The organism is Pseudomonas sp. BF-R-30 (assembly GCF_019956175.1).
GTDB classification, from domain to species: domain Bacteria; phylum Pseudomonadota; class Gammaproteobacteria; order Pseudomonadales; family Pseudomonadaceae; genus Aquipseudomonas; species Aquipseudomonas jessenii.
On the sequence record NZ_JAHBDE010000027.1, the window covers coordinates 1 to 55,236 of the forward strand.

The following is a 55,236-nucleotide window of genomic DNA, read 5'->3' on the forward strand; positions in this document are numbered from 1 at the left end:
CGAAGGCGGTGTGTCAGCCAATATCCAGGTTGCTGACACACCGCCTTCGCGAGCAAGCCCGCTCCCACAGGGTTCAGTGTTAGCCAGTGCTTAGCGACGCCCCAGCAACAACCCCACCACTAGGCCAAACCCGGCGGAAATCGCCACGGTTTGCCATGGATGCCCGCCGATATAGGTTTCAGTGGCCTCGACCGCGGGCAGGGTGCGGTCGCGTACGCTGCTCACCGAATCCCCTGCCTGTCGGAGTTTCAGGGCGATTTGTCCACGAAGGGTCTCTGCTTCTTCCCCGACCAGCGAGGCGCTGCTTTTCAGCAGCTTTTCCGATTCTTCGATCAGCGTTTGAAGTTCGCTGAAGGCTTGATCCTTGATTTGATCTTCGGCGGCTTGCGCGGCGGTTTTGCGGGCCATTGAAGTACTCCTTGCAGGTAAGTGGACAGTGAACAATGGAGTCTGCCGTCGTCGGAAAAGTTGCAGCTATTTTGCCCGGGGAGGCCATCTTGCTGAAAAACCGGCGCAGGACCTTTCGTCCTACAGTGTAAGATGTCGCCTATTTTACGCAGCAGGAAATTCCCATGAGCTTCAATCTGGCCGACAAACCCCTCGCCGAGCGCGCAGCGCTTGAAGACGAGAAATCCCGTCTGTTCGAACTCTGGCAAAACAACCTGGGCAAGGCCAAGGGTGAGGCTGCGCGGTTGTTTGGCGAACGGGCCAAGCGCAAAGGCAAATGGGCCGAATGGGTGCGCGCCGAACTGGACGGCATGTCGCCGCCGGAATACGCCAACATGGTGCGCAGTGAAGTCAATCGCCTGATGGCGGCCAACAAGTAACAACGGCTGTCAGGCGAAACTCGCGACGATTGCCTCGCGCACTTTCAAGAGCACCGGGTCGAGCTGGGTGCTGGTCCGCCAGCCCAGTTCGATCGGGTAGCGCGGCAACGCCAGGGGGCAGGGCAGCAGCGCCAGCCCGCTGAGCGTTGCGATGCTTTGGGCGGCATGAGCCGGAATGGTCGCCACCGCCCGACTGCCTTTTAGCAAGTGCGGCAACGCGGCAAAATGCGTGGTCGAGGCGCACACCCTCCGGCTCAGCCCCAGCGCCGCCAATCCCTCATCGGTAATCCCGATAAAACCGCCGGACGACACCAGAATGTGTTCGCGGGCCACAAACTCCTCGAGACCGATGCTCTGCTGGCCCTCGACCAGGCTCGACGGGTCCACCAGGCACAGATAGCCACCTTCCCCCAGCACCTGACGGCTGAGCAGCCGCTCGGCAAACCCGCCCGCGGCAATCGCCAGGTCGATACTGCGCTCCATCAACGCCTGGGCGACGATCTGGCTGTGGGTCTGGCGGAAAATCAGCCGCAGTTTCGGCGCGCAACGGGCGATCTCTTCGATCAGCCGCCGGCCGTAGGCAATCTCGAAATCATCCGACATGCCGACCGTGACCGAGCGACCTTCGTACTGTTGCGCAGCCGGATCGACCATCGCCAGGCTCTGCCGGCATTTGTTCAGGGCATCGCTGACCACCGGTTTGAGCTGATTGGCCTTGAGCGAGGGGGCCAGGCCGCGTCCGGTGCGCACGAACAGCTGATCGCCATACAGCTCGCGCAAGCGACGCAAGGCCGCGCTGACGGCCGATTGCGTCACACCCAGGCGCAGCGCGGCACGGCTGGCGCTGGACTCTTCGTGCAGTGCTTCGAAGACTTTGAGCAGGTTGAGGTCGACGTCGGTGATATTCATTTGGTTCATATCATTCAGCAGTGAATCGGTCTTTATTGATGATTGCCTGACACCGGAGAATGAGCAACACCTGATGCGAATGGAGTTTCCAAGATGCCCAAATCAATTGTCGCGGCCCTGCAGATCGGCGCCTTGCCCGGCGGCAAGGCTGAAACCCTGGAACAGATCCTGTCCTATGAAAACGCAATCATCGAATCCGGCGCCGGGTTGGTGGTGATGCCGGAAGCGCTGCTGGGCGGTTATCCCAAAGGCGAAGGCTTTGGTACGCAATTGGGCTATCGCCTGCCGCAAGGGCGCGAAGCCTTTGCCCGCTATTTTGCCAATGCCATCGACGTACCCGGCGCGGAAACCGAGGCGCTGGCGGCACTCTGCGCTCGCACCGCAGCCAATCTGGTGATCGGCGTGATCGAGCGCGCCGGCAGCACCTTGTACTGCACCGCGCTGTACTTCGATCCGCAGGCCGGGCTGGTGGCCAAACATCGCAAACTGATGCCCACCGGCACCGAGCGGCTGATCTGGGGCAAGGGCGATGGCTCGACCTTGCCGGTGATCGACAGCCAGGTCGGGCGTGTCGGTGCGCTGGTGTGCTGGGAAAACATGATGCCCCTGCTGCGCACGGCGATGTACGCCAAAGGCGTGGAGGTATGGTGCGCGCCGACCGTGGACGAACGGGAGATGTGGCAAGTCAGCATGCGCCACATTGCCCATGAGGGGCGCTGTTTCGTGGTCAGCGCCTGCCAGGTCCAGGCATCGCCCCAGGCCCTGGGCCTGGACATCGCCAACTGGCCGGCGGATCGACCGTTGATTGCCGGTGGCAGTGTGATCGTAGGTCCCATGGGCGACATCCTCGCCGGACCGTTGCGCGACAGTGCCGGGCTGCTCACTGCGCAAATCGACACCGACGACCTGGTGCGCGCCCGCTACGACTATGACGTGGTCGGCCACTACGCGCGGCCGGATGTGTTCGAACTGACCGTGGACGAACGCGCCAGGCCCGGGGTGCGCTTCACCTCCTGATGCCCAGCGGGCTTTGGCCAAAGCAGTCAGACAACTTGATAGCTTTGACCATTGCCCGGTAACCCGCGCAGAGCGAGTATTTCCCTGTTGATTACGGTTCCCCCCAACCTAATAAAAAACACAGTGGGATTCTGGCAATGCGCGATTACTTGTCTGCTACTTCTCAGTTCAATTATCAGCACACCGTCGATGCCGCGCTCGCGGGCGACTTGACGGCCCTCAACGCCTGTGTCGAATGCTGTGACCGGCATGCCTTGCCGGGTCGCATCGCGCTGTTCTGGGAAGGACGCGATGGCACTGGTGCTTCGTACACCTTCACCGACCTGCAGGACAAGGCCGCGCGTTTCGCCAACTACCTGCTGGCCCAGGGCGTGAAGAAAGGCGACAAGGTCGCCGGCCTGTTGCCCCGCAATATCGAACTGTTGATCACCGTGTTCGCCACCTGGCGCATCGGCGCGGTGTATCAACCGCTGTTTACCGCATTCGGCCCCAAGGCCATCGAGCACCGCCTGGGCTGCTCTGGCGCCAAAGTGGTGGTGACCGATGCAGTGAACCGGCCGAAACTCGCCGAAGTCGCCGATTGCCCGGCCATCGTGACTGTCACCGGTGCCAAAGGGCAGGGCCTGGTGCATGGCGATTTCAGTTTCTGGGCCGAACTGGCCAACTATTCCGCCGCCTGTGAACCGGTGCTGCTGACCGGCGAAGATCCGTTCCTGCTGATGTTCACCTCGGGCACCACCGGCCCGTCGAAAGCGCTGTCGGTGCCACTCAAGGCCATCGTAGCGTTCCAGAGCTACACCCGCGATGCGGTGGATCTGCGCCCGGAAGACGCCTTCTGGAACGTCGCCGACCCGGGCTGGGCCTACGGCATTTATTTCGGTGTCACGGGGCCAATGTCCATGGGCCATCCGATCACCTTTTACGATGGCCCGTTCACCCTCGAAAGCACCTGCCGGGTAATCAACAAGTACGGGATCACCAACCTCACCGGTTCGCCCACGGCCTACCGCTTGCTGATTGCCGGCGGCGATGAATTCGCCAAGTCGATCAAGGGCAAGCTGCGTATCGTCAGCAGCGCCGGTGAGCCACTGAACCCGGAAGTGATCCGCTGGTTCGCCGATAACCTCGACGTGGTCATCCACGACCACTACGGCCAGACCGAACTGGGCATGGTGCTGTGCAACCACCACGGCCTGGAGCACCCGATTCACATGGGCGCCGCCGGTTTTGCCTCGCCGGGCCACCGTATTGTGGTACTGGACGACGACTACAAGGAACTCGGCGTTGGGCAGCCGGGCATCCTGGCTATCGACCGCAGCCAGTCGCCGATGTGCTGGTTCGCCGGCTACGAAGGCGGGCCGACCAAGGCCTTTGTCGGCAACTATTACCTGAGTGGCGACACCGTGGAGTGGAACCCGGACGGCAGCATCAGCTTCGTCGGTCGCAGTGATGACGTGATCACCACCTCCGGCTACCGGGTAGGTCCCTTCGACGTGGAAAGTGCGCTGATCGAACACCCGGCCGTGGTCGAGGCCGCTGTGGTCGGCAAGCCCGATCCGGAGCGCACCGAACTGGTCAAGGCGTTCGTCGTGCTCAGCCCGCAATACCGCGCCGCCTCCGAGTTGGCCGAAGAGCTGCGCCAGCACGTGCGCAAGCGTCTGGCGGCGCACTCGTATCCCCGTGAAATCGAATTTGTCAGCGAATTGCCGAAAACCCCCAGCGGCAAATTGCAGCGCTTTATCTTGCGCAACCAGGAAATCGCCAAGGCTCAAGAGGCCGCGGCGAAGAACCTTCCAGCTTGAATCCAGGGAATTAATGATGCAGATCCAGAACAAGATTTTTATCGTCACCGGTGGCGCTTCCGGCCTCGGTGCCGCCACCGCCGAGGTGCTGGTCGCCGCCGGCGCCAAAGTGATGCTGGTGGACATGAACGCCGAAGCCGTTGCAGCCCAGGCCCAGCGCCTTGGTGCACAAAGCGTGGTGGCGGACATCAGCAACGAAGCAGCGGCCGAAGCTGCCGTGCAGGCGACGGTCAAGGCCTTTGGTGGCCTCAATGGCCTGGTCAATTGCGCCGGCATCGTGCGTGGCGAGAAGATTCTCGGCAAGACAGGTCCGCATGCACTGGCCAGTTTCAGCCAGGTGATCAACGTCAACCTGATCGGCAGCTTCAACATGCTGCGTCTTGCGGCCGCGGCGATTGCCGAGACCGAAGCGGATGCCGATGGCGAGCGCGGCGTGATCATCAACACCGCGTCTGCCGCGGCTTACGACGGCCAGATCGGTCAGGCGGCTTACTCGGCGTCCAAGGGCGCGATTGTCAGCCTGACCTTGCCGGCGGCCCGTGAGCTGGCGCGCTTCGGCATCCGTGTCATGACGATCGCCCCCGGCATCTTCGAGACGCCGATGATGGCCGGCATGACCCAGGAAGTCCGCGATTCCCTGGCCGCTGGCGTGCCATTCCCGCCGCGTTTGGGCAAACCGGGCGAGTATGCCGGGCTGGTCAAGCATATTATTGAAAACAGCATGCTCAATGGCGAGGTGATCCGTCTCGACGGTGCCTTGCGTATGGCCGCCAAGTAAGGAGGATTTGTCATGACAATGTCCAACGATCCAATTGTTATCGTCAGCGCCGTCCGCACCCCGATGGGCGGTTTCCAGGGCGAACTGAAAAGCCTGACCGCACCGCAACTCGGTGCGGCCGCCATCAAGGCCGCCGTCGAACGTGCCGGTGTTGCCAGTGATAGCGTCGACGAAGTGCTGTTCGGCTGCGTGCTGCCGGCAGGCCTTGGCCAGGCCCCTGCGCGTCAGGCGGCGCTGGGCGCGGGGCTGGATAAATCGACCCGCTGCACCACCCTGAACAAGATGTGTGGCTCCGGCATGGAAGCGGCGATTCTGGCCCATGACATGCTGGTGGCGGGCAGTGCCGACGTGGTGGTTGCCGGTGGCATGGAAAGCATGTCCAACGCGCCTTACCTGCTGGATCGCGCCCGTGCCGGATACCGCATGGGCCATGGTCGGGTGCAGGACTCGATGTTCCTGGACGGCCTCGAAGATGCCTACGACAAGGGCCGCCTGATGGGCACCTTCGCCGAAGAGTGCGCCGAAACCAACGGCTTCAACCGTGAAGCCCAGGACGCGTTTGCCATTGCCTCGACCACTCGCGCGCAACAGGCGATCAAGGACGGCAGCTTCAAGGCCGAAATCGTGCCGCTGACCGTGACGGTCGGTAAAGAGCAGGTGGTGATCAGCAACGACGAGCAACCGCCAAAGGCCAGGCTGGACAAGATTGCTTCGCTGAAGCCGGCATTCCGCGAAGGCGGTACGGTGACGGCGGCCAACTCCAGTTCGATCTCCGACGGTGCCGCCGCGCTGGTGCTGATGCGCCAGTCCCAGGCACAGAAACAAGGCCTGAAACCCTTGGCGGTGATTCATGGCCACGCTGCGTTCGCCGACACCCCGGGCCTGTTCCCGGTGGCACCGATTGGTGCAATCAAGAAGTTGATGAAGAAAACCGGCTGGTCGCTCAATGATGTGGATCTGGTGGAAGTCAACGAAGCCTTCGCCGTGGTCGGCATGGCCGCGATGACTCATCTGGAAATCCCTCACGAGAAACTCAACGTGCACGGCGGCGCGTGCGCCCTCGGGCACCCGATCGGTGCGTCCGGCGCGCGGATTCTGGTGACCCTGCTTTCGGCCCTGCGCCAGAAAGGCTTGAAGCGTGGTGTCGCGGCGATTTGTATCGGCGGTGGTGAAGCGACGGCGATGGCCGTGGAATGCCTCTACTGAAACTGACGCTATCCCATGTGGGAGCGGGCTTGCTCGCGAAAGCGGTGTGTCATCCGACGATGATGTCGACTGACACGGCCACTTCGCGAGCAAGCCCGCTCCCACAGGGTTCTGCGTCGTAACCAGATTTAAGGATTCACCATGATCCCCAATGACGACCAACAACAAATCCGCGACATGGCCCGGGACTTTGCTCAGGAACGGCTGAAGCCCTTCGCTGCCGAGTGGGACCGCGAGCACCGTTTTCCCAAGGAAGCCATCGGCGAAATGGCCGGGCTGGGCTTCTTCGGCATGCTGGTGCCGGAGCAGTGGGGCGGATGCGACACCGGTTACCTGGCCTATGCCATGGCGCTGGAAGAAATCGCCGCCGGCGATGGCGCCTGCTCGACCATCATGAGCGTGCACAACTCCGTGGGTTGCGTACCGATCCTCAACTACGGCACCGATGAGCAGAAAGAGCGCTTCCTCAAACCATTGGCCAGCGGTGCGATGCTCGGTGCCTTTGCGCTGACCGAGCCCCAGGCCGGTTCCGACGCCAGCGGCCTGAAAACCCGTGCACGCCTGGAAGGCGATCATTATGTGCTCAACGGCTGCAAGCAGTTCATCACCTCCGGGCAGAATGCCGGGGTGGTGATCGTGTTTGCGGTGACCGATCCGAGTGCCGGCAAACGTGGCATCAGCGCCTTTATAGTGCCGACCGATTCGCCGGGCTACAAAGTCGCGCGGGTCGAAGACAAGCTCGGCCAGCATGCGTCCGACACCTGCCAGATCCTCTTCGAAGACGTGAAGGTGCCGCTGGCCAATCGTTTGGGCGAGGAGGGCGAAGGCTACAGGATTGCCCTGGCCAACCTTGAAGGCGGCCGCGTCGGCATCGCTTCGCAATCGGTGGGCATGGCCCGTGCCGCGTTCGAAGCGGCGCGCGATTACGCCCGTGAGCGCGAGAGCTTCGGCAAGCCGATCATCGAGCACCAGGCCGTGGCCTTCCGCCTGGCGGACATGGCGACCCAGATCGCCGTGGCGCGGCAAATGGTGCACTACGCCGCCGCTCTGCGTGACAGTGGCAAACCGGCCCTGGTCGAAGCGTCGATGGCCAAGTTGTTCGCCTCGGAAATGGCCGAGAAGGTATGCTCCTCGGCGCTGCAAACCCTGGGCGGTTACGGTTACCTCAACGATTTCCCGCTGGAGCGGATCTACCGCGACGTGCGGGTCTGCCAGATCTACGAAGGCACCAGCGATATTCAGCGCATGGTCATTTCGCGCAACTTATAAGAAGGAGTCCCCTGTGAACTACGAAACGATTTTGCTGGAAACCCACGGCCGCGTTGGCCTGATCACCCTCAACCGTCCACAAGCGCTGAATGCGTTGAATGCGCAGATCGTCAGCGAACTGAACCAGGCCCTCGATGGCTTCGAAGCCGACTCGAACATCGGCTGCATCGTCCTGACCGGTTCGAAAAAAGCCTTTGCCGCCGGTGCCGACATCAAGGAAATGGCGGAGCTGACCTACCCGCAGATCTACATCGACGACCTGTTCAGCGACAGCGATCGTGTGGCCAACCGCCGCAAGCCGATCATCGCGGCGGTCAACGGTTTCGCCCTGGGCGGCGGCTGTGAGCTGGCGTTGATGTGCGATTTCATTCTGGCCGGTGACAACGCCAGATTCGGCCAGCCGGAAATCAACCTCGGCGTGTTGCCGGGCATGGGTGGCACCCAGCGCCTGACCCGCGCCGTGGGTAAGGCCAAGGCCATGGAAATGTGCCTGAGCGGTCGCTTGATCGATGCCGTGGAAGCGGAACGTTGCGGCATCGTGGCGCGTATCGTGCCGAGCGATGAGCTGTTGGATGAAGCGCTGAAAGTCGCCGCGTTGATCGCTAAAAAGTCGTTGCCGATTGCGATGATGGTCAAGGAAAGCGTCAACCGTGCTTTCGAAGTGAGCCTGGCCGAAGGCGTGCGCTTTGAGCGTCGGGTGTTCCATGCGGCGTTTGCGACGCAGGATCAGAAGGAAGGGATGGCGGCGTTCATTGCCAAGCGTGAGGCTGAGTTCCAAGGCAAGTGATGTAGTCACCTTTCGGACGTTTTCGCGAGCAAGCCCGCTCCCACATTGGATCTCAGCGTTTATGAGATCCCCTTGTAGGAGCGAGCCTGCTCGCGAAAAACCTGAGGGCACCGGGTTGATTCAGGTACCCCGCGTTATCGTTGGCCACCATCGCTAGCGAGCTCGCTCCTACAGGTACAGGGCATCAAATCAGGTAGTTCTTCAGCTCGCGGGCAATCACCATCCGCTGAATTTCGCTCGACCCTTCGTAGATCTGCGTGATCCGCGCATCCCGGTAGTACTTCTCCACCGGATAGTCTTCCAGATACCCGTATCCGCCATGAATCTGAATCGCGGAGGAGCAGACCTTTTCCGCCATTTCTGACGCAAACAGCTTGGCTTGTGACGCCTCCGACAGACAGGGTTTGCCGGCCGTGCGCAGGCGTGCGGCATGCAGGATCATCAATCGCGCGGCGTTCAACTGCATGTGCATGTCGGCCAGCAGGTTGGCGATGCTCTGGTGTTCATTGATCGTTTTGCCAAACTGCACACGATCACGGGAATAAGCCAGTGCTGCCTCAAACGCTGCGCGGGCGATGCCCAGTGCCTGGGCGGCGATGCCGATGCGGCCGCCCTCGAGATTGGACAAGGCGATGGCCAGGCCTTTGCCGCGTTCGCCCAGCAAATTGGCTTCGGGGATGGTGCAGTTGTTCAGGGTCACCGCGCAGGTGTCGGAAGCACGGATGCCCATCTTGTGTTCGGTGCGGTCGACGATAAAACCGGCGGTGTCGGTCGGTATCAGGAACGCCGAGATGCCACGTTTGCCCAGGTCCGGATCGGTCACGGCAAACACAATCGCCAGTTTGGCGCGCTTGCCGTTGCTGACGAATTGTTTGGCGCCATTGATCACCCACTGGCCGTCGCGCAGTTCGGCGCGGGTGCGCAGGTTGTGCGCCTCGGAACCGGCCTGGGGTTCGGTTAGGCAGAAACAGCCGATGACCTGGCCGCTGGCAAGGTCCGCCAGCCAGGTCTGCTTCTGTTCTTCGCTGCCGTAGTTGAGCACCGGCCCGCAGCCCACGGAGTTGTGGATGCTCATGAAAGCGCCGGTAGCACCGTCGCCGGCGGAAATTTCTTCTACCGCCAGTGCATAGGCCACATAGTCGACATAGGTGCCGCCCCATTCCTCGGGGACCACCATGCCCAGCAAGCCCAGTTCGCCCATTTTCGCCACCAGACCGTCATCGATCCAGCCGGCCTTTTCCCAGGCCTGGGCATGGGGCGCGATTTCGCCGCGGGCAAAATCCCGGGCCATGTCGCGGATCATGACTTGCTCTTCACTCAATTCGATATCGTGCATGGCTCAGCTCTCGCTCCGGTCAAACTCGCTGAAGAAGCTCGCCACGTGTTCGGCGTCCAGTGCCTGGAGGGTGGGCGGGTTCCAGCGCGGTGTCTTGTCTTTGTCGATCAGCAAGGCGCGCACGCCTTCGATCAGGTCGCCGCGCTCGAACCACTGACGGTCCAGGTGCAGCTCAAGGGCGAAACATTGTTCAAGGGGCAGCTCGCGTCCGCGACGGAGCATTTCCAGGGTCACGGCCATGGCCAGCGGCGAGCGGGTTTCCAGCAGGTCGGCGGTGGTGACGGCCCACTCATGGCTGTCGGCGACCGTTACCTGGCGTAGTTGCTCCACAATACTCGGCACATCGGGCTGGGCGAAGAAGTGGTCGATGGCCGGGCGCAAAGTCGCCAGTGGCGCATCGGGCAGTTGCTGCACGGCCAATTTCGCCAGCAGGCCTTGCAGGTCCTTGAGCGGCGTGTCGTGCCATTCGAGCTGGTCGAGTTTTTCGTCCAGGACGCCAAGCTTGTCGCTTTCCAGGTACCAGTCGGCCAGGCCGCAATACAGCGCATCGGCGGCGCGAATCTGCACGCCGCTGACGCCGAGGTAAATCCCCAGTTCACCGGGGATGCGCGGCAGGAAGTAACTGCCGCCGACGTCCGGGAAATAGCCGATGCCGACTTCCGGCATCGCCAGGCGGCTTTTCTCTGTGACCACGCGCAGGTCTGCGCCTTGCACCAGGCCCATGCCGCCGCCGAGGACAAAACCGTCCATCAGGGCCAGCACCGGTTTGCGGTAGTGGTGGATCGCGAGGTCGAGGGCGTATTCCTCGACAAAGAAATCTTCGTGCAGGGTGTCGCCGCTTTTGAAACTGTCATGCAGCGAGCGAATGTCGCCGCCGGCGCAGAAGGCTTTTTCCCCGGCACCGCGCAAGACCACGGCATGGACTTGCGAATCCTGGGCCCAGGCGTCGAGCTGGCGGTGCAGGTTGCGCACCATGTCCAGGGTGAGGGCATTGAGGCCGGCGGGGCGGTTGAGGGTCAGGTGACCAATGTGGTTGCGAACCTCGGCCAGCACTTCGTTTTGCATGGCATCCATGGACTGAGTCCCGGGAGAAAAAACCTGAGCAGTCATCACTAACTCCCTGCTTTTATTGTTCTTTATCAAGATGCTCGCGCGCGAGCGATGGCGGATCGTATCAGTGCAAATTTGCCTTGTACAACCCGGATAAGTGCAGGTTATCTGTGCATTTTTGCATGACAGTGTCCGGCATTGTTACAGCGTAGACCACGACGTAGTCAGGCAAACGCCGCGAGCAGATCCTCTTCGAATGCCTTTTGTGCATCGCCGGCCACTTGCGCCCGGTGCCGGGCCAGATGAAACGCGACATCGAAACTCATGTCGCCTCGACGCACGGCCCTGAGCAAACCCTTGTTTTCCCAGGCATGGGCGAAGTGGCTGGGCAAATAACCGACATGTTTGCCGGAAAGGATAAAGGCGAGGGTGCCTTCGACTTGTTCCGAGCGCGCCGAACACAGCTTGCCCTGGAAGGGTTCGTCACTGCGCAGGAAACGGTAGGGGTGATCGACCCGGTCGCTGGCCTGCAGATCCTGATCGCAGGGGGCCGGGTTGGTGAACAGCGGATGGCCGGGGGCGCAATACAGATGCTGGGTTTCAATGAACAATTGGCGGTAGTCAAACGCGCTTTGCACTTGCGAGAAATAGCCGATGGCCAGGTCCAGCCGCTGTTGCAGTAGCAAGCGCTCCATTTCGCCGGGCATGGCGCTGATCAGTTCGATGCGCACGGACTCGTCCCGCTCACGGAAGCGCCGGATCGCCTCGGCCACCCGTTGCAGCACCGATTGATCCAGGGCTTCGGACAGCCCCAGGCGCACTTCACCGATCAAGCGCCCGGCCACGCCGTTGGATTGATGACGGAAGGCTTCGATGGATTCGAACAGGGTGCGTGTGGCGCTGAGGAGTTGTTCGCCCTTGGCGGTGACCTTGAATCCGCCCTTGCCGCGGCTGCACAGGCGATAGCCAAGGCGGGTTTCCAGCTTGGCCATTTGCTGGCTGATGCTCGACTGGCTCAAGCCCAACTCACCCTGGGCGGCACTGAAACCGCCGCACTCCACCACGCTGACAAACAGACGCAACAATTGCAGGTCCAGATCATGGAGTTGGCCGAGCATCAAACATTACTCCGTCATAAAGTCAGGTTAATTAACTTGATATTTCACCAATGTATCCGACGACGCATCCTGCAACCAATTCCTCTGGTCAGGTGTTCGTCATGGCTCCCATGTTCAAGCTGTGTTTACCCGCGCTATTGCTCGCCGTGGCTGTTTCGGCCCAGGCCGAAGACAAGGTGGTCAATCTGTACAGTTGGGCCGATTACGTGGCCCCCGAAACCCTGCAGCGGTTCGAGCAGGAAACCGGCATCCATGTGCGCTACGACACCTTCGATTCTTCGGAAGTACTGGAGACCAAGCTGCTCACCGGCGGCAGCGGTTATGACGTGGTGGTACCGTCCTCCAGTGTGCTGGCCCGGGGGCTTGCAGCCGGGGCGTTGAAACCGATTCCCCACGAAGGACTCAAGGGTTACGCCAACCTAGATCCGGACTTGCTGGAAAAACTCGCCGCTGTCGATCCCGGCAACCGCTATGGCGTGCCTTATACCTGGGGCACGCTGGGATTGGGCATGAACGTCGAGGCGATCAAGCAGCGCTTGCCGGACGTGCCGCTCAATAGCCTGGACCTGCTGTTCAAACCCGAGTACGCAAGCAAGTTGAAAGACTGCGGCATCGCCATTCTCGACTCGCCCCAGGAGGTGATCGGACTGGCGCTGCATTACCTGGGTAAAGATCCCTACAGCACGGACAAGAGTGATCTGTCAGCCGCCGAGGCGTTGCTGCATCAGCTACAGCCGAACGTGCTGTACGTCGCCACCGGGCGGCAGATCAGCGACCTGGCCAATGGCAGCGTGTGCCTGGCGTTGACCTACAACGGTGACGCCAGCATGGCCGCCGACCAGGCACGCAAGGCCAACAAACCCTATGAAATTGCCTACCGGATTCCCAGGGAAGGCACCCTCGTGTGGCAGGACAACCTGGCGATTCCCAAGGACGCGCCGCACCCAGAAGCCGCCCGCGCCTTTATCGAATTCATGTTGCGCCCCGAGTCCGTTGCGGCACTGACCAACACCTTGTTCTTCGCCACGGCGAACCAGGCCGCCACGCCGCTGGTGGATGAAGCGGTGCGCACCGATCCGGACATCTACCCGCTGGCCGACGTGCGCGAACGGCTGTACGCCGACCGCAGCATGAACCTCAAGGACATGCGCCAGCGCACGCGCTTGTGGACCACTTTCCGTAGCCGCCAATAACTATAAAAGAAGGAGCCTTCAATGGACGTCCCGATGCAGAACGATCAAGCCCTTACCCGTGACAGCCTATACGGCACGGCCGCCGAAAGTACCTACGCCGGTATCACCAGTTTCATGCGCCGCCGTTACAGTCGTGACCTGCGCGGCGTTGATGTGGCCGTCAGTGGCGTGCCGTTCGACACGGCCACCAGCAACCGCCCCGGCGCACGCTTCGGGCCACGGGGCATTCGCGCCGCCTCGGCCGGGATCGCCTGGGAACGGCATTGGCCGTGGACGTTTGATCCGTTCGATCACCTGGCGGTCATCGACTACGGCGATTGCGATTTCGACTACGGTTCGCCGCAGTCGACGCCCGAAATGATTGAGGCCCACGCCGAGCACATCCTCAATGCTGGCACGGCAATGCTGACTTTTGGCGGCGATCACTTCATTACTTACCCGCTGCTCAAGGCCCATGCCCGCAAGCACGGGGCATTGTCGCTGATCCACTTCGACGCCCACAGCGATACCTGGCCGGACGAAGAGGGCAAGCGCATCGACCATGGCACCATGTTCTGGCACGCGGCCAGGGAAGGGCTGGTGGACCCGTCGCGCTCGGTACAAATCGGCTTGCGCACCACCAACGATGATCATCAGGGCTTTCAGGTGCTCGACGCACGGCAGGTGCACCGCCGTGGCTGCGAGGCGATCGTCGAGGCGATTCGCGCGCGGGTCGGCGACAACCCTGTGTACCTGACCTTCGACATCGACTGCCTCGATCCGGCGTTTGCGCCTGGCACCGGAACACCGGTGTGCGGCGGCCTGAGCACTGTGCAGTCGCTCGAGATCCTCGGTGGGCTGCGCGGGATCAACCTGGTGGGCATGGACGTGGTGGAAGTGGCACCGGCCTATGACAGCGCGGAGATCACCTCACTGGCGGCGGCGACGCTGGCGATGGAGATGCTGTGCCTGTATGCGGCCAGGCATAAGGTCGATAAGTAATACAAAACCCAATGTGAGCTCAGTGTGGGCGAAGCTACAATTTGACGACATTTAGACTTCCCCATCACCAAGCACAAGTGCCTTAACGAAATAGGTTGCGTCCTCGTCAGCGCTCAGGGAGGAGAGGTCGATACCCTGGATAAAGTGGGGTGTTAATCCGCTTTCACGTCCAGGACGCATTCCATGGCACCGCTCTGCAGCGTACGCTGTTTTCTTGAAACGACTTCAAGCGCGCGGTCAACGGGCAGTACGGGAACGCCGGAGCCCAGAAAGATCGGAATGGTGGTGATGAACAGCTGCTGCAATTCCCCGGCGTCGGCAAAACAGGCTGCCGTTTTGCCGCCACCGACCAGCCAGACATTCTTGCCCTTGGCCGCTTGCTTGGCCGCGGCCGCGATGGCCCCGGCATCACCGCGTACGAAGGTGATATCCAGATTGGCGGGGGCTGACCGATTCCGGTTGCTCATGACAAAGGCGGGTACATCCTGGTAGGGCCACTCATCGGGAGCGTTCGACATGATCCAGTCATAGGTCTGCGACCCCATGACCACCGCTCCGACCGTCTGATAAAAATCATCATAGGCCGTTGCGTCATCCCCCAGCGCAAAGTTCTCCAGCCAATCGAGTTTGTGTTGTTGAGTGGCAATATAACCATCCAGGGTGGCAGCTACGTAATAGACCAGCGTCGACATGTGTTTTCCTTGTAATCATGCAGTTGGGAAATGACCCGTAAATAGAGAGCCCCTCTGGAAAGTGGCGAGAGGCGATGGTGATCATTTATTTCGGGTAGGCGAAGGTAATGCCGTTCCCACGCTGTTTTCAATGAGGGTTCTGAATTCAACCTCGTTGCGCTCCTTGCCACCGGCGATACCGAACAAGGACAGCATGTAAAGATCCATCATTGTGCCCGTGGGATTGGGCTGGGCACTTTCACCCTGGTCAATCACCAGGTCCACTACAACCAGCAGCGCACTGTCCGGCATGCTCTTGAAGAATTCCCCGACGACGATTTCGACGCAGCCAGCTTTTCCAATCTTGTGCATTTGTTCCTGCGCGATTTTTGCCGCGCCGGGTAAATCGAAGAGTATGCCTTAGCTTTCTGGCCACTTGTCCAGCATGTGCAACAGCAAATGCCCTGAACCACCCCCTACATCGACAATGATCTCACTGTCCTGCAGGTTGATGTTCTCCAGTATTTCCGGGATCTCCAGGTCCAGCCCCACCAGGGCAAATGAACTCGTAATGGCAAAAGGATTCAGCGTTGTGATATTCGCCCCGGGTACCGGAACACTGGTGCGGCGGCCTGAACACTGTGCAGTCGCTCGAGATTCTCGGCGGACTGCGCGGGATCAACCTGGTGGGCATGGACGTGGTGGAAGTGGCACCGGCCTATGACAGCGCGGAGATCACCTCACTGGCGGCGGCGACGCTGGCGATGGAGATGTTGTGCCTGTATGCGGCAAAACATAAGGTCGATAAGTAAAACGCAATCCCTCTGTGGGAGCGGGCTTGCTCGCGAAAGCGGTGTGTCATTCAATACCAATGTCGACTGACACGACGCCTTCGCGAGCAAGCCCGCTCCCACAGTTTTGATTTGTGTCAGGCCACTGGAACGATTGGCAGGTCGAGGATCTGACCACCGCTGAACCGCGCGAACGAACCGGAAATGGATTCGTGCGGCACGCCTTTGTCCACGTCACTGACGCCGTCCAGTCGTGCCAGTTGTTCGCTGCTCAACTGCACATTCAGCGCGCCCAACGTGGTATCCAGCTGCTCACGGGTCCGGGAGCCGAGGATCGGAATCAGCGCCGTGGTCGAGCGTCTGGCTTTTTCCCGTAGCCAGGCGATGGCCACGTGGGTCGGGCTGACGTCCAGTTCTGCGGCGACATCGATCAAGGTGTCGAGCAGGGCGGTTTCGCGGGCGCTTTTTTCGGCGTGGATCAGCACGCCGAGTTTGTTCGCGCGATTGTCGCCCTCACTGTTGCGATATTTGCCAGTCAGGAAGCCGCCACCCAGCGGCGACCACAAGGTCGCGGCCAGGCCCAGGGCTTCGGCCATCGGCAATTGTTCACGCTCGGCGGTGCGTTCGGCGAGGCTGTACTCGACCTGGATCGCGGCAATCGGGGCAAAACCGCGTACCTCGGCCAGCAGGTCCGCGCGGGCGATGCGCCAGGCGGGGAAGTTCGACAGACCGGCGTAATGAATCTTGCCGGCACTGACCAGATCGTCGAAGCCGCGCAGGATCTCTTCCATGGGCGTGACGCCGTCGCTCATGTGCGCCCAGAACAGGTCGATATGCTCGGTCTTCAGCCGTTTCAGGCTTTCTTCGACGGCGCGCACCATGTTCTTGCGGCTGTTGCCAGTGTGGGAAATGCCGGCTGCCGGTGTAGTCCCGAGGGTGTATTTGGTGGCGATGACCAGGCGATCCCGTTCTGCGGCGATGAATTCGCTGAGCATGGCCTCGGACTGCCCGCCCTGATAGCCATTGGCGGTATCGATGAAATTGCCACCGGCTTCCAGATAACCATCAAAAATCCGTCTGGCTTCGTCACGCTCGGCGCCATGGCCCCAACCGGTACCGAAATTACCCGCGCCCAGCGCCAGTTCGGAAACACGCAAGCCGGTTTTACGACCGAAAACTTTGTAATGCATGGGATGACTCCAGAGGGATGGCGACAAGGTTTAATAGATTATCTAAAGCATCTATTTAATATGATGCTGGTAATTTAAAGCGTCAAGGTGCTTTTCCTGTCTGCACAAAACTGCCGATCACCGGTCGCGTTATCCATGGGCAATGGCATACTGCCGCCCATGACTATCGATTCCCCCTTAAGCGCCTGGCAGCATGCCATCGAACAAAAGGGCTTCGTCCAGGACGAGGCCCAGGAACATGCGGTGTGGGCGCTGCAAAAATGCCACGAAGCGTTGCACGCAGACCGCGCGCCCATTTCCGGTGTGTACCTGTGGGGGCCGGTGGGGCGGGGCAAGACCTGGTTGATGGACCAGTTCTACCAAAGCCTGCGAGTACCGGCGCGGCGCCAGCACTTTCACCACTTCATGGGCTGGGTGCACCAACGCTCGTTTCAACTGACCGGCACTGCCGATCCGCTCAAGGCGTTGGCCCGTGAATTGGCTGAAGAGGTTCGCGTGCTGTGTTTCGACGAACTGTTCGTCAATGACATCGGCGACGCGATCATTCTCGGGCGCCTGTTCCAGGTGATGTTCGAACAGGGCGTGGTGGTGGTCTGCACGTCCAATCTGCCGCCGGACCAGTTGTACGCCGACGGCTTCAATCGCGACCGTTTCATGCCAGCCATCGCGGCGATCAAGCAGCACATGCAGGTGATTGCGGTGGATGGCGGGGAAGACCATCGCCTGCATCCGGGGGCCGGTTTGCAACGTTATTGGGTGGCCGAGCCCGGTAACCCCTGCGCGCTGGGTGAAGTGTTCCAGTTGTTGAGCGTCGGCCAGTCAGTATCGAGCGAGCCGGTCAAGGTCGGTCACCGTTCCCTTGAGGTGGTCAAGGCCAGCCCGACGGTGCTCTGGACCCGTTACGCCGCGCTGTGCGAGCAACCCTTCGCGGCCATGGATTTCATCGCCCTGTGCGATACCTACGGCGCTATCCTGTTGAGTGACGTGCCCAACCTCAGCGCACAGAAGCGCGCAGGGCGCATTGCCCGCGGCACCGAGGACGGTGTCGAGCGGGTGGAGGCGGGAGATCGCGAGTTGCCGCAGTTGTCGGTGCATGACGATGGTGTGCGACGGTTCATTGCCCTGGTGGACGAGTGCTACGACCGCAAGGTGCCGCTGTACCTTGAAGCGCAAGTGCCAATGGCATCGCTTTACACCGAGGGTTATCTGGAATTTCCGTTCCGCCGCACCCTCAGTCGATTGCAGGAAATGCAACTGCAGCGGTTTGCCGAAGTTTGATCGGGATTTGATCGGGAGCAGCGAACATGAATCAGCCCCTGTCACACCATTTGCTGACCATGGCCTATCAGAACGCCTGGGCCAATCACCGACTGGCCAAGGCCTGGCGTCAGTTGAGCCCGCAGGAACTGAGCGCATCCCGGGTCAGCTTCTTCCCCTCGATTCGCGCCACCCTCAACCACATCCTCACCTGTGACTGGTTTTATGTGGACGCCCTGGAGCGCGAACTGCGCGGCGACGACCCGCATCCCGATTGCCGGGTGTTTTTCAAGGAGGACGAACCCTGCCTCGTGGCAACGGACCTGGTTGGCGAACAGGCCCACGTCGACCGCCGGCTGATCGCCTACTGCGAGCAGATGCGCGACGCCGACCTGGGCAAAATCGTGACCATCGCCCGCGACACCCCACAACACGACAGTCGCTTGCGCCTGCTGTCCCATTTGTTTGAACACCAGATCCATCACCGCGGCCAGATTCACGCCATGCTCAGCGGCACCTCGGTCCAGCCACCGCAACTCGACGAGTTTTTCTGCGCCGGTGAGTCGCACTTGCGGGCCGAGGATTTTGCCGAACTGGGGTGGACGGAAGCCTTGATCTGGGGCGCTTGAGGCCAAAGATTTTCTCGGTTGCGATTGTCGTTGGCACGTTGCTCGCGCTATGGTCTGCGGGCACTTCAGCGTGAGTACATGCTGGGGGCTACTTCATGTGTGATCGAGGATGGAAATGGACTCCGCAGAAATTCTTGTGCTTCAGGCCAGTTACACCAATCCGGTGCATGCCGAGGCTATTTGCCTGGTGCTGAACCACTACGCCGAGGACCCGATGGGGGGCGGCCAGCCGTTGCCGGCCAATGTACTGGAGCAGCTCCCGGCCGAACTTGCCCGGCGCCCCCACGCCTTCAGTGTGCTGGCTTTTGTCGGTGGCGAGCCGGCCGGGCTGGTCAATTGCTTCGAGGGGTTCTCGACGTTTGCCTGCCGGCCGCTGGTCAATGTGCATGATGTGTCGGTGGTGAAAAAGTTTCGCGGCCTGGGCTTGAGCCAGAAGATGCTGCAAAAGGTCGAAGACATCGCCCGTCAGCGTGGCTGCTGCAAGCTCACCCTGGAGGTGCTGGAAGGCAATGCCGTGGCCCAGGGTTCCTATGAAAAAGCCGGTTTCGCCGCCGGCATGTTCGACCCGGCCCATGGACGGATGCTGTTCTGGACCAAGAACCTCTGATTCATCAGGCAAAAAAAGGGCGTCCATCAGGACGCCCGACAGTCTTCTACCTAGAACTGTAATCAGACGGCCTTGGATCATTTCGGTCTGTAGGTTTCAGTCATTTGTGCGGTTTGATCGTCCGGAACCCGCAGTTCAATGCTTTGGATGGGGTGGCCCAGGGCTTCTTGCTGGGCCAGTCGCAGGCTTTCGTAGTAATAGCGCATGCGTTCGGCTCCACCTTCGGCAAAAGCACTGGTTGAGCCCAAGGCCATCAGGCCGGCGAGAATCATTGCGGTGCGTTTCATGGTTTGCCTCCCACTACAGATGTCGGATGCCTTTCGTCCATGAATCAATGAAGCAGTGTCGAAATGGCATTATCCGCCGATTCGGTTAATTGGGAATCAACTTCACCAACGACCTGCATGGCTGCAACGGGAGCATGAAAAAGGGGCCGGAACCGGCCCCTGAAAGGATTACTGCTGAACGACAGTCGGTGGCGTTTTGGGCTTCATCAAGCTGAAGTCGATCAGCGCACGCTGCTGACGCTCATACGGGTTGCCGATCATCAATGGCCGGGCCTTGAAGCTGTCACTGACCAGGCTTTTGCTGCGATCGAGTTCGTCGAAGCTCAGGCCCGCCAGGTCGGCCCAGGTGTGAATCAGGTGCGAGCTGCTGTAAGGGCGCGAGAGATCACCCGCGAGGTTCCAGTCATGGGTTGCGCGCCATTTTGGCGATGCCCAGGCCATGAACGGAATGGTGTACATCGGTGCTGTCGGCTTGTTCTCGTTGCGCCCCAAGGTGCTGTGGCCCACGGAATCGAACACGTCTTCGCCATGGTCGGACAGGTACAGCAGGAAGCCGTTCGGATCGGTCCTGGCGTAGTCCTTGATCAGGCTGGACACCACGAAGTCGTTGTACAGCACGGCATTGTCGTAGCTGTTGTACGTCGGCAACTGGTCATCGCGAATGCCGGCAGGCACGCCCTCACGGTCCTGGAACCTGTCGAAGGTCGACGGGTAACGGTACTGGTAGCTCATGTGCGTGCCGAGCAAATGCACGACGATGAGTTTGCGTGGTGCCCCGTCGGCCAGGGCCTTGTTGAAAGGCTCGATCACGTCGCCATCGTACTGGGCGGCGTTCTGGTTGCGGTTGTTGTTCAGATACACCTGTTCATCGGCCTGTTCGGAAAAGGTCGTGAGCATGGTGTTGCGTTTGGTCATGGTCTGCTGGTTGGTGATCCAGAAGGTCTTGTAACCTGCCTGTTTCATCATGCTGACCAGCGATGGCGTCGACAGGTACAGGTCGGGGTTTTCTTCGTCCGCGAAGGTCAGGACCTGCTGCAGCGCCTCAATGGTGTAGGGGCGCGGCGTAATGACGTTGTCGAAAACGTCCAGTTGATCCTTGAGCTTGTCCAGTTCCGGCGTGGTTGCCCGGGGGTAGCCGTACAGGCTCATGCGCTGACGGTTGGTGGACTCACCAATCACCAGCACCAGAGTCGCAGGCGTGTTGGCCATTGCGTCCTTCAGGTTGTGCAGCGGTGGAATCTTGCTGGCGTTATTGAGCATGTCCTGCATGCCGGCCAGGGTTTCCAGGTAGCGGTGATAGGCCACGGCCATTTGCCATGGCACCGCCGGCTCGATGCGGGTTTCGAACTTGTCGAAGCCTTCGGCGAAACTGCCGGTGCGTGAGGTTTGCTTGATCAGCGGATAACCGACTACCGCCACGACAATGGCCACCGCGGCCACGATTGCCTTGCCACGGGGCAGGTACACCGGGCGCAGGCGTGTCCACAGGAACCAGGAAAAAGCGGTGTGTGCCAGGAACGCCGGCACCATCCACCAGGCAAAGTACTGGGTCATGTACTCGCCGGCTTCAGCCACGTTCGACTCAAACATGATGAAGATGACGCTCTGGGAAAACTCCTGCTGATAAATGAAGAAGTAACCCAGGCTCGCCATGGAGCACGCCCACAGTACGACGCCGATCACGGCAGCCATGACGCGGGTTTGCCGGGGGAACAGCAACATCGGCGCCAGCCAGAAGGCGCTCATGACGAAGGCCTGGCGGAATCCGCTAAAGCCGGAGGTGCCAGTCAACTGGATGAGTAGTTGGGTGATGCCGGAAAAGTACCAGAAGAATACAAACAGCCAGACAAATCCGGCCCAATCAAAACCTGCCGCAGTCGTGTTGCTGCGTTTAAACAAAGACATTCAGCGCTCCAGCCGAGAGTTCACTACCACCGCCGGGACTTGGATATCACGGACGACGAACGAGGGCCGCGCGGAATCGGGCGACCTAAACGAGTAATTGTCGTGTAACAATTGTGAAAATTTTGTGAGTTGCCAGGGGCGGCAGGGCGTGAGCCGGTGCGGAAGCAGTGCAGACCGCTCCCGCTTCAAAGAGGGGGGGTCAGGCGAGTGGGGCGTGTTGCACCACAGCCAGGGGCTGCACTTGATTGGTTTGCAGCAGCAGCCGCAATTGTGCCAGTTCCTGCTTCAACTGATCGCGTTCGTCTTTCAACTGGCGCAATTCATCGCGACGGATTGTGACGTAAAGGGTTTGTGCTGGCAGTGCGGTATGTACTGTGCCCATTGCTCACCTCGCAAATGGCGTGTCTCAACTGTAGGTACGCCTCGAAATCCGGGGCTGACCTACTATCGGCGCCAATTTTGATTTCTTTTGCCCCAGAAGGGAACTTTTTTATTTTTCATGGTCGTTGTGTCTTCGGTTTGATTCCCGACGTTATCCATCAGGATCGGGCACAATGCCCGGAAACTTCGTGCCAACGCTCTGGACTAACCTCATGAGTCGCGTTGGGCTATAACCTTTGACACACTTAATTTGTAGTAGGGAGCATCAGCACATGCAACTCGGGATTATTGGACTGGGCCGCATGGGCGGCAATATTGCGCGGCGCCTGATGCTCAACGGGCACACCACCGTTGTTTACGATCGCAATACCGCCTTTGTCGAAGCCTTGGCTACAGAGGGCTCCACGGGCGTCACCGATCTGCCGGCGCTGGTCGCCGGCCTGGCCAGGCCGCGTGCGGTCTGGGTCATGCTGCCAGCTGGCGCGCCGACCGAAGAAACCATCGACACCCTGAGCACCTTGCTCGACGCCGGCGATACCATCATCGACGGCGGCAACACCTTCTATAAAGACGATATCCGCCGGGCGAAGACCCTGTCGGAAAAAGGCCTGCACTACATCGACGTCGGTACCTCCGGCGGTGTCTGGGGCCTGGAGCGCGGTTACTGCATGATGATCGGCGGCGATGCCGAGACTGTTAAGCGCCTCGACCCGCTGTTCGCAACCCTGGCCCCTGGCCTGGGCGACATCCCGCGCACCAAGGACCGCAAGTCCGACGACGATCGTGCCGAGCGTGGTTACATTCATGCAGGTCCGGCCGGTTCCGGGCACTTCGTGAAGATGATCCACAACGGCATCGAATACGGAATGATGCAGGCGTTCGCAGAAGGCTTCGACATCCTCAAGACCAAAAACAGCGAGAACCTGCCGCAAGACCAGCGTTTCGACCTGAACGTCGCCGATATCGCCGAAGTGTGGCGTCGTGGCAGCGTGGTGTCCTCGTGGTTGCTGGACCTGACTGCCGACGCCCTGGCCAGCGATCCGAAACTCGACGGTTTCTCCGGGTCCGTGGCCGACAGCGGTGAAGGTCAATGGACTATCGAAGCTGCCATGGAACAAGCGGTGCCGGTGCCGGTGCTGTCGAACTCGCTGTTCTCCCGCTACCGTTCCCGTGGGCAAGGCACCTTTGGCGACAAGATTCTCTCGGCCCAGCGCTTCGGCTTCGGCGGCCATGTGGAGACCTCGAAAAAATGACCCACGCGATCCGCAGGAAATCCAAGGCTGAACCCGCGCCGCCGACCACGCTGTTCCTGTTCGGCGCCCACGGCGATCTGGTCAAGCGCCTGCTGATGCCGGCGCTGTACAATCTCAGCCGTGACGGTTTACTCGGGAATGGACTGCGGATCATCGGCGTTGACCACAACGCCATCAGCGATGAAGGCTTCGCGAAAAAACTCGAAGACTTCATCCGCAACGAGGTGGCCACCAGGACCGGCAAGGGCGATCAAGCCCTTGACCCGGCGCTGTGGGCCAAACTCGCCAAAGGCATCAGCTACGTCCAGGGCGATTTCCTGGACGACAGCACTTATCAAGCGCTGGCGGCAAAAATCGCCGACAGCGGTACTGGCAATGCGGTGTTCTATCTGGCCACCGCGCCGCGTTTCTTCAGTGAAGTGGTGCGCCGTCTTGGCTCGGCCGGCTTGCTGGAAGAAACCCCCGAGGCTTTCAGAAGGGTGGTGATCGAAAAACCCTTCGGTTCCGACCTGCATACGGCCGAAGCCTTGAACGCTTGCCTGCTCAAGGTGATGACGGAAAAGCAGATCTACCGCATCGACCATTACCTGGGCAAGGAGACCGTACAGAACATCCTGGTCAGCCGGTTCTCCAACAGCCTGTTCGAAGCGTTCTGGAACAATCACTACATCGACCACGTGCAGATCACCGCCGCCGAAACCGTGGGCGTGGAAACCCGTGGCAGTTTCTATGAGCACACCGGCGCGCTGCGGGACATGGTGCCCAATCACCTGTTCCAGTTGCTGGCGATGGTGGCGATGGAACCGCCCGCCGCGTTCGGCGCCGATGCGGTGCGCGGCGAGAAAGCCAAGGTCGTTGGTGCGATCAGGCCCTGGACGGTGGAGGAAGCCCGCGCCAATTCGGTGCGCGGCCAATACACCTCCGGTGAGATCGACGGCAAGGCACTGCCGGGCTATCGCCAGGAAAACAACGTCGCACCCGACAGCAATACCGAAACCTATGTGGCCCTCAAGGTCATGATCGATAACTGGCGATGGGTCGGTGTGCCGTTCTATCTACGAACAGGCAAGCGCATGAGTGTGCGTGACACCGAGATCGTGATCTGTTTCAAGCCGGCGCCCTATGCGCAGTTCCGCGATACCGAGGTCGATGAGCTGCAGCCGACCTATTTGCGCATTCAGATCCAGCCGAACGAAGGCATGTGGTTCGACCTGCTGGCCAAGCGTCCCGGCCAGGCCTTGAAAATGGACAACATCGAGCTGGGGTTCGCCTACAAGGACTTCTTCGAGATGCAGCCGTCCACCGGCTACGAAACCCTGATCTACGATTGCCTGACGGGTGACCAGACGCTGTTCCAGCGTGCCGATAACATCGAAAACGGCTGGCGCGCCGTGCAGCCGTTCCTGGATGCCTGGCAGCAGGATTCCAGCGTGCAGAGCTACGCTGCCGGGGAAAACGGCCCCAAGGCCGGCGAAGAACTGCTCACCCGTGACGGTCGCGTCTGGCACCGCCTCGGATAACACCTATCTCCAGTGGGAGCGAGCTTTTGTGGCGAGGGGGCTTGCCCCCGTTCGGCTGCGAAGCAGTCGCCATTTCATCACTCGGTGTACCTGCTACAGCGTAGTAGTAGGTTTTGGGGCTGCTGCGCAGCCAACGGGGGCAAGCCCCCTCGCCACAAAGGCTCGGCGGTGTCAGAGCCAGTAACTCACCGCATACCAGCCCAATGTCCCCATCACCACGGTGTACGGCAGCGCCATCCAGACCATCCGCCCGTACGACAGACGCACCAGCGGTGCAATCGCCGAGGTCAGCAGGAACAGAAACGCCGCCTGACCGTTGGGCGTCGCCACGCTCGGCAGGTTGGTACCGGTATTGATCGCAATCGCCAGGGTATCGAAGTGCTCACGGGTCATCTCACCCGCCATGAACGCGCGCTTCACTTCGGTGATGTAAATGGTTGCCACGAACACGTTGTCGCTGATGGCGGACAGCAGGCCGTTGGCAATGAACAGCATGCCCGGTTGTTGGTCTGCCGGGAGCGTCAGCACCCAGTGGATCAGTGGGGCGAACAGTTGCTGGTCGTGAATCACCGCGACCACGGCGAAAAACACCACCAACAATGAGGTGAACGGCATGGCGTCCTTGAACGCTGTGCCCAGGCGGTGTTCGTCGGTGATGCCGGTAAAGGCGGTAATCAACACGATCACCATCAAACCGATCAAACCCACTTCGGCGATGTGGAACGCCAGCCCGGCAATCAGAATCAATGCGGCAAAGCCTTGCACCAGTAGCGCTGCACCTTGGCGCGTGGTGCGCTCGGCATTGTCTTCGGCGGCGTAGTTGGCCAGCACCGCACGAACGTTATCCGGCAGCAGCGTGCCGTATCCGAACCAGCGCAGCTTTTCCAGCAGGACGCAGGTTACCAGCCCGGCAACCAGTACCGGCAGGGATACCGGCGCAACCCGGGTAAAGAACTCAGCGAAGTGCCAGCCCATTTCATGGCCGATCAGCAGGTTCTGCGGTTCACCGACCAGCGTACAGACACCGCCCAGCGCGGTGCCCACGGCGCCGTGCATCAGCAGGCTGCGCAGGAACGCGCGGAACTGTTCCAGATCACCGTGATGCAGGGTGGGCAGATGTTGGTCGTCGCTGAACTCGCTGTCCTGGCGCGGATCGTTGCCCGAGGCGACGCGGTGATACACCGAGTAAAAACCTACGGCGGCACTGATGATCACGGCGGTCACAGTCAAGGCATCGAGGAACGCCGACAGAAAGGCCGAAAGAAAGCAGAACATCAGGGACAGCAAGGCTTTGGAGCGGACCCCGAGCAGCAGGCGCGAGAACAGGTAAAGCAACAGGTCCTTCATGAAATAGATACCGGCCACCATGAACATCAGCAGCAGGATCACCGGGAAGTTGTGCAACAACTCGTCGTACAGCGCCTGGGGCGTGGTCATCTTCAGCAGCAGGGCTTCAATCAACAGCAGCCCGCCGGGCATCAGCGGATAGCATTTGAGTGCCATGGCCAGGGTGAAGATGAACTCCAGCACCAGTAGCCAGCCGGCAGCCACCGGGCCTGCGGTCCAAAGCACCAGGGCATTGAGGATGAGAAAGCCGACGATGCAGGCCTTGTACCAACGGGGCGAGTGCCCGAGAAAGTTGTGCGCGAACGCCTGGGCCATTGAACCGGACATCGGCTGCTCCTTGTCTTGAGAAGCGCGCAAGTTGCCGCAAGCGCACGAGAAGATCAAGCGCAGGAAAAATGCCGGTGTTTATCCTTGGAAACGAGCGATGACCGCCTTGTAGTTTCCGTGCAGCGAATAGCCTCCCACTACAATGTTTCCATCGGCGTGCGCGGCGACACAGGTGGCGGTATCCAGGCTGGGGCCCAGGCGCGTACGTGTATAGCCGCTGCCTTTGCCAAAACGGCGATCGGGAAGGCCGTTGGGCAGGTATCGCCCGAGAATGAAGTCTGCTTCGACGCCGCCGATGGTGGCGCCCGCCGTGAGCACACTGCCATCAGGCTGTAACTGCGCGGCGGTCCACTGGCATCCGCTGTAACCGATTTCCCGCCGCTGCGGATGTCCTCCGTTGCAATGACTGTCGGGGCGGCCGTTGCTGTGCATTTTAAATGTCAGGCAGTGCATCGGCTCGCGACTGCTGCCAAAACACAGGATTTCGCCTTCGTTTTGCTGGACCACCCGACAGACCCGGGCGCCATGCCCTTGGGCCTTGAAGGTCATGAATCCATCCACGGCAAATCGGTCGTCGAGGCGCCCGTCCGGGTGATAGCGTGCCAGCAAGCCTTCTTCGGGAAAATTGATCGATCCACCGACCAGGATTCGGCCATCACGTTGTACCGTCAGGCTGCTGAGCCAGGTATTCATCAGCAGGTGCCTGACCATCACGAAGCCGCGGTCGTTGAACGAGCAGTCCAGCGAGCCTTCGACATCCAGGCGTATCAGCATGCCGACGTGATCGGCCAGTTCGTAGTGATGGTTGGCCAGGATCAGGATCCGGCCGTCTTGCTGTATGGCCACATCGCAGGCTTCTGCGCCCGGCACACCGAGAGGCAGCCGGATATCGCGCATGCCCAGGGACAGATCGCCAGGTAATCGCACGACACGGTGGCCATTATCGCCAAAACCTTGCACCAGGCGGCCATCCTGATCCAGCAATGCCAGGGCCGGGAGCGTGCGGTGCGCGTTTACGTATTGCAGGCCAGCCAACAGGATGTTGCCGTCGGGCAGGATCAGGACCTTGGTGCCCATGGCTTCGAACCCCGGTTCGAATTGCCCGATGACACTGCCTTGTTTGCCGAACGTCAGGTCTGCGCAACCATCCGCCAGCAAGCGGGCCAGGCCAAAGCGGATGCCATCGGCCATGCCGACTTTTGCAGCTACCAGCAAGCGACCTTGCGCATCGATCGCAACGTCATTGGCCAGGCTGAAAAGGCTGTCGGCGAAATAGACCTGGGTTTTGCCGTTGGCGGCAAACGTCATATCGAGGGCCCCGGCGTTGGTCCGGGTAGCGGAGTAGGCAAAAGCGGACTGGCTTGACATGCACCGCATCTCCTTGCGAGTCGTCCTGATCCAGAAGTTTGGGTGGCGACTTGATAGGGAGATTATTCAATCCCTGAATGAAGGGATGCACAACGGTAAGAACTAACAAACGGAGGGTCGCTGTGTGCCACAACAGTGTCTTTTCGAACCAATGGCGAGCCTGCAAAGTATCAGGCGTATGTGAAGTTCGAATTAAACAGTGTCACGTAGTGTGCGCGGCCAGAAAAAACTGCGAACTAAAGACAGGAAAAGGGCGCGGATTACCCCGGAGTAATCCGCAAAACGATTAGTGCGGCATCGACCACGACTGCAGAGTGTAACCTTCCTCGCTCAGTTCGGCGCGAGCCTGTTCCAGCAGCCGTTCGAGTTGCGCTGGATCGGAATAGGCGCTGCTTGGGATCTGCTTGCGGCCAATGCTGGTGCTGGTGCGGTCGATAACGGTCAGGCTGAGTTCGCCATTGCCGTCTTGTGGGGCCCAGGCCACGCATTTGAATGGTTTAAATGCGCGGTCGGCAATCAGAAGTGCTTCGTTGATACGGAGCGGGGCGTTCATAGGGTCTTCTCTCTGTATGCCCAATCAAGTGATAGGCCGACGGTTGGGCTTACCGTTCAGCTGGTTACTTGTACTGATGCCCGCAACCGGGGTTCGGGTCACACACAATCAAAAGAAAATTCCACTTTATTTCACAGATTCAAGGAAGAGCCTGATATTGAAAGCTGAATGAAAGGAAAGAGTCGTTAGGTAACTAACATATTCGCAACTTATAACTGGTTTTGTGACATCCCTATAGTCAAACAGTACAAGGCCCTGTCAAATTCTTGCTAATGTTACAGCCAGGTCTGCCAAATGACTGTTTTTATTAAATTTTCATAAATTTGGCGCCAAGGATCAGTCATGAGTGATGCGCCTGCCTTACGACGTTTGTTAGTGGTGGACCCCTGTGACGATTGCTATCGCCTGCTCCCTGGATTGCGCGCCATCGGTTGGGACGTTGACAGCTGCACGCTGGAGAAAGCCGTTGACCGAACCTGTGACGTGGGCTTGCTGCGCTTGCAGCCCTTTCACCTTGAGCACCCGGAGGCCGTCAAAGAGCTGATCAGCCGCAGCGGCACCGAGTGGATAGCCGTACTCAACCAGGATGTACTGCGGCTGCAAAATGTCGGCGACTTCGTCTGTGAATGGTTTTTTGACTTTCATACCTTGCCGTTCGATGTGTCCCGGGTCCAGGTAACACTGGGGCGCGCGTTTGGCATGGCGCGCTTGCGCGGGCAGGGCACGGTCTATGTCGACCAGCCCGAGCACGAATTGCTGGGCGACAGCAAACCTATTCGTGAGCTGCGAAAGCTGTTGAGCAAACTGGCTCCGACCGAATCTCCGGTGTTGATTCGCGGTGAAAGCGGCACTGGCAAGGAACTGGTCGCACGAACCCTGCATCGTCAGTCCCAGCGTCACAGCAAACCCTTCATTGCGATCAATTGTGGTGCGATTCCCGAGCATTTGATCCAGTCCGAGTTGTTCGGCCATGAGAAAGGCGCATTTACCGGCGCGCACCAACGCAAGGTCGGACGGATAGAAGCCGCCAACGGTGGCACCCTGTTTCTCGACGAGATCGGTGACCTGCCACTGGAGTTGCAGGCCAACCTGTTGCGGTTCCTCCAGGAAAAACACATCGAGCGGGTCGGCGGCAGTCAGCTGATTCCGGTGGATGTGCGGGTTCTGGCGGCAACGCATACCGACCTTGAAGCCGCCATCGAAAAGAAACGCTTTCGCGAGGACCTGTATTACCGCTTGAACGTACTGCAAGTGGCGACCGTTCCGCTGCGCGAGCGCCATGGCGACCTGGCGGTGTTGGCCAACCACTTCTCCCATTTCTATAGCCATGAAACCGGGCGCCGCCCACGCAGTTTCAGCGAAGACGCGTTGATTGCCATGGGCAAACACGACTGGCCAGGCAATGTTCGCGAACTGGCCAACCGCGTTCGTCGCGGGCTGGTTTTGGCCGAAGGCCGGCAGATCGAGGCCCGTGACCTGGGGTTGATCAGTCAGCATACGCTCGCATCGCCGATGGGCACCCTCGAAGAATACAAGTCCCGGGCCGAACGCCAGGCGTTGTGCGATGTATTGAGTCGCCACAGCGATAACCTGAGTGTCGCCGCCAAAGTATTGGGTGTGTCGCGACCGACCTTCTACCGGTTGTTGCACAAGCACCAGATTCGCTGAACCCCGGCCGCAAACCAAAACCCCGCTGCGATTGCAATTGCAGCGGGATTTTTGTTCGGGTCAGAAGTAGTAGGGGAGTTTCAGGCTGAACTGGAAGTCCGGGGCATCGTCCGTCATGCCGATGGACAGGTTGGGCACGATGGTCAGGTTGTCGGTGGCCGCAATGGTCATGCCGATGTTGAAGTAACCGGCGTTGGCATCGCTGGAGACCACCGCTTGCCAATCCCCGCCATCTTCCTTGAGCTTGCTTTTGCGTTGCACCAGGTCAGAGACCGAGAACGACATACTCATCTTTTCGTTCAAGGCGAACGCAATGCCGGCGCCGATCTGGAAGCTGTCGCCAATGCGTACTTTGCCCGGTGTCTCGACCGCCGGGTTGGAGCTGATGTCGTCGAAAGACTCTTCCATGTTGTACGTGTAGGACAGGCTGCCGAACAGCACCGCCGGATCGAACGTCTTGACCAGGGAGATCCCCGGCGTAATCGACCAGACGCCGTTACCGGTAGGCAAGGATTCAGGCACGGCCAGGTTAGAGTTATCGGCCACCCGAACCAGCTTGATGCCGAACGGGTCTTTGCCGGTAGGCGCCTTGACGCGCAAGGTCACTACGGCATCCGGCGTGTTGGCCGATTCGTCGAGGAACTTGTAGGCGATACCGAAGTTGACGTCGCCTATGGTCGGGTCTTCCTTGACGGTGTCTTCGGTCGTGACGTTTGCGGCGCCGCTATTGCCGCCACCGGACTGGTACGTGGACTCACGGTAGACCACCGGCACGTTCAGGTCGAACTGCCAGCGATTGTTGAAGTTGTAGCGACCGGTGAGGTCAAGCGTCCAGGTGTCGGCCTTGATCCGGTCCAGGTTGATAGCGCCCAGGAAGATCGAGTCCAGGGCGAGAAAACCGTTGAGGACCAGTTGGCGGGAATCGTAGCGGGAGTAGGTTATCCCGGTTTCGACGCTGAACTTGCCACCGCCGAAAAAACCGCTGGCCTCGTCATACAGGTTCGAAACGCTTTGCGCCGGTTGCGAGTCATTGGCCAGCGATTGTCCATAAGAGCTGCCGCTACCCCCCGAGGCGGCTGCGGCGCCGGTGCCGACGCCTGGATTGCCCTTGAGATCCGCGGGCGACTTGGCCAGGCGTTTGGGAGGGGGCGAAGCGGGCTGCTCTTCGACCTGGCGGACCCGTTGTTCGAGAACCGCCAAGGCTTTTTGCTGTACTTCGTATCGTTGTTTCAACTCCAGAAGCTCTTGTTTGAGCGCCTCCAGTTCCGGGTCAGGTGCTGCCTGCAACATCGCCGCCGGGAGTAGAGCACTCAAGCATGCAACTGCACGCAGTGATACTGATCGGTACATGAAATAAGCCGTCCATTTGTGCCCAATGGTCCAGACTCAGCGTAGTTCAATAGCCCATGGTCCGTAATGCAGCGAGTTGGTTGAGGTTGCAGTCCAATGCACCCGCACTCGGGCCATTATTGTTGAGCACTACGTCGAGTTGAGTCATGTTGTCGACCACATTGCTGCTGCCCAGCAACCGGGTGTTTTGCAGCAACCCGCCTTGGGCGACTTGTTGCAGGCTGGTGCCTTGGTTGTTGTTGGCGGTAATGGCCATCTGAACGCCGCCGCTGGTCGCGGATACCGCGACACTGCCTGCGGCATTGCTGCCGGTGATGGTTTGACCGGCTATCAGCGCCTGGCCCTGGCCCGGCACCAGTGCAGGGGCCGTGCTGGCCTCTTTGACGTTGATAGCGATGTTGTTGTTTGCGCTGTTGCCATCACCTGCGGCCCGTGTGACCTGGGTTATGCCCCGGGAAGTGCTCAGGGCTGCGCCCCCCGACACGTGACCGCTGCCCGACCTGGACGTGCCGCCATGACCCGATTGCTTGATGGTCGAAACATAGAACTCGGGCTTGACCGTTGCGGCTTGAAGCTGCATCGAGGTGGAGGCTCCGATCAGGTCACCACTGGCATTGCGCCAGGTACTGCTCATGACGACACCGAAGCTGATGACCCGCCCCGGCATCACATATCGGCCACGCAACTCGGCCAGTTCCTCGTCCTTGATTTCGATGGGTCTGAACTCATCAGCAAAACCTGAAGTGTTCGCTGCCAGACAGACAGCGACCACCCAATACGAGGTTTTCATTTGCTGCTCCCGGAGCATCCTGCCCCCTATCATCTTGTTGGCGATTAAAAGAAGTCGCTCTGTATGAAACCAAAATCCATCAATTCGGCATCTTTGACCGGGTTGAAGTTATCCATCTTGTTCTTGGCTGTCAGCGGTTCCGGTGGACTGCGTAACGCATTGGACTTGTCGTAACCGGGACCGACGATAGCGAAAATAATGCCATTCCAGCCTTTGACAAAGTCATCGTGGGAGTAGCGTTTGTGACCGAGTACCGGATCGCCGATATAGACCCAGTTCTTGTCCGCCCGCTGCAACACCACGAAGTGCTTGTAGCCGCGAATTTCCATCAATACCACCACCGGAATCGTCACGGCTTCGAGCCTTTCCGGCGGGATCCTGTAGCCCCGGGCGCGCATGCCGATGCGCTCTATGTAGCGCTTCATGTCCAGCATGGAAAAACCCTGGGTACGCACAAGGTCCTGGTCTGCGGTGACCAGCATGCCCTTGATGATGTGCTCCTCATCGACGTCGAGCCAATAAGCCTGGCGCAGTATCGTTGCCAGCGCGGCGGCGCCACAGCTGAAATCGGTTTTTTGTTCGACGATGTCGCTGAACTTGCGCTCGCGCAAACTCTGTACGTGCTTGTACACCAGCACGCCGCCCGGCAGGGCGGCAACCGGCATCTGTGCAGCCTGGGTCAGGCCAGACAGGCAGAGCAGGGCGAAAAGGACAGTCTTACGCATGATCGATACGCCTTGGGACTGTGGAAAAGCCCCGTCGCCGGGGCTTTCATTGCAATCGCGATTACAAACAGGACTTGCAGCCCGCGGCGATGGACAGCGAGTTGCTTTGCTGGTTGCCCACACCAGACGATACGTTGGCTCCGCCGTTGCCGGAGAAGTTGTTCATCGAGCCCGTTATCGACGCATTGTTGGTTACAGGGGCTTTCCAGCCCTCTGGCGTGATCACTTGTTGAGTGGTTACGCCCGCCAGACCGAGTACACCCACGGTAGCGAAATCAGTCTGGGTGCTGTCGTCATGGTTGGCGTTGTTGGTGACGTTCAGCCCGGTCGTGCTTTGGTTGGCCGCCGCCGCCGCTTGCGCTACACGACCGCCCGAAACGGCAATCGCCAGGTTGTTTTTCTGTTGGTTGAAGTCGCCGGTGGTCACGTTGATGCCGATGTTGCCGGAACCGCTGTTGCCTGCGTTGTTGAGCGTTGTGTTGTTGGTGCTGGAGTGGTTCCTGGCGGTGTTGCCGTTGCTCTTCTGAGTCGCGCTGGAGACAGCGACCGCGGTGCCGAAGATGAAGCTTTCGTCAGCCGTGGCAAGGGCGGCGGCGTTGTCTTGCTGGTTGCCGTTACCGGCTGCAACGTTGGCGCCCATGTTGCCGTTGGAGTTGTTCAGGGAGTTATCGACTCTAGCGTCGTTCCTGGTGTCCCGGTTCAATGCGCTGCTGTCACTGCTTTCCTGCGAGTCCAGCACGGCGGCCCCGGCGCCTGCCGTAATCTGCAGAATTTGTTCCAGCGTCGGGCCTTTAGGCTGATGGTTGTTACTCTGGCCATCGCTCTGGCCGCTGCCTTGATCATCATCAAGGCTGCCTGCTTGTGCTGCAAATGCCATCACTGCTGCCAGAGCGAAAGCCAGAGGTTTGAGAGCAGTTGTCGGGTTCATGGTGTTTCTCCGTGCTCATTAGTTGGTCAGGTGTTGGTACTTCCCTAATCGCACTGTTTCGGGTCAGTCAGCGACCCGGATGCTCAAGGTGTTAGCCATTCGGTTCCCCACCCCGGCACTCTGGTTTACCTGGATCACCCCCCGGCTGCCGGTGAAGGCCTGGTCGCTTGTCACGACCTGGCGACTGCCATTTGGGGCGCCAGTTGCTCCCGAGTTCGGTAACAACGCCACGTTCTGTTGAGAAAGGGCACTATCGTCGATGGCTTGCGGTGCGGCGCTGATGCTGATGCGCATGGCGTTGGCCATCTGGTTGTTCGCCCCGGCGCTCTGGTTGACGCCCAGTACGCCGTTGCCATTACTGAAGGAGGAGCCGCCGATAGTGGCCGTCGCGTCCATCGACGGATTGGCAGGCGTAGTGATTTTCTGCCGGATGCTGGTGATCGCACCGGCCTGGGTGCCAATGGCGATCGCGCGGACGTTGGCCTGCTGTTGTTGATCGCCAGCCGCCTGGTTGACGTTGAAGTTGCCGCGGTATTGAGTACCGGAATCCTGGAGGGTGGCGTTGTTCACCGAACCGACGCCCGAATCGGCCATCACACTGGTGCAGCCGAGCAGGGCAAGTAACAGCAGGGATCGACTCATCTCATTGGCCTCCCGCCATTCTGCCCAGTGAACCGAGGCCGCTGCTCATGGCGCGGTTGATGGTTCCGGAAATGGCGCTGCCACTGCCACCACCGTGACCCACAGACATGCCGGGCATACCGTTGGGGTTGGTGACGACGTTGAGGCCTTGCAGGCCGCCCAGGCTTTGCCCGTTGTTGTGGCGAAGGGCGGTTCCGGTGGTGACCCCGGCGATGTCGGCGTCACTGAGTTCGCCGGTGACGCGGGCCGATGGGTTGGCATTGAGGGTGTTGGGGTTTGGATCCCTGCCGCCGCTGCGACCGATGGGCGTCGGGTGAATGGTGCGATCAAGCACGATGACGCCGTTGCCTTCGGCTTGAACGTCAAAACTGAAAACCGCGCCTGCAGCGCTCGCGATCAGCAGCAGGCACGTCAAGGCATGTTTATCGAGTATCCCCACGACGGTCTTTCCTTCTCATGTGGGCTGGTTCTGGTCGGCTTTTTGAAGGAAAGAGCGAAAGCTGTGCCGGTTTTTGAATATCTCGTTGATTCAATGGCTTATGGATATTGCCCGGATAGCCTTTGCCGAGAATGTTTCAAAGGTGAGACGAAACCCTGCGCAGGCAGCCCTTATTTGCGGATAAATCGCTCTGGAACAAGGGTTTCGGCGGTGTTGTATCAATGACTTAACAAATCCGATGATCCAGCGGCGAAGGGCGCTGAAACAGGCGGTTTGAGGCGGGAAGGGTGTTTCAGGATCGGACACTTTTCCCCCAGGACAGGGGGGGGTAGTGGGGAAATTGCCCCAAAAGGCCGGTCAGACGCCGAGCAATCGGCTCACGGCGTTCAGTGCCTGGAATCGGCGTTCTGCCCAATCTCCGCGCAGTACTTGAACCGGTTGGGCGTGGCGCTCAAGCCAGGCCAGGGTCTGCTCGAAAAATGCCTGGCGCTCACTCAATCGGGGTTGGCAACGCTGGCCATCATCCGTCCATTCGACGTGTTCCGGCGACAGCAGCAAGTGCAAGTCGTAATGCCGGGCCAGTAGCGCTTGTTCGAGCCAGGCGGGGCAGTCGCCGAACAGGGTTTGGCTCCAGAGGATATTGCTCAGCAGGTGCGTGTCGAGGATGAGCAAAGACGGTTGTTGCGCACGGGCTTCGTCTTCCCATGCCAATTGTCCGCGGGCGATGTCCGGAATGTCGGCCAAGGTGGTGTCCCGGGAATTCTGCTCGATGAACCAGCGCACATACTCCTCGACCAGAACCCCGCCGAAACGCTGTTGCAACTCGGCCGCCAGCCAGCTTTTACCGCTGGATTCAGGGCCTGTGAGTACCAGGACTTTCATGCGCGCAACGCCGGATCGGCGCGCCATTGGCGCCAGCCCTGCACGGCGATAACGGCGAACAGCCCGTACAGGGTGGCGGTCAGGTACAGGTCCTTATAGATGAACAGCCCCACGAAAATCACATCCAGGGCGATCCATAGCGGCCAGCACTGGACACGTTTTTGCGCCATCCAGACCTGCGCCACCAGGCTGAATCCGGTCAGGGCCGCATCGAGCCAGGGTTGCGCGGCATCGGTCCAATGGGCCATGGCCGCCCCCAGCAACAGGCTGCCGAGTGCACCGATGGCCAGGCTCAACGCCACGGAACGGGAATCGAGCCAACTGACTTCGCGGCCATGGGTCGTTTCGCCAGCCCGTGTCCACTGCCACCAGCCGTAAAGCTGCAAGGCGGCATAGACGACTTGCAGCAACATGTCCGAATACAGCTTCACCTCAAAAAAGATCCAGCTATAGAGCAGCACCATGACCAGACCGATGGGCCAGCACCAGGCGTTCTGTTTGACCGTCAGCCAGACGGCAATGACACCGAGGGCGGCGGCAAACAGTTCAAGCCCGGACATGGAGGTTCCTTGGTGAAATCGAAGAGGGGGCCGATTGTAACCGGATTGGCGTCGGGAATCCCGTGGAGCAGGGTTTGCTTCAATGGCGCGCGATAACGCGGCAGCGCCAATCGGACTTGTCTGATAGGATTCCGGCCCCGCGCGGGTAAACCCGGATCAGGATTGTTTTTTCACAGGATTTTGACGGTTCCGTGGTGATCCTTGATGTGCGGGGCTTCAGCTAGGCTGATCGCAATTCAAGCTTTGGAAAAATACTAACGGGGCATGCCGGCGCGCATAGCCTTTTGGGGGATTGATGGATCTTTGGACCGCCTTTCAGGCATTGATACTTGGGGTTGTAGAAGGGCTGACCGAGTTCCTGCCCATTTCCAGCACCGGCCACCAGATCATCGTGGCCGACATGCTCGGCTTCGGGGGCGAGCGGGCGATGGCGTTCAACATCATTATCCAGCTGGGTGCCATCCTGGCGGTGGTATGGGAATTTCGACGCAAGATCTTCGATGTGGTCATCGGCCTGCCGACCCAGCCGAGCGCTCGGCGGTTTACCGCGAACCTGTTGATTGCATTCTTGCCGGCCGTGGTGCTGGGCGTGATCTTCGCCGACATGATCCACGAGTACCTGTTCAATCCGATCACCGTGGCAGCGGCGCTGGTCGTGGGCGGGTTCGTCATGTTGTGGGCCGAGCGTCGGCAGCATGAAGTCCACGCCGAAACGGTGGATGACATGACCTGGAAAGATGCCCTGAAAGTCGGCTTCGCCCAATGCCTGGCCATGATTCCGGGCACTTCGCGTTCGGGCTCGACGATCATCGGCGGGTTACTGTTCGGCCTGTCGCGCAAGACCGCTACCGAGTTTTCGTTCTTCCTGGCGATGCCAACCATGGTCGGCGCAGCGGTGTACTCGGGCTATAAATACCGTGACCTGTTTGTCCCGTCCGATTTCCCGGTGTTCGCGATCGGCTTCGTCACGGCGTTCGTCTTCGCGATGATCGCGGTCCGCGGGCTGCTCAAGTTCATCGCCAACCACAGCTATGCGGCGTTTGCCTGGTATCGCATTGTGTTCGGCCTGATCATCCTGGCGACCTGGCAGTTCGGTTGGGTCGACTGGAGCGCGGTCAAGTCGTGAGTGACTCAAGCTCGCGCAATAACCCCGGGCACCAGCCCGGGGGACAGATCCGTAATCCACGGCTGAAGTGGCTGGTGTTTGCAATCCTGTGTGCGTTGCCGCTGTCGGGGGCGGTGTCTTCATGGCTGCACGGGGTGTCGCTGATTCCCCTGGCGGCCTACGGCATCGTCAGCGTCGTGACGTTTTTCCTGTACTGGAGCGACAAGCGCAAGGCCCGCGCCGAGCAATGGCGTACGCCGGAGAATGTCCTGCATGCGCTGGAGCTCGCCGGCGGCTGGCCCGGTGCCTTGCTGGCGCAGCAAGCGTTCCGGCACAAAACCCGCAAAATCTCCTACCAGTTGGTGTTCTGGATCATCGTGCTGATGCACCAGGTGTTCTGGATCGACCACCTGTTCCTCGGCGCACATATGTTCGCCTTGTTCTGATCAACAAGGTCCTAAAGCAACAAGCCGACTTGAGTGCGCTTGGGCAGTTTGCTCACCACCAACTGGTGGGAACGCTGCAACAAGCCTTGTAGTTCTTCGTTGCCGAGCGGGTAGGGCGTTTCCATGATGATCCACTGGGCGCGCGCCAGATAAGGCGCCGGATGAATCCCCGGGCGGTCGCAATGACCGAGAAACAGATCCTTGTCGACCTTGAAGGCCAGGGAATCACCCCGCAGGCCCTGCAAGGCGAACATCTTGTTCCCGGCAATCGAAAACACCCGCACGCCGCCCCATTTATAGTCTTCCCGCGCTCCAGGCAGGGTAAGGCAGAATTTCGCGACATCCTCTTCGCTCATCCGTCCGGCTTTCATAACAATCGTTCCCCACAGGCATTGAATGACTCGACCAGATGGTCAATCCAGGCGCGTACCGCCGGCATGACCCCGCGTCGATGAGGATAGACCGCTTGCAGCCAGCCACCGGGCAACGACCAGTCGGGCAACAACTGCACCAGTGCACCGTTTTCCAGTTCCTGCTCGCAATACATCATGGGCAGCATCGTAAAGCCCAGGCCAGAGAGGGTGCTGGCCTTGCGCACGATAAAGTCATCGATGCCCAGCCGGGCCTCGAGCGCCAGTTCGCAACTTTTGCCTTTTTGATCCAGCATGCGGATGTGCACCATGCGGTCGGCCTCGAGGGCGCCGAGCACCGGCAGGTTTTTCAGATCGTCGGGATGGTTGATCTCACGGCCAACGAGGAAGCCGGGACTGGCGACCATCAACATCTGCGCCTGACGCAGGCGGCGGGTCACCAGCAGCGGGTCTTCGTCGCCCAGCTCGCGCACTCGCAGGGCCACGTCAATGCCTTCGTTCACCAGGTCGACCCGGCGGTTGAGCAGCATGACCTCCAGCTGGACTTGTGGAAACCTTTCCAGAAAGTCGCTGATCACCCCCGGCAATATTTCATGGGCCAGCCCAACCGGGCAGGACACCCGCAAACGCCCGCGGGGCTCGCTGGACATGCTGGCCACGGCCTCGTCGGCCATTTCCGCCTCCAGCAGCATCGCCTGACAGTGCCTGAGGTAACGCTCACCGACGGCAGTCAGTTTCAGTTGTCGGGTGGTGCGTTGCAGCAGTCTTGCGCCGAGGCGCTCTTCCAGTTCGGCGATGCGCCGTGACAATCGGGACTTGGGGATGCCCAGCAAACGCCCGGCCGCGGCGAACCCCCCGGCTTCCACGACTTTGGCGAAGTAATACAGGTCGTTGAGGTCTTGCATGATGTGAATCCAATTGTCCTATCTGTGGGACGAACTATCGCATTGTTACCGTCTAATCAGCTATTGGTTTCGTGTGTAGGATTAGTCCCATCAGATCGCCCTTGTGGGCGATCCTCACTTGGAGATCCCACATGAAACTGCTGCATATCGATTCGAGCATCCTGGGCGACAACTCGGCTTCCCGTCAGTTGAGCGGTGAAGTCGTCAAAGCCTGGCAAGCCGCCGAGCCAACCGCCGTGGTGACTTACCGCGACCTGGCCGCCGACGCCATCAGCCATTTCTCCGCCACCACCCTGGTCGCCGCCGGCACCACCGCTGAACTGCGCAACGCCGCACAACAGCACGAAGCCGAACTGAGCGCCTCGACCCTGACCGAATTCCTGGCTGCCGATGCCGTGGTGATTGCCGCACCGATGTACAACTTCACCATCCCGACTCAACTCAAAGCCTGGATCGACCGCATCGCGGTGGCCGGCCAGACCTTCCGTTACACCGAAGCCGGCCCTGAAGGCCTGTGCGGCGGCAAGAAAGTCGTGATCGTTTCGACCTCCGGCGGCATGCACGCCGGTCAGGCAACCGGTGTTGCCCACGAAGAGTATTTGAAGTTGCTGTTCGGTTTCATCGGTATCACCGACATCGAAATCGTCCGTGCCGAAGGCCTGGCTTACGGTGACGACGTGCGCAACAAGGCCATGAGCGCCGCCCACGCACAAATCAGCGAGCAGTTGTTCGCCGCTGCGTAAGGCTTGGGTAAAAGTAAGCAACCGTTCAGGTAAAGCCCAAAAAACTCTGTATTCTGGCTACGCAAGTACCAGTTACGGAGTTTTTTGTTTCTGGCCGTTTCAGATTGTGGCCCGACTCATGCAGTCCAGGGCGTACGTCTCAAGTCCGGTAACAAGGCGGGGCATCCATGATGCGTCTTTGTGCAACTTTACTGATTTGCCTGCTCAGCAGCTTGAATACAGTGCACGCCGCGCCTGCACCGCATCCTCACTGGAGCGTCGGCTTCCACGAGATGACTTTTCTCGACCCGCTGGACTTGCAGCCGATGCGCGCCATTGCCTTCTATCCTTCCAGTGATCGGGAGCACACCAGCAAGCTCGAGGGTTACACCGTCGAAGCCGGGGAGGACACCAAGGTCGCCATCGGCCGGTTTCCGATGCTGATGCTGTCCCACGGAAATACCGGTACCCCGCTGGCCCTGCACGACCTTGCCACGTCACTGGCGCGCAAAGGCTTTGTCGTGGTGGCGGTGATTCACCCCGGTGACAACTCCAGGGACCACAGCCGACTCGGTACTTTGAGTAACCTGTACGGCCGGCCGATCCAGATTTCCGAAGCCATTACCGAGACCTTGGGCGATCGTATGCTGTCGCCGTTCGTCAATGCCGATCAGGTGGGGGTCATTGGCTATTCGGCCGGTGGCGAGACCGCATTGATCCTGTCCGGCGCGACCCCGGACCTGGATCGCCTGCGCCGTTACTGCCAGGAGCGCCCTGATGACCGCGATGCCTGTAACACCCAGGGCGAATTGATTGTCGACCGCGACGACCTGCAACCGGTGGCCGATCCTCGCGTCCACGCCTTGATGCTGATGGCACCGTTGAGCCTGAAGTTCGGCCGCCACACCCTGGCCGATGTGCATGTGCCGGTGCTGCTTTACAGCGGCGATGGCGACAAGCTGGTGGCTGTCGACAAGAACGCCGCGGCGCTGGCGCGCAAACTGCCGACCGCGCCCGACTTCAAGTTACTGGCCGGGGCAGGGCACTTTGTCTTCATGGCGCCGTGCAATGACGAGCAGATCGTAATCATGCCTGCGCTGTGCACCGATGCCGATGGCGTCGACCGGCAGGACATTCATCGCAATCTGATCTCCGAAGCCGGACGCTTCTTCACGCGTACCCTGGGCAGGCCGACCCGGGCCGGAATGCAGACCGCCGACCAGTAATGCGCCACATATTCTGTGGGAGCGGGCTTGCTCGCGAAGGCGGTGTGTCAGGCAGTACTTATGTCTACTGACACACCGCCTTCGCGAGCAAGCCCGCTCCCACATCAAGCCATCGCGCGGCGCTTGAGTAGCAACGTCAGCCCCAGCCCCGTCACCGACAACAACGCGGCACTGAAGAAAATCCACGCATATCCCAGGTTCAACGCCACTGCGCCCATCAAGGGGCCGGCAATCGCCAGCGCCAGATCGAAAAACACCGCATAAGCACTCAAGCCCGCCCCCCGGCTGGAGTTGGGCACCTGTTTGATGGCCTCGACACCCAGCGCCGGATACACCAGGGACAGGCCAAATCCAGTCAGGCCGGCACCAATGAGCGCATACCCGGTCGAAGGGGCCAGCCACAACAGCACCAGGCCAACCGTCTCAACGCACATGCAGGCAATGGCCGACGTGAACCCGCCAAACCGACCGATGGCGGATATGAACAGCAGCCGCGACAGAATGAAACACACACCGAACACGGTCAGGCAGTAGGCCGCGCCGGTCCAGCCACGATTGACGTAGTACAGAGTGATAAAGGTCGTCAGGGTGCCGTAGCCAATGGACGCCAGGCTCAAACTCGCGCCAAACGGCGCAATGCGCCCGAACACCGCCCAAAACGGCAGGCGCTCGCCGCGCACCACGGGCACCGAGGGCTTATTGCGAATCAGCAACAGTGCGACCAGGGCCAACAGCGACAGAGCGATACCCAGGCTGGCGAAACCCAGTTGTTGCACCATGACCACACCCAGCGGTGCGCCAATGGCAATCGCCCCATAGGACGCGATGCCGTTCCAGGAAATCGATCGCGCGGTATGCTCGGCGCCCACCTGGCCCATGCACCAACTGATGGTGCCGACACCGATCAACCCTTGGGCGATTCCCAGTAGCAGGCGCCCGGCGATCAGGATCAGCAGGCTGAGCAAGGGAAAGCCTTGCAACAGGGTCGACAGCAAGGTCAGCACGCCGCTGAGCACAATCCCCGCCAAGCCATAGATGATTGCACGCTTGGTGCCAACGCTGTCCGACATCCGCCCGGCCATGGGCCGGCTGAGCAGGGTGGCGAGGTATTGCGAGCCGATGGTCAGCCCGGCCACGATGGCGCTGAACCCGAGTTGTTCGTGGACATAACCCGGCAATACCGCAATCGGCAAACCGATGCAGAGGAAGGCAATGAATGTATAGAAAACGATGGAGACGATCTGCAGGGTGATCGCCGTGGAGCTTTGAGGGGCAGTTTGCTGCACAGACATGAAGGCTCGTTCGCGGGCGGCGGTGGGAGACCTGCATCATGGCGCGGCGTTGGGATAAAAGAAAGCAGGCTAACTACTTTTGCCGTGACATTATCGTTGTTCCTCATGGCCTCATCGCGAGCAAGCTCGCTCCCACATTTTGAAATGCATTCCCCTGTGGGAGCGAGCTTGCTCGCGATGAATTATGCACCAACAAGAAACCTTGGCCCGGAATGCAAAAAGCCCCGTCACCAGGACAGGGCTTTTCACTTGAAGCTTGTAGCTAAAGGCTTGTAGCTACCTTTAGAACACCACACCCTGGCTACGCAGGTAGTCGTCGTAGGTGCCGCTGAAGTCGGTCACGCCGTTAGGGCTCAGCTCGATGATGCGGGTGGCCAGGGACGATACGAACTCACGGTCGTGGCTGACGAAGATCAGCGTGCCCGGGTAGTTCTCCAGCGCCAGGTTCAGCGCTTCGATCGATTCCATGTCCAGGTGGTTGGTCGGTTCGTCCATCACCAGTACGTTCGGCTTTTGCAGGATCAGCTTGCCGAACAGCATGCGGCCTTGCTCACCACCGGAGATGACCTTGACCGACTTGAGGATTTCGTCGTTGGAGAACAGCATGCGGCCCAGGGTGCCACGGATGATCTGCTCGCCCTGAGTCCACTGGCCCATCCAGTCGAACAGGCTGACGTCGTCTTCGAAGTCGTGGGCGTGGTCCTGGGCGTAGTAGCCCAGCTCCGCGCTTTCGGTCCACTTCACGGAACCGACGTCCGGGGTCAGTTCGCCCATCAGGGTGCGCAGCAGGGTGGTTTTGCCGATACCGTTCGGGCCGATGATCGCCACGCGCTCGCCGGCTTCTACGGTGAAGCTGAAGTTCTTGAACAGGGTCTTGCCGTCGAAGCCCTTGGACATCTGCTCGATGGTCACGGCCTGGCGGTGCAGCTTCTTGGTCTGTTCGAAGCGGATGAACGGGCTCACGCGGCTCGATGGCTTGACTTCGGCCAACTGGATCTTGTCGATCTGCTTGGCGCGGGAAGTGGCCTGCTTGGCTTTCGAGGCGTTGGCCGAGAAGCGGCTGACGAACGTTTGCAGTTCGGCGATCTGGGCTTTCTTCTTGGCGTTGTCCGACAGCAGTTGCTCGCGGGACTGGGTCGCCGCAGTCATGTACTCGTCGTAGTTGCCCGGGAACAGGCGCAGCTCACCATAGTCCAGGTCGGCCATGTGGGTGCAGACGCTGTTGAGGAAGTGACGGTCGTGGGAAATGATGATCATGGTGCTGTTACGCACGGTGAGAATCGATTCCAGCCAGCGAATGGTGTTGATGTCCAGGTGGTTGGTCGGTTCGTCGAGCAACAGCACTTCCGGATCGGAGAACAGCGCCTGGGCCAGCAATACCCGCAGTTTCCAGCCTGGAGCCACTTCGGACATCGGGCCGAAATGCTGTTCCAGGGGAATACCCAGGCCCAGCAGCAGTTCGCCGGCACGGGATTCGGCGGTGTAGCCGTCCATTTCGGCGAATTCGGTTTCCAGCTCGGCCACGGCCATGCCGTCTGCTTCGCTCATTTCCGGCAGCGAATAGATGCGATCGCGCTCGGCCTTGACCTTCCACAGCTCTTCGTGACCCATGATCACGGTGTCGATCACGGTGAATTCTTCGTAGGCGAACTGGTCCTGGCGCAATTTACCCAGGCGCACGTTCGGCTCCAGCATGACCTGGCCGCCGGACGGCTCGAGGTCACCGCCGAGAATCTTCATGAAGGTCGACTTGCCGCAACCGTTGGCGCCGATCAGGCCGTAACGGTTGCCACCGTTGAACTTGACCGAAACGTTTTCGAAGAGCGGCTTGGCGCCGAACTGCATCGTGATGTTAGCTGTAGAAATCAAAGGTTTTTCCTGCGAAGCATTCAGAGTAGCTAGGGTTGCGGCAGTACCGGTTCAGTACCTGTTTCCACTGTTGGGCCCCCGGGACATTCATCCCGATCGGCAGTGGAAGATCCATCTGGCATCAAGTGGACAGCAGCATGTGGCGCGCCTGGCCCGAGACAACGTGCGCTGAAAGGGGATTTTCCCGCTCTCAACCTGGGGGCGCGTAAAGTTTGGCGGCGATTGTACTGGTCTGGCTCTTTAAACGATAGGGCGATGGAGGCCTCTGCAACGCTTTGGCGGTTTTTGCGGACACATTTTCACAGTTGCGGGTTAACTATTGGTTACAAACTGTGGCTAAAATGCCATCCATCAGCTGAAGGCCGACCATCGGCGTGGTTCGATGGCATTACGGGGCCGCTGTTTCGCATTCAGTCGCTGCACAAGACCCGGGGACCGGCATGCCGGTAAAGGGCGCAGTTTGTTTATTTCCAACCTGTGACGATTTCCGTGAAACTGATCATTGCCGTTATCTACGTTGTCTCTATTGCGTACGTTCACCTGCGTGGTCGAGTGCGCCACAAGCTGGGGCGCCAGTTGAGTGATCACTCGACATTCCTGGCGCCGATCAATTGCTTTCTTTATCTGTTTTCGAAAATCCCCAACAAACCGTATCTCGATCCGGCTGATTTTCCCGACCTGAGCCCGCTGCAGGCGCATTGGGAAGAAATTCGTGCCGAAGGCCAGAATTTGCTTCACGCCGGCGAGATCAAGCGTTCGAACCAATACGATGACGTCGGTTTCAACTCGTTCTTCAAGACCGGCTGGAAGCGCTTCTATCTCAAGTGGTATGGCGATAGCCACCCGTCGGCCATGAAGCTCTGCCCGCGTACCACCGAACTGGTACAGGGCATTGGCTCGATCAAGGCGGCGATGTTCGCCGAGTTGCCACCGGGCTCCAGACTGGTGCGCCACCGCGACCCGTATGCCGGTTCGTACCGTTATCACCTCGGACTGGACACACCCAACGCTGAAGGTTGCTACATCAATGTCGATGGCCAGAACTACCATTGGCGCGATGGCGAAGCGGTGATGTTCGATGAGACCTTCATTCATTACGCAGAGAACACCACGCCACGTAACCGCATCATCCTGTTCTGCGACGTCGAGCGGCCGATGAAGTATCGGTGGGCAGCGGCATTCAATCGCTGGTTCAGCCGCACTGTCATGTCGGCGGCAGGTGCACCGAACGAGGACGGAGACCGCACCGGCGGGATCAACCGGCTGTTCAGCAAGGTCTACAAGGTTCGCCTGCGCGCCAAGGAACTGAAAAAGCGCAACCGCAAGCTTTACTACCTCCAAAAATGGTCGATCTTTGCCGGGTTGCTGGCGGTCTTCATTCTGATCTGATTTTTTTCGGTGTAGCGCACCAAGGCTTCGCGAGCAGGCTCGCTCCCACAGTGGACCGGTGTAAGGCCGGATTTGCCTTGCTGCGAAAATCCCTGTGGGAGCGGGCTTGCCCGCGAAGAGGCCGGGACATCCAGTGATCACTTGCTGGCTTTCTTCCTGGCAACCGGTTTGCTGCCCGCCTTCGGCCTGGACGCTGCTTTACCGCTGCCGAGGCTGCGCTTGAGCAGTTCGGTCAGGTCAATGACATCCGCCGTTTTGCGCTCCTCTTCACTGGAAGCGGTTTCGACGTCTTCGATCTTGCCTTCACGGGCCTTCTTGTCCACCAGGGCCATGATCTTGTCTTCGAAGCCGTCCCGATAGTCGTCCGGCGTCCACTCGGCACTCATGTCCTCCACCAGGCGTTTGGCCATGTCCCGTTCGCCCTTGGCCAGTTCGGGGCTGGTCACTTCGCTGCCCAGCGCCAGTTCATCGAGACTTCGCACCTCGGCCGGCCAGCGCAGCATCACCAGGACCAGTGCCGATTCCAGCGGCATCAGTGCGGCCAGGTGCTGGCGGGTATGCAAGACCACGCGAGCGAGGGCGACCTTGCCGGTTTTGCTCAGGGTTTCGCGCAGCAGTGCATAGACCTTTCCGCCGCGTTTGTCGGGAGCCAGGTAGTAAGGCGTGTCGATGTTCTGCAAGGGAATCTGCTTGCCATCGACAAAGGAGAAAATGTCGATGGTCTGGGTTGAGAGCGGATGAGCGGAACGGATTTCCTCTTCACTGAGCACCACGTACCGGCCCTTTTCGTACTGCACGCCCTTGACGATGTGCTCCTTGGTGACTTCCTTGCCCGTCACCTTGTTGACACGCTTGTAGCCCACCGGGTCCATGCTGCGGCTGTCGAGCCAGTCGAAATCGACGCCTCGGGAGGACGTAGCCGAGACCAGCGCCACGGGGATGTGCACCAGTCCGAAGCTGATTGCGCCTTTCCAGATTGCCCGTGCCATGGTCGTCTACTCGCGAGTGATGTTCAGGTGACCTGCGGTCCTTTGCAAAAGTTTCTGTGGTCTGCGCGCCGGTTCCCCCGCCGGATCAACCGGATGCCAGATCGTGCCGGGGAGTTTTTGGTTAACAAATCCGAACCTCGGGCGTAGCGTGGTATCGAAGTCCTTACCCACGCGGACGCAGAGAGGCACCCCCATGAACCGATACGTGTTTGGCGCCATTGCACTGGCCTTGAGTGGCGTACTTGGCTCCTTGGTCCAGGCCGACGTCTCTGCTTCGTTGCAGTTGGCCCAGAACCTGCCTGGCAGCACCAACAGCAACCCGTACAACAGTCCGATTCGCCGGGCCAACCCCAACAGCATGCAAGGCACCCAACCCGGCACCCCGGCCATACGAGGCCCCAATACCGTGCCGGTCCCGCGCCCGCCGACACTGGACAACGGTGGCATTGGTAATCGCTACCCCGACCGGACAGCGCCCGCCAGCCCACCGAAATTCATTCCCAATCCACCTCCTCGAGACACTGGTAGCAGCAACCGTTGAGTGGCAGGCATGACGTCTGCCCGCTACTTTTCACCAAGTCTCATTTCCATCAGAAAAGGAATCCTGCATGTTGCGTAAAAGCCTGTTGGCAACCCTCTGTGCCGGCGTATTGATCAGCGCCGCTGTCCCTGTGCTTGCCGCACCGGCCCAGACGATGAAAAGCGAAGATGGCACCCTTGAGGTCACCCCCATCGTGACGGGGCTGGAGCACCCCTGGGCCCTGGCATTCCTGCCGGATAGCAAAGGCATGCTGGTGACCGAACGGCCCGGCAACCTGCGACTGGTGACCGCCGAAGGCAAGTTGTCCGCACCGCTCAATGGCGTACCCACGGTCTGGGCCAAGGGGCAGGGTGGATTGCTCGACGTGGCGCTGTCGCCCGACTTCAAGCAGGACCGGATGGTCTATCTGTCCTATGCCGAAGGTGGCGGTCAGGGCGGCAAGGCCGGCACGGCGGTGGGCCGCGGCCGGCTCTCCGACGATATGACGGCGCTCAAGGATTTCCAGGTGATCCTGCGTCAGGAACCCAAGCTCTCGGTGGGCAACCATTTTGGCTCGCGGCTGGTGTTTGATCGCGACGGCTATCTGTTCGTGACCCTGGGGGAAAACAACGACCGCCCGACCGCCCAGGACCTCGACAAGCTGCAAGGTAAAGTGGTGCGAATCTACCCGGATGGCACTGTGCCCAAGGACAACCCCTTTGTCGGTCAGGCCAACGTGCGCCCGGAGATCTGGTCCTACGGGCAACGTAACCCGCAAGGCGCGGCGCTCAACCCGTGGAACGGCACGCTGTGGGAAAACGAACACGGCCCTCAGGGCGGCGATGAAATCAACATCATCGAGCGCGGCAAGAATTACGGCTGGCCGCTGGCGACCCATGGCATCAACTACTCCGGTCAACCGATTCCCGAAGCCAAGGGTGAAATCGCCGAAGGCACCCTTGTCCCGAATCATGTCTGGGAAAAGTCCCCGGGCCTGAGTGGCATGGCGTTCTACGATGCCGATCGTTTCAAGGTCTGGCAGCGCAACGTGTTTGTCGGCGCGCTGATCAGCCAGGAACTGATCCGCCTGGAGTTCGATGGCGACAAGGTGATCCACGAGGAGCGCTTGCTCGGGGATTTGAAAAAGCGCATCCGCGACGTACGGCAGGGACCGGACGGATACTTGTATGTTTTGACCGATGAGGAGAACGGTGGCGTTTACAAAGTGGGTTTGAAGTTGCCGGCTGACTAAGGCACCTAAAAACTTGCCGTTGACTTGCCATCAACGTCCGGCTAATTTCGAGCCATGACTTCCACCGTATTGCGCTGCCAGCCAAGCATTATTACCGCCATTCCTCATTTGGCGGGCTAGCTCACGACTGCAGCACCCAACCCGCCCTCGAGGCGGGTTTTTACTTTCTGTCTCCCGGGCCCCGATCAATGTCAGGAGACGACGATGAGTTTCACAACCGATCAACAGGCCTTGCTTGAAGGCTACGTGAAAAAAATCCTTGCCGCGCCGGTCTATGAGTTGGCTGTGCGCACGCCTTTGCAACCGGCGCCGGCCTTGTCCGAAGCCTTGGGTAACCAGATCCTGCTCAAGCGCGAAGACTTGCAGCCGACCTTTTCCTTCAAGATCCGCGGTGCCTACAACAAGCTGGTGCAACTGAGCGAGGCGCAAAAGGCTCGCGGCGTGGTTACGGCTTCTGCGGGCAATCATGCGCAGGGCGTGGCACTGGCGGCGCGGGAGTTGGGGATCAACGCTACCATCGTCATGCCATGCACGACGCCGCAGTTGAAGGTCATCGGCGTGCGCAGTCGCGGCGCCGATGCGGTGTTGCACGGCGAAAGCTTTCCGTTCGCACTGGCCTGTGCGCTGGATTTGGCCCGGGAAACCGGTCGCACCTTTGTTTCACCCTTCGACGACCCGGAGGTGATCGCTGGGCAAGGCACGGTGGCGATGGAAATCCTGCGCCAGCATCAGGGGCCTCTGGACGCGATCTTCGTGCCGGTGGGTGGCGGGGGGCTGATCGCGGGTATCGCCGCCTACGTCAAATACTTGCGGCCGGAAGTTCGCGTCATTGGCGTCGAGTCGGAACATTCCGCGTGTCTGCAAGCGGCGATGCATGCCGGCGAACGGGTCGTGTTGCCGAGCGTCGGCACCTTCGCCGACGGGGTGGCGGTGGCGCAGATCGGCGCTTACGGTTTTGAGGTCTGCCGGTTTTGCGTCGATGACGTGGTGACGGTCAGTAACGATGAACTTTGCGCCGCAATCAAGAATATCTACGACGATACCCGCTCGATCACCGAACCTTCCGGTGCGCTGGCCGTGGCCGGGATCAAGAGATACGTCGCGCAGACCGGTGCCTTGGGGCAGACCCTGGTGGCGATCGACTCGGGTGCCAACATCAATTTCGACAGTCTGGGGCACGTGGCCGAGCGCGCCGCGTTGAGTGGCGCCCCGGCATGATGCCTGGGCAGGTCGACAGCGGACGCCGCAAGCGGGCGCCGCGAGGGTCCGCGCGATGGCAAGGTTATTCCTGAATGGCTTTCTCGACCTTGGTCGACGCCGACCAGATCCGATAGCGCACTTCGATGTCCTTGGGTACGTACAGCACGAGCGGCAGCTTGCTGTTGTAACGCAGCAGGAAGCCGTCACCGACCACCGGTACAAAACCCTGTTTGCTCGTGCCGCCCGGGCAGGCCATCAGCGTGCTCATCGGACCAATGACTTTTTCCAGGCGATAGAACGGATAGCCCCAACCCTCGAGGTTCTTCTCCTCGAGAATACCGCCCAGACGCGGGTTGTTGCAGTCAACGGTCATCGTCTTGCCGGCCAGGATCTCGACCTGGAAGTCGTTTTCCCGGGTCTGAGGCGCTAGGTGGATCACCTGGCGGGTAAATCCGCTTTCGGCCTTCGGATAGGGTGCGGTGTCTTCGAGTTTGGCGGCATGCGCCACGCCGGCAAGCCCCAGTGCGAACAGCGCTGTGCAAGCGTTAACGGTCAAAGAATTCATGATGCCTCCTTGCTTGAAGTGAAGGCGGCATTTTCACTGTCGTGTGCAGTGAATGCAAACCCGGGATCCTCCGCGTGCAAATTGCAGGGTCGCCAGGGGCGTTCATTGCAAACCGCATGGCAGGTTTAAGGTGATTCGTCTAAATCCTTGAAGTGCCGATGAACTGCACCACGAAAATCAAGGTATGTTTTATGCTGTAGGTGCCCTTGAAGCTTGCCGGGATTTCAAATGAGCAAGCATTGATCGTCGGGCCGTTTCACAAAGGAGGGAGTTGCCATGTTTCTTTCTGCCTTGGAAATTCGCAATATCATCGAAAGCAGTTTTCTGCCCAAGCGCTGCCAGTGCACGCTGTCACCGGACCTGTCGATGACCGTCAAGGTCTATGCAGACGGGCAAACCGATCAGCTCGATCTATTGGTCACCGGCATCGATGCTTCCGGGCTCAATGGTTGTCGGGAAATCAACGAGCTGATTGCCCAACTGCGTTCCAGGCAGCATCACGTAGAGGTCGAACCGCACTCTATGCTGGGCAAAGCACTCTAGTCTGCTGTTTCGGGTTCCAGGGAAACGCGCCGGGTCTGGAAGAACGCCAGGCCCAGCGCCAGTTCAAACCCGACCGCCAGTAAAATGCCCGGCCCGACATGGCCGTTGAGCCATTCGGCAAAACCCAGCACGGCCAATCCCCAGCAGCCGACGACGAAGCCGAGGCTCAGCGCATTGCGGGTTGCGCAAGGAGGGGCGTTGCGAACCAGAAAAGAGAACACGCTCAACGCCCCAAACAGCACGGCGGTGCGTCGCGCGACCAACCCCACCGCGAATGAAAACTCGATATCCCAGAACGACAATAACCATTGCGGTGTCAGACCCCAGACCAGACTTAGCAAAAGACATAGGGCGGCGCAAAACAACGACAGCGTGCGAAACGACAACTGCATGGCGAATCCTTGCGGGCAGAGAGGGAGGCGCTAGAGCATAGCGCCGCAACCCTCAAAGGAATACTGCCAAGTACCAAATCAGATTTTTCGGTCAGCCCTGGTTCTCGCAAGCGTCGGAAAGTTTACGGTAGGAAATTTCTGCGAGTTTTCCCGTGTCATCGATGTACTTCATCTCGGCCTTTACCACCTTGCACTCCAGGGTGTCCGGCTCAGTCAGTGAAATCACTTTGCTGACATGCAATGGCATGCCGTAGTGATAGGGCACGGCTTGAGAGGTCGTGGTTTCATTGGCCTGAGCCAGGCCGGCAAACGCGGTGCAGGTGAGGGCGGCGGTAACCAGCAGGGTGCGAGTGTTCATCAGCGATCTCCGGTGCGGACGGAATGTCAGTTCGATGTGTCGCTTGTCGAACTTGCCGCACTGGGCGTCAGAACAGTCTGAGGGCGTGCGGTCCAGTGAAGTGTTGGATCGCACGGTTAAGCGAGGGTTAACCCGGCTGAACACCGCCTGTCGCGGATGCGCGATCCTGTATATCAGTTAAGACCATCGGGCGCCTGATAGAAAGTCATCGCGAGCAAGCTCCCACAATGCCCGAGCGTCGACACAAATGTTGTGAACGACCCGCAACCCTGTAGGAGCGAGCCTGCTCGCGAAGAGGCCCTCGAATTCAGCGCACATCCAGTTGCTTGCGATAAGGCAAATCCGGCCCGGTCTTGCTGCACGTCAGCGCCGCCGCCCGCACCGCGAACTTCAGCATGCAGTCGATCTGCTCGCGGCCAAGTTGCTTCACGCCCTCTACCGAATCCAGCTGGTGTTCGGTCAACCAGGTTATCAGCGCCGCCTGAAAGGTATCGCCCGCGCCCACGGTGTCGGCGATTTTTACCGTAGAGGCGGGGGTGGACCACGAACCATGTGCCCGACTGAATACGGTCGCGCCTTCGCCGCCCCGGGTCAGGAGTACCAGCTGACAGCGGTGCTGCAACCAGCCCTGGACCACCTGGGCCGGGTCCTGGCCGGGGTACAGCAGATGCAGGTCCTCGTCGCTGACCTTGATCAGGTCGGCCAGTTCCACCAGTGTCGCGACTCGTTTACGCCACAGGTCGATGTCCGGCTCCGGGTTCAGGCGCACGTTCGGATCGAGGCTGATCAGGCGCTTGCCGCTTTCCCGGCGCACCAATGCCAATAGCGTGTCGGCAATCGGCTGCACCACCAGGGAAAACGAGCCGATATGCAGGCCGCGTACCTCAGGCCCGAGTGTCGGCAGGTGCTCCGGTTGCAATTGTCGATCCGCGCAGCCTTCGCCACGGAAGCTGTACTGCGGCGAGCCATTGGCCCCCACGGCGACCATCGCCAGGGTGGTCGGCGCGGCAAAATCCACCAGGAATTCCTGGCGCACGCCTTCATCTTGCAACACTTGCAACAAGCGCCGGCCCAGGTAGTCGGTGGACAACCCGGCCAACAGTGCCGCGTCCACGCCCAAGCGGCGCAGGCCCACCGCCACGTTGAACGGCGAGCCACCGGCAATGGCCTTGAAGTTCACTTTGGACGCCAGCCCACTGGCGTCGTTTTCACTGAAAAAATCGAACAGCGCTTCGCCACACACCAGGTACATAGTTGTTCACTCTTCAAAGGGTTGCGACATGCTGTTGATAGCGTTCATACGCCTGCTGACAGGCTTGCACATTGTCGGCGACCGGCAGGGTTTCACTGGCCGGGTCGAGTTTTACGCAGCGCTCGCACAATTGCGCCAGGCTGTCTTCGTGCCCGTTCGCCCGGGATACGCACCAGGCCGCCTGAATCGCCGCACCCAAGGCTGCGGCCTCGCTTTGTTCGGTGCAGATCACCGGTGTATTCATGGTGTCGGCGACGATTTGCCGCCAGACCGCACTTTTTGACCCACCCCCAATCAGCCGAATGCTGCGGCTTTGTAAGCCATTGCGGCGTAGCAGGTCCAGTCCGTAACGCAAACCGAACGTCGTGCCTTCGACCACCGCGCGGCACAGGTTGGCCCGGGTCAGGTTGGTCATGGTCAGGCCCGACAGGCTGGCGCTGGCATGGGGCAGGGCGGGCACACGTTCGCCATTGAAGAACGGCAGCATGCACACACCATCGGCACCGATTGGCGCCTGGGCAACGAGGTCGTTGAATTGATCGATGTCGAGGTCCAGCAGCTCGCGAATCAGGCTGGTGGCATTGGTCAGGTTCATGGTGCAGATCAAAGGCAGCCAGCCGCCACTGGAGGAACAGAACGTGGCAACCGCGGCATCCGTGGCGACGTTCGGCTGATCGGCGTAGGCGTACACCGTGCCTGACGAGCCGAGGCTCATGGTGATTGCACCAGGCTGGATGTTGCCGGTGCCGATGGCGCCCATCATGTTGTCGCCACCGCCACTGGACACCAGTGCCCGAGGGTTGATGCCCAGATACTCGGCGATGCCTGGCAGAATCGTGCCGACCGCCTGATGGGGGGCGATCAGTTCCGGCAGCGCCGCTTGCAGGCGTCCGCTGGGGTCGATGTCACGCAACAATTGGGAATCCCACTGGCGCGTACGCACATTGAAATACCCGGTGCCCGAGGCATCGCCGTATTCGCTGCAACTGCGGCCAGTGAGCCAATGGTTGAGGTAGTCGTGGGGCAGCAAGATGCGGGCGATCCGGCAGAACACGTCGGGATGCTGCTCTTTGGTCCATAACAGCTTGGACAGGGTGTAGCCCGGCGCGATGACTACGCCCAGGCGTTTCAGCGAACCCTTTTCGCCACCCAGGTGGGCCAGCAGTCGGTCATTCTCCGGGGTGGTTTCGGTGTCGCACCAGAGTTTAGCCGCACGCAACACCTTGCCCTGATCGTCGAGCAGCACCAGGCCGTGTTGCTGGCCGGACACGCCAATGCCGAGGATCGACTGACCATTGGTTTTGGCCGCGAGCAATGCGCGGCGAGTGGCGGTGGCGAAGGCTTCCAGCCACTGCTGGGTGTCCTGTTCGCGGCGGCCATCGGGGCCGCTGATCAGGCTGTGGCTGGCGGCTCCCTGACCGAGCACCTCACCATTGGCCGAGTCGAGGATGACGGCTTTGGTGCCTTGGGTTCCGCAGTCGATGCCGAGGAAGAGTTGTCGGGTTGTCATGCAGTATTCCTGGTCGTCAGCTAGATACAAGTCTGGATTCACTATCCCCGGTGCCTGTCAGGCCGCCTTCGCGAGCAAGCCCGCTCCCACAAGGAGTTTTGTGAGCAACACCAAACCCTGTGGGAGCGGGCTTGCTCGCGAAGACGGCAATTGCTACACCACCGACCTTAAGCCAGCACCCGTTCCAACGTCCGCGACACCCCAACCTCGCGCAAACTGTTGCAGCACCACTCAAACGCCGCGACAAACTCCGGTGAGCGCGCAATGGCCGTACCAAAAATCTCCTCGACCGCCAGCAAGCGCTGGGTAAGCAGCACATCATCGGCTACCAGCGCCTGACAGAACGCCGCCCGCGGATCCGCAATCGTGTAGGTCTCGCCCTGTTCATCCACGCCTTTGAGATACAGCGCCCACGCCGCCACCACCAACGCCGCGCGCCGGGTTTCGCGGCCATCGGCGATCAAGCGGTTGATGGTCGGTACGGTGAATTTCGGAAACTTCGACGAACCGTCCGAACACACCCGTTCAAGCTGATCGGCAATCGCCTGATTGGAGAACCGCGCCACCAGGGTGTTCTTGTACTCGGCCAGGTCGATTCCCGGCACCGCCGGCAGCTGTGGCGTCACGTCCAGGTCCATGTAGGCGCGCATGTAGCGCACGAACAGCGGGTCGTTCATGGTTTCGTGGACGAAGCGGTAACCCTTCAGGAATCCCAGGTACGTCAGCGCCAGATGACTGCCGTTGAGCAGCTTGATCTTCATTTCTTCGTAGGGCGTGACGTCGTCGGTGAATTGCACGCCGACTTTTTCCCAGGCCGGGCGACCGTTGACGAACCTGTCTTCCAGCACCCATTGCGCGAAGGGTTCGCAGACCACCGGCCAGGCATCGTCCACGCCATGCCGGTCCGCCAGTTGCAGGCGATGGAGGGTGCTGGTCATCGGTGTAATGCGGTCGACCATGGCGTTGGGGAAACTGACGTTGGCGTCG

57 protein-coding genes and 1 pseudogene (1 of these 58 only partly in view) are annotated in these 55,236 nt (G+C 60.1%); 25 read left to right on the plus strand and 33 right to left on the minus strand.

The features are described 5' to 3' along the window. Window positions 1–90: 90 nt before the first annotated feature. The gene (locus KGB20_RS15430; RefSeq protein ID WP_154946487.1) at window positions 91–408 is read right to left on the minus strand and encodes a YqjD family protein; all 318 of its coding nucleotides are present in this window, start codon (window positions 406–408) and stop codon (window positions 91–93) included. Window positions 409–572: 164 nt separating this feature from the next. Between KGB20_RS15430 and KGB20_RS15435 the strand changes: the two genes are divergently transcribed. Beyond that, on the plus strand, window positions 573–827 hold the full coding sequence (locus tag KGB20_RS15435) for a hypothetical protein (RefSeq protein ID WP_007970091.1): 255 nt from the start codon (window positions 573–575) through the stop codon (window positions 825–827). Between the two features lie 9 nt (window positions 828–836). Here KGB20_RS15435 and KGB20_RS15440 read toward each other — a convergent pair whose 3' ends face one another. After that, window positions 837–1,745, minus strand: coding sequence for a LysR family transcriptional regulator (locus tag KGB20_RS15440; RefSeq protein WP_057714711.1), 909 nt, complete (start codon window positions 1,743–1,745; stop codon window positions 837–839). 84 nt (window positions 1,746–1,829) lie between these two features. Between KGB20_RS15440 and KGB20_RS15445 the strand changes: the two genes are divergently transcribed. The 6 genes from KGB20_RS15445 (at window position 1,830) to KGB20_RS15470 (ending at window position 8,595) form a co-directional block, all read left to right on the plus strand. Beyond that, complete coding sequence (locus KGB20_RS15445; protein WP_154946486.1) at window positions 1,830–2,753, plus strand: carbon-nitrogen hydrolase family protein; 924 nt, start codon at window positions 1,830–1,832, stop codon at window positions 2,751–2,753. Between the two features lie 137 nt (window positions 2,754–2,890). Further along, complete coding sequence (locus KGB20_RS15450) at window positions 2,891–4,555, plus strand: AMP-binding protein (protein ID WP_154946485.1); 1,665 nt, start codon at window positions 2,891–2,893, stop codon at window positions 4,553–4,555. A gap of 16 nt (window positions 4,556–4,571) precedes the next feature. After that, on the plus strand, window positions 4,572–5,333 hold the full coding sequence (locus KGB20_RS15455) for an SDR family NAD(P)-dependent oxidoreductase (RefSeq protein ID WP_150814025.1): 762 nt from the start codon (window positions 4,572–4,574) through the stop codon (window positions 5,331–5,333). 12 nt (window positions 5,334–5,345) lie between these two features. Beyond that, window positions 5,346–6,539 carry an acetyl-CoA C-acyltransferase gene (locus KGB20_RS15460; protein ID WP_154859871.1) on the plus strand — a complete coding sequence of 398 codons (1,194 nt, stop codon included), beginning with the start codon at window positions 5,346–5,348 and terminating at the stop codon, window positions 6,537–6,539. A gap of 141 nt (window positions 6,540–6,680) precedes the next feature. Then, a complete protein-coding gene (locus KGB20_RS15465) occupies window positions 6,681–7,808 on the plus strand; it encodes an acyl-CoA dehydrogenase (protein WP_090455386.1) in 1,128 nt (375 codons plus the stop codon). Window positions 7,809–7,821: 13 nt separating this feature from the next. Then, window positions 7,822–8,595, plus strand: a complete 774-nt coding sequence (locus KGB20_RS15470; protein WP_056724587.1) for an enoyl-CoA hydratase — start codon at window positions 7,822–7,824, stop codon at window positions 8,593–8,595. A 184-nt stretch (window positions 8,596–8,779) separates the two neighbouring features. On the opposite strand, the gene KGB20_RS15480 is transcribed toward KGB20_RS15470, so the two are convergent. The 3 genes from KGB20_RS15480 to KGB20_RS15490 all read right to left on the minus strand — a co-directional run bounded on the left by KGB20_RS15480 (window position 8,780) and on the right by KGB20_RS15490 (window position 12,099). Continuing rightward, on the minus strand, window positions 8,780–9,931 hold the full coding sequence (locus KGB20_RS15480) for an acyl-CoA dehydrogenase family protein (RefSeq protein WP_154946484.1): 1,152 nt from the start codon (window positions 9,929–9,931) through the stop codon (window positions 8,780–8,782). Window positions 9,932–9,934: 3 nt separating this feature from the next. Continuing rightward, complete coding sequence (locus tag KGB20_RS15485) at window positions 9,935–11,041, minus strand: enoyl-CoA hydratase/isomerase family protein (RefSeq protein WP_150814023.1); 1,107 nt, start codon at window positions 11,039–11,041, stop codon at window positions 9,935–9,937. A gap of 164 nt (window positions 11,042–11,205) precedes the next feature. Then, on the minus strand, window positions 11,206–12,099 hold the full coding sequence (locus tag KGB20_RS15490) for a LysR family transcriptional regulator (RefSeq protein WP_090455380.1): 894 nt from the start codon (window positions 12,097–12,099) through the stop codon (window positions 11,206–11,208). Window positions 12,100–12,200: 101 nt separating this feature from the next. Between KGB20_RS15490 and KGB20_RS15495 the strand changes: the two genes are divergently transcribed. After that, entirely contained in the window at window positions 12,201–13,292 is a 1,092-nt protein-coding gene (locus KGB20_RS15495; protein ID WP_154946483.1) for a polyamine ABC transporter substrate-binding protein, read from the plus strand. A 21-nt stretch (window positions 13,293–13,313) separates the two neighbouring features. Further along, complete coding sequence (gene speB / locus KGB20_RS15500; protein ID WP_154946482.1) at window positions 13,314–14,273, plus strand: agmatinase; 960 nt, start codon at window positions 13,314–13,316, stop codon at window positions 14,271–14,273. Between the two features lie 152 nt (window positions 14,274–14,425). On the opposite strand, the gene KGB20_RS15505 is transcribed toward speB, so the two are convergent. Both KGB20_RS15505 and KGB20_RS15510 read right to left on the minus strand, forming a co-directional pair. Further along, a complete protein-coding gene (locus tag KGB20_RS15505; RefSeq protein ID WP_154946481.1) occupies window positions 14,426–14,965 on the minus strand; it encodes a dihydrofolate reductase family protein in 540 nt (179 codons plus the stop codon). Window positions 14,966–15,046: 81 nt separating this feature from the next. Further along, a complete protein-coding gene (locus KGB20_RS15510) occupies window positions 15,047–15,316 on the minus strand; it encodes a hypothetical protein (protein WP_154946480.1) in 270 nt (89 codons plus the stop codon). A gap of 226 nt (window positions 15,317–15,542) precedes the next feature. Between KGB20_RS15510 and KGB20_RS15515 the strand changes: the two are divergent. Beyond that, window positions 15,543–15,756, plus strand: a pseudogene (locus KGB20_RS15515) (arginase family protein); the annotation flags it as partial. A gap of 116 nt (window positions 15,757–15,872) precedes the next feature. Here KGB20_RS15515 and KGB20_RS15525 read toward each other — a convergent pair. After that, a complete protein-coding gene (locus tag KGB20_RS15525; protein ID WP_154946479.1) occupies window positions 15,873–16,925 on the minus strand; it encodes an aldo/keto reductase in 1,053 nt (350 codons plus the stop codon). Between the two features lie 159 nt (window positions 16,926–17,084). Between KGB20_RS15525 and zapE the strand changes: the two genes are divergently transcribed. From zapE to KGB20_RS15540, 3 genes are all read left to right on the plus strand, one after another. After that, window positions 17,085–18,203, plus strand: a complete 1,119-nt coding sequence (zapE, locus tag KGB20_RS15530; RefSeq protein ID WP_102670460.1) for a cell division protein ZapE — start codon at window positions 17,085–17,087, stop codon at window positions 18,201–18,203. A 26-nt stretch (window positions 18,204–18,229) separates the two neighbouring features. Next, window positions 18,230–18,811: a DinB family protein gene (locus tag KGB20_RS15535; RefSeq protein ID WP_154909112.1), complete on the plus strand. Its 582-nt coding sequence runs from the start codon at window positions 18,230–18,232 to the stop codon at window positions 18,809–18,811. A 115-nt stretch (window positions 18,812–18,926) separates the two neighbouring features. After that, entirely contained in the window at window positions 18,927–19,418 is a 492-nt protein-coding gene (locus KGB20_RS15540; protein ID WP_154909111.1) for a GNAT family N-acetyltransferase, read from the plus strand. Between the two features lie 77 nt (window positions 19,419–19,495). Here the strand turns inward: KGB20_RS15540 and KGB20_RS15545 are convergent, their stop codons facing one another. The 3 genes from KGB20_RS15545 to KGB20_RS15555 form a co-directional block, all read right to left on the minus strand. Continuing rightward, window positions 19,496–19,705, minus strand: coding sequence for a hypothetical protein (locus KGB20_RS15545; protein ID WP_057714728.1), 210 nt, complete (start codon window positions 19,703–19,705; stop codon window positions 19,496–19,498). Window positions 19,706–19,873: 168 nt separating this feature from the next. After that, on the minus strand, window positions 19,874–21,610 hold the full coding sequence (locus KGB20_RS15550; RefSeq protein ID WP_154946478.1) for a phosphoethanolamine transferase CptA: 1,737 nt from the start codon (window positions 21,608–21,610) through the stop codon (window positions 19,874–19,876). 199 nt (window positions 21,611–21,809) lie between these two features. After that, window positions 21,810–21,992, minus strand: a complete 183-nt coding sequence (locus KGB20_RS15555) for a DUF6026 family protein (RefSeq protein WP_090455368.1) — start codon at window positions 21,990–21,992, stop codon at window positions 21,810–21,812. Between the two features lie 271 nt (window positions 21,993–22,263). Between KGB20_RS15555 and gnd the strand changes: the two genes are divergently transcribed. Continuing rightward, window positions 22,264–23,244, plus strand: coding sequence for a phosphogluconate dehydrogenase (NAD(+)-dependent, decarboxylating) (gnd, locus tag KGB20_RS15560; protein WP_090455366.1), 981 nt, complete (start codon window positions 22,264–22,266; stop codon window positions 23,242–23,244). Continuing rightward, entirely contained in the window at window positions 23,241–24,764 is a 1,524-nt protein-coding gene (gene zwf, locus KGB20_RS15565) for a glucose-6-phosphate dehydrogenase (RefSeq protein ID WP_154946476.1), read from the plus strand. Before gnd ends, zwf begins: the two co-directional genes overlap by 4 nt. Before the next feature lie 171 nt (window positions 24,765–24,935). Here the strand turns inward: zwf and nhaB are convergent, their stop codons facing one another. The 3 genes from nhaB to KGB20_RS15580 form a co-directional block, all read right to left on the minus strand. Further along, window positions 24,936–26,438 (minus strand): sodium/proton antiporter NhaB, encoded by a 1,503-nt coding sequence (gene nhaB / locus KGB20_RS15570; protein WP_154946475.1) that lies wholly within the window; start codon window positions 26,436–26,438, stop codon window positions 24,936–24,938. Window positions 26,439–26,516: 78 nt separating this feature from the next. Next, window positions 26,517–27,806, minus strand: a complete 1,290-nt coding sequence (locus KGB20_RS15575) for a hypothetical protein (RefSeq protein WP_154909109.1) — start codon at window positions 27,804–27,806, stop codon at window positions 26,517–26,519. 286 nt (window positions 27,807–28,092) lie between these two features. Continuing rightward, window positions 28,093–28,359, minus strand: coding sequence for a hypothetical protein (locus KGB20_RS15580; RefSeq protein ID WP_150815212.1), 267 nt, complete (start codon window positions 28,357–28,359; stop codon window positions 28,093–28,095). A gap of 342 nt (window positions 28,360–28,701) precedes the next feature. On the opposite strand from KGB20_RS15580, the gene KGB20_RS15585 reads away from it, so the two are divergent. Next, the gene (locus KGB20_RS15585; protein WP_150815213.1) at window positions 28,702–30,027 is read left to right on the plus strand and encodes a sigma-54 dependent transcriptional regulator; all 1,326 of its coding nucleotides are present in this window, start codon (window positions 28,702–28,704) and stop codon (window positions 30,025–30,027) included. A gap of 60 nt (window positions 30,028–30,087) precedes the next feature. Here KGB20_RS15585 and KGB20_RS15590 read toward each other — a convergent pair whose 3' ends face one another. The 8 genes from KGB20_RS15590 to pnuC all read right to left on the minus strand — a co-directional run bounded on the left by KGB20_RS15590 (window position 30,088) and on the right by pnuC (window position 36,343). Beyond that, complete coding sequence (locus KGB20_RS15590; protein ID WP_150815214.1) at window positions 30,088–31,377, minus strand: transporter; 1,290 nt, start codon at window positions 31,375–31,377, stop codon at window positions 30,088–30,090. A gap of 46 nt (window positions 31,378–31,423) precedes the next feature. Next, the gene (locus KGB20_RS15595) at window positions 31,424–32,185 is read right to left on the minus strand and encodes a hypothetical protein (RefSeq protein ID WP_154946474.1); all 762 of its coding nucleotides are present in this window, start codon (window positions 32,183–32,185) and stop codon (window positions 31,424–31,426) included. A 26-nt stretch (window positions 32,186–32,211) separates the two neighbouring features. Further along, entirely contained in the window at window positions 32,212–32,892 is a 681-nt protein-coding gene (locus tag KGB20_RS15600) for a C39 family peptidase (protein WP_150815216.1), read from the minus strand. Window positions 32,893–32,953: 61 nt separating this feature from the next. Then, window positions 32,954–33,820 carry a heme utilization protein gene (locus KGB20_RS15605; protein WP_150815217.1) on the minus strand — a complete coding sequence of 289 codons (867 nt, stop codon included), beginning with the start codon at window positions 33,818–33,820 and terminating at the stop codon, window positions 32,954–32,956. Between the two features lie 63 nt (window positions 33,821–33,883). Further along, the gene (locus tag KGB20_RS15610) at window positions 33,884–34,462 is read right to left on the minus strand and encodes an adhesin (RefSeq protein ID WP_150815218.1); all 579 of its coding nucleotides are present in this window, start codon (window positions 34,460–34,462) and stop codon (window positions 33,884–33,886) included. Between the two features lies 1 nt (window position 34,463). Continuing rightward, the gene (locus KGB20_RS15615; RefSeq protein ID WP_154946473.1) at window positions 34,464–34,901 is read right to left on the minus strand and encodes a hypothetical protein; all 438 of its coding nucleotides are present in this window, start codon (window positions 34,899–34,901) and stop codon (window positions 34,464–34,466) included. 357 nt (window positions 34,902–35,258) lie between these two features. Next, on the minus strand, window positions 35,259–35,783 hold the full coding sequence (locus KGB20_RS15620; RefSeq protein WP_150815220.1) for an AAA family ATPase: 525 nt from the start codon (window positions 35,781–35,783) through the stop codon (window positions 35,259–35,261). Continuing rightward, a complete protein-coding gene (gene pnuC / locus KGB20_RS15625) occupies window positions 35,780–36,343 on the minus strand; it encodes a nicotinamide riboside transporter PnuC (RefSeq protein WP_154859887.1) in 564 nt (187 codons plus the stop codon). Before pnuC ends, KGB20_RS15620 begins: the two co-directional genes overlap by 4 nt. A gap of 295 nt (window positions 36,344–36,638) precedes the next feature. Between pnuC and KGB20_RS15630 the strand changes: the two genes are divergently transcribed. Then, window positions 36,639–37,469: an undecaprenyl-diphosphate phosphatase gene (locus KGB20_RS15630; protein ID WP_150815222.1), complete on the plus strand. Its 831-nt coding sequence runs from the start codon at window positions 36,639–36,641 to the stop codon at window positions 37,467–37,469. Next, a complete protein-coding gene (locus KGB20_RS15635) occupies window positions 37,466–37,894 on the plus strand; it encodes a DUF1294 domain-containing protein (RefSeq protein ID WP_150815223.1) in 429 nt (142 codons plus the stop codon). Before KGB20_RS15630 ends, KGB20_RS15635 begins: the two co-directional genes overlap by 4 nt. An 11-nt stretch (window positions 37,895–37,905) precedes the next feature. Here KGB20_RS15635 and KGB20_RS15640 read toward each other — a convergent pair whose 3' ends face one another. Further along, complete coding sequence (locus KGB20_RS15640) at window positions 37,906–38,265, minus strand: MmcQ/YjbR family DNA-binding protein (protein ID WP_057714747.1); 360 nt, start codon at window positions 38,263–38,265, stop codon at window positions 37,906–37,908. After that, window positions 38,262–39,170: a LysR substrate-binding domain-containing protein gene (locus KGB20_RS15645; protein WP_090455344.1), complete on the minus strand. Its 909-nt coding sequence runs from the start codon at window positions 39,168–39,170 to the stop codon at window positions 38,262–38,264. The genes KGB20_RS15640 and KGB20_RS15645 overlap by 4 nt, the downstream gene beginning before the upstream one ends. 131 nt (window positions 39,171–39,301) lie before the next feature. Between KGB20_RS15645 and KGB20_RS15650 the strand changes: the two genes are divergently transcribed. Beyond that, on the plus strand, window positions 39,302–39,913 hold the full coding sequence (locus tag KGB20_RS15650; RefSeq protein WP_154946472.1) for an FMN-dependent NADH-azoreductase: 612 nt from the start codon (window positions 39,302–39,304) through the stop codon (window positions 39,911–39,913). A gap of 167 nt (window positions 39,914–40,080) precedes the next feature. Continuing rightward, complete coding sequence (locus tag KGB20_RS15655; RefSeq protein ID WP_102671535.1) at window positions 40,081–41,118, plus strand: alpha/beta hydrolase family protein; 1,038 nt, start codon at window positions 40,081–40,083, stop codon at window positions 41,116–41,118. A 104-nt stretch (window positions 41,119–41,222) separates the two neighbouring features. Here KGB20_RS15655 and KGB20_RS15660 read toward each other — a convergent pair whose 3' ends face one another. Both KGB20_RS15660 and KGB20_RS15665 read right to left on the minus strand, forming a co-directional pair. Next, window positions 41,223–42,410 carry an MFS transporter gene (locus KGB20_RS15660; protein WP_154946471.1) on the minus strand — a complete coding sequence of 396 codons (1,188 nt, stop codon included), beginning with the start codon at window positions 42,408–42,410 and terminating at the stop codon, window positions 41,223–41,225. Between the two features lie 282 nt (window positions 42,411–42,692). Beyond that, window positions 42,693–44,279: an ABC-F family ATPase gene (locus KGB20_RS15665; RefSeq protein ID WP_154946470.1), complete on the minus strand. Its 1,587-nt coding sequence runs from the start codon at window positions 44,277–44,279 to the stop codon at window positions 42,693–42,695. A gap of 489 nt (window positions 44,280–44,768) precedes the next feature. Here KGB20_RS15665 and lpxO point away from each other — a divergent pair, with 489 nt between their 5' ends. Continuing rightward, entirely contained in the window at window positions 44,769–45,668 is a 900-nt protein-coding gene (gene lpxO / locus KGB20_RS15670) for a lipid A hydroxylase LpxO (RefSeq protein ID WP_090455335.1), read from the plus strand. Window positions 45,669–45,805: 137 nt separating this feature from the next. Here the strand turns inward: lpxO and KGB20_RS15675 are convergent, their stop codons facing one another. After that, window positions 45,806–46,657, minus strand: coding sequence for a Ku protein (locus KGB20_RS15675; RefSeq protein ID WP_154946469.1), 852 nt, complete (start codon window positions 46,655–46,657; stop codon window positions 45,806–45,808). A gap of 193 nt (window positions 46,658–46,850) precedes the next feature. Between KGB20_RS15675 and KGB20_RS15680 the strand changes: the two genes are divergently transcribed. The 3 genes from KGB20_RS15680 to ilvA all read left to right on the plus strand — a co-directional run bounded on the left by KGB20_RS15680 (window position 46,851) and on the right by ilvA (window position 49,647). Beyond that, complete coding sequence (locus tag KGB20_RS15680; protein WP_154859890.1) at window positions 46,851–47,198, plus strand: hypothetical protein; 348 nt, start codon at window positions 46,851–46,853, stop codon at window positions 47,196–47,198. Window positions 47,199–47,265: 67 nt separating this feature from the next. Next, window positions 47,266–48,429 (plus strand): PQQ-dependent sugar dehydrogenase, encoded by a 1,164-nt coding sequence (locus KGB20_RS15685; protein WP_154946468.1) that lies wholly within the window; start codon window positions 47,266–47,268, stop codon window positions 48,427–48,429. 204 nt (window positions 48,430–48,633) lie between these two features. Beyond that, window positions 48,634–49,647, plus strand: a complete 1,014-nt coding sequence (gene ilvA / locus KGB20_RS15690; RefSeq protein ID WP_150815286.1) for a threonine ammonia-lyase, biosynthetic — start codon at window positions 48,634–48,636, stop codon at window positions 49,645–49,647. Window positions 49,648–49,711: 64 nt separating this feature from the next. On the opposite strand, the gene eco is transcribed toward ilvA, so the two are convergent. Next, window positions 49,712–50,194, minus strand: coding sequence for a serine protease inhibitor ecotin (gene eco / locus KGB20_RS15695; RefSeq protein ID WP_154859892.1), 483 nt, complete (start codon window positions 50,192–50,194; stop codon window positions 49,712–49,714). 276 nt (window positions 50,195–50,470) lie between these two features. On the opposite strand from eco, the gene KGB20_RS15700 reads away from it, so the two are divergent. Further along, window positions 50,471–50,737: a DUF1652 domain-containing protein gene (locus KGB20_RS15700; protein WP_057714758.1), complete on the plus strand. Its 267-nt coding sequence runs from the start codon at window positions 50,471–50,473 to the stop codon at window positions 50,735–50,737. Here KGB20_RS15700 and KGB20_RS15705 read toward each other — a convergent pair. From KGB20_RS15705 to KGB20_RS15725, 5 genes are all read right to left on the minus strand, one after another. Then, the gene (locus tag KGB20_RS15705) at window positions 50,734–51,129 is read right to left on the minus strand and encodes a hypothetical protein (protein WP_057714759.1); all 396 of its coding nucleotides are present in this window, start codon (window positions 51,127–51,129) and stop codon (window positions 50,734–50,736) included. The genes KGB20_RS15700 and KGB20_RS15705 overlap by 4 nt on opposite strands. Before the next feature lie 91 nt (window positions 51,130–51,220). After that, window positions 51,221–51,487 (minus strand): DUF2790 domain-containing protein, encoded by a 267-nt coding sequence (locus KGB20_RS15710; RefSeq protein ID WP_154946467.1) that lies wholly within the window; start codon window positions 51,485–51,487, stop codon window positions 51,221–51,223. 307 nt (window positions 51,488–51,794) lie between these two features. Beyond that, complete coding sequence (locus tag KGB20_RS15715) at window positions 51,795–52,739, minus strand: carbohydrate kinase family protein (RefSeq protein WP_154859893.1); 945 nt, start codon at window positions 52,737–52,739, stop codon at window positions 51,795–51,797. Window positions 52,740–52,752: 13 nt separating this feature from the next. Next, window positions 52,753–54,249, minus strand: a complete 1,497-nt coding sequence (gene xylB, locus KGB20_RS15720; protein WP_154946466.1) for a xylulokinase — start codon at window positions 54,247–54,249, stop codon at window positions 52,753–52,755. A 167-nt stretch (window positions 54,250–54,416) separates the two neighbouring features. Then, window positions 54,417–55,236, minus strand: the 3' portion of a protein-coding gene (locus KGB20_RS15725) for a mannitol dehydrogenase family protein (protein ID WP_223473754.1). It continues 653 nt past the right edge of the window; 820 of the gene's 1,473 nt are visible here — the last part of the coding sequence; its start codon lies beyond the right edge, outside the window; the stop codon is at window positions 54,417–54,419.

What these genes read in the sequence shown, in the direction of transcription:
- KGB20_RS15655 (WP_102671535.1), top strand. Translation starts at nt 40,081, where the DNA reads ATGATGCGTCTTTGTGCAACTTTACTGATTTGCCTGCTCAGCAGCTTG.
- KGB20_RS15505 (WP_154946481.1), bottom strand. Translation starts at nt 14,965, where the DNA reads ATGTCGACGCTGGTCTATTACGTAGCTGCCACCCTGGATGGTTATATT.
- KGB20_RS15600 (WP_150815216.1), bottom strand. Translation starts at nt 32,892, where the DNA reads ATGCGTAAGACTGTCCTTTTCGCCCTGCTCTGCCTGTCTGGCCTGACC.
- KGB20_RS15545 (WP_057714728.1), bottom strand. Translation starts at nt 19,705, where the DNA reads ATGAAACGCACCGCAATGATTCTCGCCGGCCTGATGGCCTTGGGCTCA.
- KGB20_RS15675 (WP_154946469.1), bottom strand. Translation starts at nt 46,657, where the DNA reads ATGGCACGGGCAATCTGGAAAGGCGCAATCAGCTTCGGACTGGTGCAC.
- KGB20_RS15480 (WP_154946484.1), bottom strand. Translation starts at nt 9,931, where the DNA reads ATGCACGATATCGAATTGAGTGAAGAGCAAGTCATGATCCGCGACATG.
- KGB20_RS15555 (WP_090455368.1), bottom strand. Translation starts at nt 21,992, where the DNA reads ATGGGCACAGTACATACCGCACTGCCAGCACAAACCCTTTACGTCACA.
- KGB20_RS15700 (WP_057714758.1), top strand. Translation starts at nt 50,471, where the DNA reads ATGTTTCTTTCTGCCTTGGAAATTCGCAATATCATCGAAAGCAGTTTT.
- pnuC (WP_154859887.1), bottom strand. Translation starts at nt 36,343, where the DNA reads ATGTCCGGGCTTGAACTGTTTGCCGCCGCCCTCGGTGTCATTGCCGTC.
- gnd (WP_090455366.1), top strand. Translation starts at nt 22,264, where the DNA reads ATGCAACTCGGGATTATTGGACTGGGCCGCATGGGCGGCAATATTGCG.
- KGB20_RS15610 (WP_150815218.1), bottom strand. Translation starts at nt 34,462, where the DNA reads ATGAGTCGATCCCTGCTGTTACTTGCCCTGCTCGGCTGCACCAGTGTG.
- ilvA (WP_150815286.1), top strand. Translation starts at nt 48,634, where the DNA reads ATGAGTTTCACAACCGATCAACAGGCCTTGCTTGAAGGCTACGTGAAA.
- zapE (WP_102670460.1), top strand. Translation starts at nt 17,085, where the DNA reads ATGACTATCGATTCCCCCTTAAGCGCCTGGCAGCATGCCATCGAACAA.
- KGB20_RS15465 (WP_090455386.1), top strand. Translation starts at nt 6,681, where the DNA reads ATGATCCCCAATGACGACCAACAACAAATCCGCGACATGGCCCGGGAC.
- KGB20_RS15645 (WP_090455344.1), bottom strand. Translation starts at nt 39,170, where the DNA reads ATGCAAGACCTCAACGACCTGTATTACTTCGCCAAAGTCGTGGAAGCC.
- KGB20_RS15585 (WP_150815213.1), top strand. Translation starts at nt 28,702, where the DNA reads ATGAGTGATGCGCCTGCCTTACGACGTTTGTTAGTGGTGGACCCCTGT.
- xylB (WP_154946466.1), bottom strand. Translation starts at nt 54,249, where the DNA reads ATGACAACCCGACAACTCTTCCTCGGCATCGACTGCGGAACCCAAGGC.
- KGB20_RS15490 (WP_090455380.1), bottom strand. Translation starts at nt 12,099, where the DNA reads ATGCTCGGCCAACTCCATGATCTGGACCTGCAATTGTTGCGTCTGTTT.
- KGB20_RS15445 (WP_154946486.1), top strand. Translation starts at nt 1,830, where the DNA reads ATGCCCAAATCAATTGTCGCGGCCCTGCAGATCGGCGCCTTGCCCGGC.
- KGB20_RS15620 (WP_150815220.1), bottom strand. Translation starts at nt 35,783, where the DNA reads ATGAAAGTCCTGGTACTCACAGGCCCTGAATCCAGCGGTAAAAGCTGG.
- KGB20_RS15440 (WP_057714711.1), bottom strand. Translation starts at nt 1,745, where the DNA reads ATGAACCAAATGAATATCACCGACGTCGACCTCAACCTGCTCAAAGTC.
- KGB20_RS15640 (WP_057714747.1), bottom strand. Translation starts at nt 38,265, where the DNA reads ATGAAAGCCGGACGGATGAGCGAAGAGGATGTCGCGAAATTCTGCCTT.
- speB (WP_154946482.1), top strand. Translation starts at nt 13,314, where the DNA reads ATGGACGTCCCGATGCAGAACGATCAAGCCCTTACCCGTGACAGCCTA.
- KGB20_RS15510 (WP_154946480.1), bottom strand. Translation starts at nt 15,316, where the DNA reads ATGCACAAGATTGGAAAAGCTGGCTGCGTCGAAATCGTCGTCGGGGAA.
- eco (WP_154859892.1), bottom strand. Translation starts at nt 50,194, where the DNA reads ATGAATTCTTTGACCGTTAACGCTTGCACAGCGCTGTTCGCACTGGGG.
- KGB20_RS15485 (WP_150814023.1), bottom strand. Translation starts at nt 11,041, where the DNA reads ATGACTGCTCAGGTTTTTTCTCCCGGGACTCAGTCCATGGATGCCATG.
- KGB20_RS15660 (WP_154946471.1), bottom strand. Translation starts at nt 42,410, where the DNA reads ATGTCTGTGCAGCAAACTGCCCCTCAAAGCTCCACGGCGATCACCCTG.
- KGB20_RS15455 (WP_150814025.1), top strand. Translation starts at nt 4,572, where the DNA reads ATGCAGATCCAGAACAAGATTTTTATCGTCACCGGTGGCGCTTCCGGC.
- KGB20_RS15590 (WP_150815214.1), bottom strand. Translation starts at nt 31,377, where the DNA reads ATGTACCGATCAGTATCACTGCGTGCAGTTGCATGCTTGAGTGCTCTA.
- KGB20_RS15575 (WP_154909109.1), bottom strand. Translation starts at nt 27,806, where the DNA reads ATGTCAAGCCAGTCCGCTTTTGCCTACTCCGCTACCCGGACCAACGCC.
- KGB20_RS15460 (WP_154859871.1), top strand. Translation starts at nt 5,346, where the DNA reads ATGACAATGTCCAACGATCCAATTGTTATCGTCAGCGCCGTCCGCACC.
- KGB20_RS15680 (WP_154859890.1), top strand. Translation starts at nt 46,851, where the DNA reads ATGAACCGATACGTGTTTGGCGCCATTGCACTGGCCTTGAGTGGCGTA.
- KGB20_RS15650 (WP_154946472.1), top strand. Translation starts at nt 39,302, where the DNA reads ATGAAACTGCTGCATATCGATTCGAGCATCCTGGGCGACAACTCGGCT.
- KGB20_RS15715 (WP_154859893.1), bottom strand. Translation starts at nt 52,739, where the DNA reads ATGTACCTGGTGTGTGGCGAAGCGCTGTTCGATTTTTTCAGTGAAAAC.
- KGB20_RS15450 (WP_154946485.1), top strand. Translation starts at nt 2,891, where the DNA reads ATGCGCGATTACTTGTCTGCTACTTCTCAGTTCAATTATCAGCACACC.
- KGB20_RS15685 (WP_154946468.1), top strand. Translation starts at nt 47,266, where the DNA reads ATGTTGCGTAAAAGCCTGTTGGCAACCCTCTGTGCCGGCGTATTGATC.
- nhaB (WP_154946475.1), bottom strand. Translation starts at nt 26,438, where the DNA reads ATGTCCGGTTCAATGGCCCAGGCGTTCGCGCACAACTTTCTCGGGCAC.
- KGB20_RS15435 (WP_007970091.1), top strand. Translation starts at nt 573, where the DNA reads ATGAGCTTCAATCTGGCCGACAAACCCCTCGCCGAGCGCGCAGCGCTT.
- zwf (WP_154946476.1), top strand. Translation starts at nt 23,241, where the DNA reads ATGACCCACGCGATCCGCAGGAAATCCAAGGCTGAACCCGCGCCGCCG.
- KGB20_RS15595 (WP_154946474.1), bottom strand. Translation starts at nt 32,185, where the DNA reads ATGCTCCGGGAGCAGCAAATGAAAACCTCGTATTGGGTGGTCGCTGTC.
- KGB20_RS15540 (WP_154909111.1), top strand. Translation starts at nt 18,927, where the DNA reads ATGGACTCCGCAGAAATTCTTGTGCTTCAGGCCAGTTACACCAATCCG.
- KGB20_RS15550 (WP_154946478.1), bottom strand. Translation starts at nt 21,610, where the DNA reads ATGTCTTTGTTTAAACGCAGCAACACGACTGCGGCAGGTTTTGATTGG.
- KGB20_RS15580 (WP_150815212.1), bottom strand. Translation starts at nt 28,359, where the DNA reads ATGAACGCCCCGCTCCGTATCAACGAAGCACTTCTGATTGCCGACCGC.
- KGB20_RS15705 (WP_057714759.1), bottom strand. Translation starts at nt 51,129, where the DNA reads ATGCAGTTGTCGTTTCGCACGCTGTCGTTGTTTTGCGCCGCCCTATGT.
- KGB20_RS15605 (WP_150815217.1), bottom strand. Translation starts at nt 33,820, where the DNA reads ATGAACCCGACAACTGCTCTCAAACCTCTGGCTTTCGCTCTGGCAGCA.
- KGB20_RS15535 (WP_154909112.1), top strand. Translation starts at nt 18,230, where the DNA reads ATGAATCAGCCCCTGTCACACCATTTGCTGACCATGGCCTATCAGAAC.
- KGB20_RS15495 (WP_154946483.1), top strand. Translation starts at nt 12,201, where the DNA reads ATGGCTCCCATGTTCAAGCTGTGTTTACCCGCGCTATTGCTCGCCGTG.
- KGB20_RS15430 (WP_154946487.1), bottom strand. Translation starts at nt 408, where the DNA reads ATGGCCCGCAAAACCGCCGCGCAAGCCGCCGAAGATCAAATCAAGGAT.
- KGB20_RS15710 (WP_154946467.1), bottom strand. Translation starts at nt 51,487, where the DNA reads ATGAACACTCGCACCCTGCTGGTTACCGCCGCCCTCACCTGCACCGCG.
- KGB20_RS15630 (WP_150815222.1), top strand. Translation starts at nt 36,639, where the DNA reads ATGGATCTTTGGACCGCCTTTCAGGCATTGATACTTGGGGTTGTAGAA.
- KGB20_RS15525 (WP_154946479.1), bottom strand. Translation starts at nt 16,925, where the DNA reads ATGCATTACAAAGTTTTCGGTCGTAAAACCGGCTTGCGTGTTTCCGAA.